Origin of the sequence: Paenibacillus sp. XY044 (assembly GCF_002257645.1) — a bacterium.
GTDB lineage: Bacteria > Bacillota > Bacilli > Paenibacillales > Paenibacillaceae > Paenibacillus_AQ.
Genome location: NZ_NQMO01000017.1, coordinates 1 through 54,739, shown reverse-complemented (window position 1 = coordinate 54,739; position 54,739 = coordinate 1). Strand labels below are relative to the sequence as shown.

Genomic DNA, 54,739 nt, shown 5'->3' with positions numbered 1-54,739 from the left:
GATTCTGTATGCCAACACCCAGCTGATTCCGGACTCGTCCATTTCTTCGATCGAAACGGGGATCCGGCACCGGACGGCCGAGCGGGTCGCCAAACAGACCGGCAAGCTGGTCGTGTCGATTTCCCAGCGCCGGAACATCATCACCCTGTACCAAGGTACGCTCCGCTATGCGCTGAAAGAAATCGGCGTCATTTTGACCAAAGCCAACCAGGCGCTTCAGACGCTGGAGAAGTACCGGGCGGTACTGAACCAGTCGCTGACGAACCTGTCGGCATCCGAATTCGAAGAGCTGGTTACCGTTCCCGAAGTGGTCAACGTCATTCAGCGTGTGGAGATGGTCCTGCGCATCAAAATGGAAATCAAGCGCTACATCAACGAGCTAGGGAACGAAGGGCGCCTGATCAGCATGCAGATGGAAGAACTCGTGAGCAACATGGAGGAAGAAGCCTGGCTCTTGTACAAAGACTATGCACGTGACGACAACGATGAGAAGATCCGCGAGATGATCGCCGGACTGAAGCGGGCGACCGACGACGAACTGCTCGATATCCACTATGTGGTCCGCCTGCTCGGGTACCCGTTGTCGGCAGCGACCTCAGAAGAATCTGTAGCGCCCCGTGGTTACCGGATCCTCAATAAAATTCCACGTCTGCCGAATGTCATTATCCACAACCTGGTGGAGCGCTTTGAACGGCTGCCGCATACCATGATGGCTACGATCGAGGAGCTGGACGAAGTGGATGGAATTGGCGAAGTCAGGGCCCGCAATATAAAAGAGGGACTGAAACGCTTGCAGGAACAAGTATTCATTGACAGACAAATTTAAATGCCATACAATCAATGGATGACATGGGGGTACTACGATATTTGAGGTGAGAAAATGTTTACGAAATCAATTCCGAACATGTGTACCTTGGGTAACTTGTTTCTCGGAATGGTAGGGATTATGCTGGCCCTCGACAACAAGCTGAGCTTGGCGGCCATCATGATTATCATTGCAATGCTTCTCGACGGATTGGACGGCCGGGTGGCCCGGGCGCTCAATGCACAGAGTGAGTTGGGCAAGGAACTGGACTCCCTCTCGGATGTAATTTCATTTGGTGTTGCACCCGCTCTTATCATGTACATTTCTTGTTTTCACGATATGCATCATGCGCTGATCTGGACGGTAACCGCCGTATTTCCCATGTGCGGGGCGCTTCGGCTTGCCCGTTTTAACGTCCAATCAGGCAGCCCGGGATACTTTATAGGTCTGCCTATACCGGCAGCGGGCGGTGTGCTCGCTACATTATCTTTATTTCGTGATGAAATTTCCGCCCCCTATATGATCATTGCCATGCTGCTGCTGTCATACCTGATGGTCAGCACGGTCCGGTACCCGAATTTTAAGAAAATCGGTTTTCCGAAGAAAGCGATGATGTACGCGCCGTTCGTCATTCTTGCCGGAGTCGCGGTCGCCGTCACGTTCCCGGATCAGCTCTCCAAGCTGATTTTCTTGCCACTGGTGCTGTATGCAGCCTACGGTTTGAAAGAGAATGTGAGAAGGTTGTCGCGAAGACGCCGCCGCCATCGCGAGCAGTCCGATAAAGTGTTCAACGACCACTCCTCATAAACGAAAGCCCCGCTCAATAGAACGGGATTCAAAAATAAAAAGCATTTATTTCCTGCCGGGGGCAGCGAGATAAATGCTTTTTCTGCTTTTTATATTCTTGGTGCTTATGACATGTTAAACAGACCAAGGGTAGAGCATTTTTGCGATTCCTTCCGGACCACTTCATCCATGTTGATATCGAGCAGATTGCACAGCGCCGACATATAGAACAGGTTCCGCCCCAGCTCGGTGCTGATCACCTCGCGGCAGTTCTCGCACAGCTCTCCGTGGACATGGGTCCGTACCGTTTCCTTGGCTTCCTCGAGGTCCAGTCCCGGAGCAAAGGTTTGTTTAGTGGCATGAAGTTCAATACAACCGCAATCGGTAATCGCCTTGGCGACAGACCGGTTAACGGAGGCACTGCTTTGTCCATTCTTCGACAATACATCCAGCAGACTGCGGTGACGGAGCAACAGTTCGGAAACCTGATCTTGAAAGTCTTGTAAACTTGGTGTGCCCATGTATCCTCTTCACCTCTAACCTCTAGTTTTTTGAATGAACTTATTATATTCCAGTCATTTGCCCATTTTCAACCAAAAACGAGACTTCTGTAGGATGGTACAAAAGAAAGGTTCAGCCGTCCAATAAAAATTGGAATATACAGGATTAGGTTGCTGCAAAATGGACCATACTGCTAATGAAATCTGCAACTGTTAAAAATAAAGATTCAAGGAGGTGAGGGAACTGATGCTGAGGAAATCGATCGCGGCATTTGCCGGATTATGTGGGGCATGGATCGGGTACACGCTGCATCATGCAGCAGGCTGGTCGTTCCCTGGAATTGGTATTGATGATTCGCTGTGGGGCAGCCTAATGTTCGCTGTGGTTGGCGCAATTTTATTTTTGTTGATTGGTTCCCTATGTGCTCAAGCTGTATCGTATCGTCTGCATTCGTTTATCGCTTCGTTCTCGAACACGCCGATGAATGAATTGGCGGCCGGAGCGTCGGGTCTGATCGGAGGACTGCTGCTGGCTCTATTAATCTACCCCAGCCTTGCCTGGATTGGACATGCCGGGGATTTGCTCGCTGTCGGTGTGACGTTTGTGTTCGGTTATATGGGGCTGCGGATCGGACTGGAAAAGAAAGAAGAGCTCGCTTCCCTGTGGACTTCCGGCAAATGGAGCCGGGGCGAGCTGCCGGAGGAACGCCGGATTGAGGAGCATAAAATTCTGGACACGAGCGTCATCATCGACGGCCGGATCGCGGACATCTGCAAAACCGGTTTTATTGAAGGAACGATCGTCATTCCCGAATTCGTTCTGGAAGAGCTTCAGCATATCGCGGATTCGTCGGACCTGCTGAAGCGCAACCGCGGCCGCAGAGGACTCGATATTTTGAACAAAATCCAGAAGGAACTTGATGTCAGGGTGATGATCTATGAAGGGGATTTCGAAGAAATTTCCGAAGTGGACAGCAAGCTGGTGAAGCTCGCCAAAGTGCTGCAGGGCAAAGTGGTGACCAACGATTTTAACCTGAACAAGGTATGTGAGCTGCAAGGCGTTTCCGTACTGAACATTAACGATTTGGCCAACGCCGTGAAGCCGGTCGTCCTGCCGGGGGAAGAAATTATGGTACAGGTAATCAAGGACGGCAAAGAGCATGGCCAGGGAGTGGCTTATCTCGACGACGGAACCATGATTGTGGTTGAAGGCGGACGCGATTATATAGGCAATATGATGGAAGTGCTCGTAACGAGCGTGCTGCAAACCTCTGCGGGGCGGATGATCTTCGCCAAACCAAAACTGTTGGAAAAAGCCCAGTAAACGCGGTATGATGGGGGTATACTCTTTTTTGGTCAGTTGTTGAGGAGGCTTTGCATCGACTTGGGCACAGAGAATCAGGTGGGCGTCATTGTGGTATCCGCGGGCCGCGGCTCCCGGATGGGGACGCAAGAAAGCAAGCAGTACCTTATGCTTGAAGACAAGCCCATCATTATTCATACGCTTGACATTTTTGAACAAATGCCGCTGGTAAAGGAAGTAGTCCTGGTCACCGGGGCGGACGATATTCCGCGCTGCGAGCAGTGGATCAAGGATTACGGTCTTGGTAAAGTAACCAAGGTCATCGCCGGCGGAAGCGAAAGACAACAATCCGTATACAACGGCTTGATGGAAATCGGCACAGAATGGGTAATGGTTCATGACGGGGTTCGCCCGTTCGTGGAACCTGCACACATTGAGGCATGCTACCGGAGGGCGCTCCAGGAAGGAGCGGCCGTGCTGGCGGTGCCGGTGAAGGATACCATCAAGCAGGTGAACGATTCGGGGACGATTCTGGCGACCCCTGATCGCCGGAGTCTGTGGGCCATTCACACCCCACAGGCTTTTCGTCTTTCCGATTTGAAGATGGCCCATGAACGCGCCGCGGCGGACGGCTTCGCCGGCACCGACGACTCCATGCTCGTGGAGCGGCTGGGCATTCCTGTCGCGGTTGTGGAAGGCAGTTATACGAATATCAAAATTACGACACCGGAAGATTTGGAGTACGCCGCATTTATGCAGAAACGCAAGGGAGAGAACAAGGAATGATACGTGTAGGACAAGGGTTTGACGTTCACCAGCTGGCGGAGGGCAGGCCGTGCATTATTGGCGGGGTGACGATTCCGTACGAAAAGGGGCTGCTGGGACATTCCGATGCGGACGTGCTGCTGCATGCCGTGGCGGATGCCATTCTGGGTGCGCTTGCGCTGGGGGACATCGGCAAGCATTTTCCCGATACGGATCCGGAATTCAAGGACGCGGACAGTCTGAAGCTGCTGCTGCATGTTTGGGGACTCGCCAAGGAGCGGGGATACCGCCTGGGCAACATCGATTCGACCATTATCGCCCAGCGTCCGAAGATGGCTCCTTATATTCCGCAGATGGTGGAGGTTATCGCCAAGGCGCTGGATGCCGACGTGAGCCAGGTCAATGTGAAGGCCACCACGACGGAGCAGCTCGGATTCACCGGACGGGGAGAAGGCATTGCAGCCCAATCGGTTGTATGCTTGATCCAAGATGTGCTATCATCTTGAAGGATTTAGGCTGGAATAGGGTAAAGTATTTCTGAACGGACTTTATTGATCAATGATATGACGGAGGGGATCAGGATGAGCAAAGTGCGCGTACGTTATGCACCGAGTCCAACCGGACATTTACATATTGGCAATGCCAGAACGGCGCTGTTTAACTATTTGTATGCCCGCAACCAGGGCGGAGAGTTTATTATCCGAATCGAAGATACGGACGTGAAGCGGAATATTGAAGGCGGCGAAGAAAGCCAGCTGAAATATTTGAAATGGCTTGGAATGGACTGGGACGAGAGCGTCGATGTGGGCGGGGCGTACGGCCCTTACCGCCAGACCGAGCGTTTGGACATTTACAAGAAATACTGGCAGGACCTGCTGGACCGCGGTTTGGCTTACCGCTGCTATTGCACTGAGGAAGAGCTCGAGAAGGAACGGGAAGAACAGATCGCCCGCGGCGAGACGCCGCGCTATTCCGGCAAGCACCGTGATTTGACGCCGGAGCAGTGCCAGGCGTTCGAAGCCGAAGGCCGGGTAGCCAGCATCCGGTTCCGGGTGCCGGATAACAAGACGTACACGTTCAACGATATGGTTAAAGGAACGATCTCTTTCAATACCCAGGACACCGGCGACTTCGTCATCTTGAAAAAGGACGGCATTCCGACGTACAACTTCGCGGTGGCGGTCGACGACCATCTGATGGAAATTTCCCACGTGCTGCGCGGGGAAGACCACATTTCCAACACGCCGCGCCAGCTGATGATTTACGAGGCGTTCGGCTGGGAGCCGCCGCAGTTCGGTCATATGACGCTGATCGTGAATGAGAACCACAAGAAGCTCAGCAAACGGGACGAGTCGATCATCCAGTTCATCGAGCAGTACGACCAGCTGGGTTACCTGCCGGAAGCGATGGTGAACTTCATCGCCCTGCTGGGCTGGTCTCCGGAAGGTGAAGAAGAGATCTACAGCAGAGAAGAGCTGATCAAGATCTTCAATCCGGACCGCCTGTCGAAGAGCCCGGCTGTGTTCGATCAGAACAAGCTGGCTCACCTGAACAATACGTACATTAAGAATGCCGATACCGACCGGATTACGGAGCTGGCGATTCCGCACCTGCAGCGGGCTAGCCGCCTGCCTGCCGAACTGGATGAGGAGCAGAATGCCTGGACGCGCAAGCTGGTCGCTCTCTATCAGGAGCAGATGACAGCCGCATCGGATATTGTCGATCTGTCGGAAGTGTTTTTCCGCTCTCATCTTGAAATCGACCAGGAAGCTCTGCCGGTGCTGGCCGAGGAGCAGGTGTCTACGGTATTGTCGGCGCTGCTGACGAAGATCGAAGCTGCGGAAGAGTATTCCGCTTCGCATATTGCCGCTCTCATCAAAGAAGTTCAGAAGGAAACCGGCGTGAAAGGCAAGCAGCTCTTTATGCCGATTCGTGTCGCACTTACCGGCCAGATGCACGGGCGCGATTTGAATGAAACGATCTTCCTGCTGGGCCGCGGGCGCGTCATCGAGCGGTTGAAATCGCAAATTAAGGGAGCGTAGTTGGATTCTTTCTTATGGTAACGGCATATTCTAACCCATAAGCTCCCCGAAACACTTCTTGTCAGTAAGACGACTTATCGGCTATAATAACAAGCAAAATCAATTCGGCCCGCTGTCACAAGGGGGCCGGATGATCCAATGTGCGATCAGCGAAGATCAGGAGAAGTACATTGATTACGCCATTGACAGAGAGGGTAACCGCGAGGAAGGCGCAAGGCTTTCCTTCAAGGCTGTAAGTTACCTATTGGCCGGCAGTGGAAATGCACCTGTGAGCTGCATGGATGAGCGGAGGAAGACCTCCCCGTTAGACTGTGCCGGACGTCCGCCGTTATGAGGACAGAAAGTGGGGCTTTGTATGCCATGCTGCGTGCCGGAATCACCGGAGGGCACTGGCGGCAAAGTCCAAGCAGAGTGGGACCGCGGGTATAACGTCTCTGCAGCATAATGCTGCAGGGGCGTTTTTTGTTGGGGGAACCTTCGCTAAAGCGTGGTTGGGCTTCGATGAACAAGCGTCGATGAACGTTTTGGTTGTCAGGACGAGAAAAGGTGTTGTGCCTCCACGAAACGATGGAGAACAGAAGAAGCAAAGAGGGGAACGGATATGTTCAAGCATATGAAATCGGATATCCAAACCGTATTCGAGAATGATCCGGCGGCCAGAAGTCTGTTCGAGGTCATTTTCACCTATTCGGGGCTGCACGCCATCTGGGCCCATCGGGTTGCGCATGCGCTGTACAAACACCGATGGTTTACGCTGGCGCGCGTGATCTCCCAAGTCAGCCGCTTCATGACAGGGATCGAGATCCATCCCGGAGCCAAGATCGGCAAGCGACTGTTCATCGACCATGGCATGGGCGTGGTGATCGGGGAGACCTGCGAGATCGGGGACGATGTCGTCATTTACCAGGGCGTTACCCTTGGGGGCACCGGGAAGGAAAAAGGCAAACGGCATCCGACCATCGGCAACAATGTCGTGATCGCGTCCGGCGCGAAAGTGCTGGGTTCGTTTACAGTCGGAGACCAGTGCAACATCGGCGCCAACTCGGTCGTTCTGAAGGAGGTCCCCTCGAACAGCACGGTGGTGGGCATTCCGGGAAGGATCGTGAAGCAGGACGGACGCCGGGTGGACCGTCTCAGCCACCAGCTGCCTGACCCGATCGTCGATTCGCTGCGCAGCATGCAGCAGGAGATCGAACAGCTTCGCGGGGAATTGGAAAGACTAAATACGGAAAACAACCGGCTTCAGCAGGAGGAAGCTTCGGCTGGAGCACGTTCGAAATAAAGCAGCAGTGAATTTCATGGATGAAAGGAAATGTGGATATGGCCCTTCAAATTTATAATACGATGATCCGGGCGAAAGAAGAGTTTGTAGCGAAGCAGCCGGGAAAGGTGAACATGTACGTGTGCGGTCCGACCGTTTACGACTACATTCATATCGGAAATGCGCGTCCGATGATCTTTTTCGACGTCGTTCGCACGTATCTGGAGCAGATCGGTAACGAAGTGAATTACGTGGTGAACTTCACGGACGTGGACGACAAGCTGATCCGCAAGGCCGAACAGATGAACAGCACCGTTCCGGTGGTGGCGGATACGTTTATCAAAGCGTACTACGAGGACCTCGACGGACTGGGTATTCATAAGGCGACGATCAACCCGCGGGTTACGGAAAACATGGACAATATCATCGCCTTTATCAAGGAGCTCGAAGACGAAGGCTTCGCTTATGAAAAAGGGGGCGACGTGTTCTACCGCACCGGCAAATTTGCGGGTTACGGCAAGCTCTCGCATCAGAAGCTGGAGGAGCTGCAGTTCGGCATCCGGATCGGGGTCGACGAACGTAAGGAAAGCCCGGAGGACTTCGTGCTCTGGAAGGCAGCCAAGCCGGGAGAGATCTTCTGGGCAAGCCCTTGGGGCGACGGCCGTCCCGGCTGGCATATCGAATGCTCGGCCATGGCGCGCCGTTACCTTGGGGACACCCTGGATATCCACGGGGGCGGACAGGACCTGCAGTTCCCGCATCACGAGTGCGAAATTGCGCAGTCGGAAGCTTTGACCGGCAAGCCGCTGGCCAACTACTGGATGCATAACGGATACATCAAGATCAATAATGAAAAAATGTCGAAGTCGCTCGGAAACGGCATTTTGGTCAAGGATCTTCGCGCACAGTATAAAAAAGCAGCCATCCGCTATTTCATGCTGTCCACGCATTACCGCAATCCGCTGAACTTCAACAGCGAGACGATGGATCAGGCGATGAAGAGCGTGGAGCGGATCGCCAATGCCGTCACGAATATGAAGCACCGTCTGGATACGGTGACTCCAGACGGAAACGGTCCGGTCCGTGAATCCGTGCAGCAGAAGCTGGATGCGATTCTGGCTGCCTACTATGAAAAAATGAACGACGATTTCAATACACCGGATGCGATTACCTCCTTGTTCGAATGGGTCAGCGAAGCCAACCTGCTGCTTCAGGAGCCTGTGGCGAACCCTGCGGAACTGCAGGCGATGCTGGCGGCTTTTGACGAATTGAACGCCGTGCTGCGGCTGTATTTCGAGGAAAAAACCGAGCTTCTGGACGAGGAAGTCGAGCAGCTGATCGCCGAGCGTGTCGAAGCCCGCAAAAACAAGAACTGGAGCCGTGCGGATGAAATCCGCGATGAGCTTGCGGACAAGGGAATTCTGCTGGAGGATACGGCGCAGGGCATGCGCTGGCGTCGCAAATGAGCGGGGCGGACGGCAACGAACTGCTGCCGGAAAGCGCGGGGAACTGGATGTTCAGTTACCCGCCTTCCAAGCCGGCCCGGCTGATTCCGCCGATCGTCCTGGCGTATATCGGCGATGCCATCTATGAGGTGGCCATTCGTCAATATTTGATCTCCAAGACGAACCTTCGGCCCAATCAGCTGCACCGTTCGGCGACCGGACTCGTGTCGGCCAAGGCTCAGAGCCGGATTATCGGCGCATTGGAGGAAATGCTGACCGACGAGGAGCGCGACGTGGTCCGCCAGGGCCGCAACGCCAAGTCGGGCACCATTCCGAAGAATGCCGACGTGCTGGAATATCGGCATGCCACTGCATTTGAGTCCTTAATCGGTTATTTGTACTACACCGGGAAGTTCGAGCGGCTGCAGGAGTTAATCGACACGGGGATCCGGTTCATAGAGCAGCAGCCTAAGAAGAAATAAGACGGCACGGCCACCACTGGCCGATTAGAATCAGGAGGAAAATCGATGGAGGAAGAAATCATTGCCGGGAAGCATTCGGTGACCGAAGCGCTTCGATCCGGGCGGACGATCAATAAAATCTGGATTGCGGAAAATGCTCAGAAGCATCTGACGCAGCCGATCATATTCGAGGCCAAAAAACTTGGCGTCGTCATCCAGCAGGTGGACAAGCGCAAGCTGGACCAGATGGCGCCGGGCATGCAGCATCAGGGCGTAGTAGCGCAGGCTGCGCCTTACGCCTATGCCGAAGTGGAGGACATCCTGCAGGCTGCAGAAACGAAAGGGGAGGCGCCGTTCATTTTGCTGCTGGACGAAATCGAAGATCCGCACAATCTCGGCTCCATTCTCCGGACTGCAGACTGCACCGGCGTGCATGGGGTGATCGTGCCGAAGCGCCGGTCAGCCCAGGTCACCGCAACGGTATCCAAGACGTCCGCCGGCGCCGCGGAATACGTTCCGGTCGCGCGCGTAACGAACCTGGGACAGACCATTGAGGAGCTGAAGGAGAGAGGGATTTGGGTCGTCGGTACCGACGTGTCCGCTTCCTCCGAGATGTACGACACGAACGTGTTTGACGGTCCCGTCGCGGTGGTCATTGGCAACGAAGGGAAAGGCATGGGCAGACTGATCCGCGAAAAATGCGATGTTTTGGTGAAACTCCCCATGAAAGGTCAAATCAACTCGCTTAACGCTTCCGTGGCCGCGGGAGTCGTGATGTACGAAGTTCTGCGCCGGCGCCGTACCCAAGGTTAGCCGGGAATGGCGGCTTTGCGCGATGTGCTTTTGGTCGATGGCTATAACATGATCGGAGGATGGCCTTCCCTTGCAGAGCTGTCACAGATCAGCATGCAGGAGGCCAGGGATGAGCTGCTGGCCAGGCTGGCCGATTATCAGGCCTTTTCCGGAAGAAGAGTGATCGCGGTATTTGACGCCTACCGGGTACCGGGGTTGGGCAAATCCTTTTCACAGAGCAAGGTCCAGGTATACTTTACGAAGGAGAAGGAGACGGCGGACGAATGCATCGAGCGTCTGGTTGGTGAGCTGAGCCGGCGAAGCAGGGAGATCTATGTAGCGACCAGCGATTTGATCGAACAGCATGTTATCTTCGCGCGGGGAGCGCTTCGCTTGTCCGCCCGGGAGCTGCTGATCGAAGTGGAGAACAGCGAGCAGATGATTCAGAAGCGGATCAAGGAAGATCAGGCCAGATCGACGCGTAATACGCTGGACAGCAAGCTCTCGCCGGACATCCGAGAAATTTTCGAACGCTGGCGGCGGGAATAGCCAACTTTTGTATGAAATGACAATTTTGCATCTCTTGACAATTTTGCTATCGCTGTTCTTTTTTGGATAATCCGTGGTTGACGGCTCGGAGAGCATCATTTATACTGTTCGTATATTTCACGAGTAACGGGTACCTTGCGTTGCAGCCGGGGGGTTTCTTGGTGAGCGTCGACCTTAAAGAGTTAATGTTATCTGATTATGATTACAAGACGGATGAGGACGTAGTCGAATATTTCCGCGAAGGTGACAGTGAAGCGCTGGAGTACTTGATCAACAAGTACCGGAATTTCGTGCGGGCCAAAGCCAGATCTTATTTTCTGATCGGCGCCGACCGCGAGGATATCATCCAGGAAGGCATGATCGGTTTATACAAATCGATCCGTGATTTCAGAGGGGACAAGCAGTCCTCGTTCAAGGCTTTTGCCGAGCTGTGCATTACGAGACAGATCATTACGGCGATCAAGACCGCGACGAGACAGAAGCATATCCCGCTGAATTCTTACGTGTCGTTGGACAAGCCTATCTATGATGAGGACTCCGACCGTACACTGCTTGACGTGATTTGCGGCTCGCAGGTATGCGATCCGGAAGAGCTGATTATTAACCAGGAAGAGTTCGTCGGACTCGAGGACAAGATGTCCGAGATTCTGAGCGACTTGGAGCGCAAAGTGCTGATGTTGTATTTGGACGGCCGCTCCTATCAGGAAATCGCGGTGGATTTGAAACGGCATGTGAAATCAATCGATAATGCTCTGCAGCGGGTCAAGCGCAAGCTGGAGAGATATTTGGAAGTTCGCGACAATTGAACAGACGCTAAGGTGAAGAAAGGCTCGTAAGGAGTCTTTTTTTATTCACACGGGAAGTGCCGAGGTTTAACCTCTGGATGAATGAATCATACTGGTAAATGAATGCAGGCGGCTTATGATGAGAAAAAAAAGGCTTGAAACGACAGGGAATCGTGGTCTTTAAACGCATATTGACAAGGCCATTCTTTCGTTGACATGGTTTGACCCTTGTGATAAAGTGTTTTAGGTAGGCCTAAATTTCGCGTGTTTTAATGAATGAGAGAGCAAAGGCTTCGGCACAAGCTTGATCGTTCATTTCGCAGGAACGGTTTTTTTTCTTTTCAGCGATGAAAAGTTTAGGCTGCTTCCTACTAGGGATCAATAATGACTCTTCTGAAATAGAAGGACGTCTTCGGGAGGTGCACAGCATGCGGGTAATTATCACTTTGGCTTGTACGAATTGCAAACAAAGAAACTATACGACTACCAAAAACAAGCGAAATCACCCCGACCGCATGGAGATGAAGAAATTTTGCAAGTTTTGTAACGAGCAAACTCCTCATCGCGAAACCAGATAGTTTTTTGGAGGTGTAGTCGGCGTGAAAGGTTTCAAGTCTCTGTTTTCCTTTTTCTCTGAAAGCTGGGCGGAACTTAAAAAAGTTCGCTGGCCTAATCGTAAAGAGTTGACGAATTACACGCTTATTGTACTTGGCACCATTGCGATCGTCACGATTTATTTTTGGGTTCTAGATATCGGCATTTCCGCTGTGATCGAAGCGATTATTTAAGAAGGGTCCCGGGTGGCTTGATATGGAAAAAAGATGGTACGTAGTTCATACCTACTCTGGGTATGAGAATAAGGTCAAAGCCAATTTGGAAAAACGCGTTGAGTCCATGGGCATGGAAGACAAGATTTTCCGCGTTCTTGTTCCGATGGAAGAAGAAGTGGTAAACAAGGACGGCAAGAAAAAGGTCGTCATGAGAAAGGTTTACCCCGGATATGTCTTGGTAGAAATGATCCAGACTGACGATTCCTGGTACGTTGTTCGCAATACGCCAGGGGTTACGGGTTTTGTCGGTTCAACGGGTTCGGGTTCCAAGCCGACGCCTTTGCTTCCAGAAGAAGTGGAACAGATTCTGAAGCATATGGGCATGGAAGAGCCGAAGCCGAAGATCGAATTCGATATTAAAGAATCCGTACGTATCAAAGTTGGTCCTTTTGCGAATTTTGTTGGCTCGGTAGAAGAAATTCTCGTCGACAAGAGCAAGCTTAAGGTACACGTCAACATGTTTGGACGGGAAACCCCGCTTGAGCTGGATTATACTCAGGTGGAGAAGATATAAAGTTCTTCAGGTTTCTTGTGGGAGGGCCCAAAGGCCCGCTAACCACTTTTGAAGGAGGTGTCTTACATGGCAAAGAAGGTAATCAAGGTTGTTAAACTGCAAATCCCAGCAGGTAAAGCGAATCCGGCACCACCAGTAGGTCCAGCTTTGGGTCAAGCAGGTGTCAACATCATGGCATTCTGTAAAGAATTCAACGCTCGTACCGCTGATCAAGCTGGTCTGATCATTCCGGTTGAAATTTCGGTATTTGAGGATCGTTCCTTTACGTTCATTACCAAAACTCCACCGGCTGCAGTTCTGCTTCGCGTAGCTGCCAAAATCGAGAAGGGTTCCGGTGAACCTAACAAGAAGAAAGTCGCTACCGTTAAACGCAGCACTGTCCGTGAAATCGCTGAGCAAAAAATGCCTGACCTTAACGCCGCTTCCGTTGAAGCAGCTATGCGTATGGTTGAAGGTACTGCACGCAGCATGGGCATCACAATCGAAGACTAATCCGGTTTTTCTTGCGACACCCGGCCTATGAGGCCGGCACATGTGGGAGGAATATCCGCTAAAACCACAAAGGAGGAACAAACATGGCTAAACATGGTAAGAAATATGCTGAAGCTGCCAAGCTGATCGACAGCGAAGCAGTATACGAGCCAGCAGAAGCTGTAGAGCTTGTGAAAAAGGCTGCGACTGCCAAGTTCGACGAAACCGTTGAAGTTGCAGTTCGTTTGGGCGTTGACCCACGTAAACAAGACCAAGCCGTTCGTGGTGTCGTTGTCCTGCCTCATGGCACGGGTAAAACACAACGCGTTTTGGTATTTGCGAAAGGTGACAAAGCGAAGGAAGCGGAAGCGGCCGGCGCGGATTTTGTTGGCGATCAGGACATGATCAACAAGATCCAACAAGGCTGGTTCGAATTCGACGTCTGCGTCGCTACACCTGATATGATGAGCGAAGTCGGTAAACTGGGTCGTCTGCTCGGTGGTAAAGGCCTCATGCCTAACCCTAAAGCAGGAACAGTTACGTTCGATGTTTCCAAGGCTGTTCAAGAAATCAAAGCCGGTAAAATCGAATACCGTCTGGACAAAGCAGGTCAAATTCACGCACCGATCGGTAAAGTATCCTTTGATGCGGACAAACTGAATGAGAACCTCAAATCTCTCATCGACGCACTCAACCGTGCTAAACCAGCTGCTGCAAAAGGTGTTTATCTGAAAGGGATCGCCGTATCCTCGACGATGGGACCAAGCGCACGCGTGAATACAGCAACATTTAAATAAGTTATCGTTGACTCGTTCTGAGTTATCTGTTACTATATAAAAGTTGTTGTTCAGGTCTTTATGACCGACCACTAAAGTTGAATATGCTTACCGTAGACAGTAGGTGCCTTAGGGCTTAATTTCCTACCGAGGTGTTGTGATAGAATATATATGATTTCCTGCATTTTGCCCGGACAATCATCATTCATCAGGCCTTCGTAAATCTACGGAGGCTTTTTACTTGCCTATGAAATCGGAGAAGTCAAGAGTACTCAGACTCGAAGCGGATTCCGACGTAGATCGAACTGGCGGCCGGCATGTCCGGCCGGACAGTCATTGAAACTTTCAGGAGGTGTAGACATTGGCAAACGCAAAAGTGATTCAAGCGAAACAAGAAGCTGTAGAAGTGGTAACTGCGAAATTGCGCGAAAGTGCAACGACAGTAGTAGCCGACTACCGTGGATTGAACGTTTCCCAAGCTACCGAACTGCGTAAGCAGCTTCGCGAAGCGGGTGTTGAATTCCAAGTGTTGAAAAACACTTTGCTGCGCCGTGCGACTGCCGCTGCTGAGCTGACTGAACTGGACGAAGTATTGACCGGTCCTACAGCTATCGCATTCAGTGCAGAAGACGCCGTAGCACCAGCTAAAATCCTTAACGATTTTGCTAAGAAGAACGAAGCTTTGAAACTGAAAGGTGCCGTGGTTGAAGGCCGTGTAGTCAGCGTTGACCAAATCAAGGCGTTGGCAGAACTGCCATCCCGCGAAGGTCTCCTTTCCATGCTCCTCAGCGTGCTTCAAGCTCCAGTTCGCAACTTCGCGCTTGCAGTTAAGGCTGTGGCTGAGAAAGAAGAACAAGGAGCGTAAGCTTCCCGTTCTGACTGCTTAAAGTAAACAAAAAATAATTTTATTATAAAATGGAGGTTCAACCATGAGTAAAGAGCAAATCTTGGAATCAATCAAAGGTATGACTGTTTTGGAACTGAACGACCTGGTTAAAGCAATCGAAGAAGAATTCGGCGTAACTGCTGCAGCTCCAGTAGCTGTAGTTGGTGGCGGCGCTGGCGCAGCTGAAGCTGCTGAGCAAACTGAATTCGACGTAATCCTGGCTAGCGCTGGCGCTTCCAAGATTAACGTTATCAAAGCCGTTCGCGAAATCACGGGTCTTGGCTTGAAAGAAGCTAAAGAACTCGTTGACAACGCTCCAAAACCACTGAAAGAAAAAGTGGCTAAAGAAGAAGCTGAATCCGTTAAAGCTAAATTGGAAGAAGCAGGCGCTACTGTAGAAGTGAAGTAATTCCTTCTCACTTGAAGCACATAGCAAACCCCTTGAATCATTCAAGGGGTTTGTTTTTGTAAAGCCGCATCCCTTGTGACTAAATGACTAGAACCAGGGGATCCTGTGTAATGAAACCAAGGATTCGGAGGGAAAGCATGTCACAGCATTACTATTCCAATCAGCCTGAAGCCGGACATGACCGGCGAAGTCTGGAAGAGCGACTGCGGGGTGCAGTCTACAAGTTCACGAGCGATGCCGGGGTGTTTTCCAAGAAGGGAATTGATTATGGCAGCAAGGTACTGATCGAAGCGATGGACATTCCGCAGGGGTCCGAGGTTTTGGATGTGGGTTGTGGATACGGTCCGATCGGTCTGGTGGCGGCAAGACTTGCCGGGGACGGTCATGTGACGATGCTGGATGTAAACAGCCGCGCTGTGGAACTCGCCAAGGAAAATGCCAGACTGAACGGGATCGCCAACGTGACGATTCTGGAGAGCGATCTGCTGCAGCAGGTCGAAGGGAAGAGTTTCGATGTTATATTGACCAATCCGCCGATTCGTGCCGGCAAGGATACGGTACATCGCATTTTCGAGCAGGCGTATGAGCATCTTCGCGAAGGAGGGTCCTTATGGATCGTTATTCAGAAGAAACAAGGGGCGCCATCGGCAAAGGCGAAGCTGGAGAGTCTGTTTGCAGAGGTAGAGGAAATCACCAAGGATAAAGGGTACCGGATTTTTAAGGCTACAAAATCTTTTCAATAATTTGCAATAGGACTATTGACTTGAAAAATCATGTGTGATATTATTATAAAATGTCAGTATTAGGATAGGCTTCTTGTCTTTAGTTGACTGAAATGTCAATAGTTTTATGCGGAGATATGCATAAAATAGGGCATGTCCACGTATAATATGTACATTTTGGGCAAATCTACTGGATATGAAGTCACTTCTATGTTTAGAAGGTAACCATGGATAAGTTGCTCTTTGTTCGAAAGCATTCGGGTAAGGGCTTTTCTTTATTTGTGGATGAATCCTCTGCATGAATCCATTATAAGGTTCCAAACAGAGGTTCGCAATCAATTTTTAAAGTGAGTAGACATGAGGGGTGAGTTAAAGTTGGCAGGACATCTTGTTCAGTATGGTCGACGCACTCGGCGAAGTTATGCACGAATTAATGAAGTACTTGAGATTCCGAACCTGATCGAAATCCAACAGAAATCATATGAATGGTTTTTGGAGGAAGGATTGCGCGAAATGTTCCAGGATATCTCGCCAATTCAGGATTTTACGGGCAATTTGGTGCTGGAGTTCATCGACTACAGCCTGGGCGAACCCAAATACACCGTCGATGACGCAAAAGAGCGTGACGTGACGTATGCGGCGCCGCTTCGGGTGAAAGTACGGCTCATCAACAAAGAAACCGGAGAAGTCAAAGAACAGGAAGTATTCATGGGAGATTTCCCTCTGATGACGGAGACCGGTACGTTTATTATCAACGGTGCAGAACGGGTCATTGTCAGCCAGTTGGTACGCTCTCCTAGCGTCTATTTCAGCACGAAAGTCGATAAAAACGGTAAGAAAACCTATACTGCAACGGTGATTCCGAACCGTGGTGCCTGGCTTGAACTGGAGACGGATGCGAAGGACATCATGTATGTCCGGATCGACCGTACCCGTAAAATCCCGGTTACCGTTTTGCTCCGGGCGCTTGGTTTTGGCAGTGACGCCGAAATTTTGGACCTGCTCGGCAACGACGAATACATCCGCAACACGCTGGACAAAGACAATACCGACTCTACGGAAAAAGCGCTCATCGAAATTTATGAACGTCTCCGTCCGGGCGAGCCGCCTACCCTCGACAATGCGAAGAGCTTGCTGGTAGCGCGCTTCTTTGATCCAAAGCGTTATGATCTGGCCAATGTCGGCCGTTATAAAATCAATAAAAAGCTGCATATCAAGAACCGTCTGTTCAACCAGCGTCTTGCTGAATCTCTGATCGACACCGACACCGGTGAGATCATTGCCGAAGCCGGACAAATGGTGGACCGCCGTCTCCTTGACGAAATCCTGCCACACCTGGAGAAGACTGTCGGACACAAGACGTATCATGTTGCCAATGGTGTGCTCGATGCCGACGACATTCCGATGCAGAGCATCGATGTGTTCTCTCCAATCGAAGACGGCAAGGTCGTCAAAGTGATCGCGAACGGTAATATCGATAAATCGGTTAAGCATATTACACCTGCTGATATTATTTCCTCGATCAGCTACTTTATTAACCTGCTTCATGGCATCGGCGACACAGACGATATCGACCACCTGGGTAACCGTCGTCTGCGTTCGGTCGGTGAACTGCTGCAGAACCAGTTCCGTATCGGTCTGTCCCGTATGGAACGCGTCGTACGCGAGAGAATGTCCATTCAGGATGCGAATGTCATCACGCCGCAGGCGCTGATCAACATCCGTCCGGTCATCGCGTCGATTAAAGAGTTCTTCGGAAGCTCCCAGCTGTCCCAGTTTATGGATCAGACGAATCCGCTTGCCGAACTGACTCATAAACGCCGTCTGTCCGCGCTCGGACCCGGCGGTTTGACGCGTGAGCGCGCGGGCTTTGAAGTTCGTGACGTCCATCACAGTCACTATGGCCGGATGTGTCCAATCGAGACGCCGGAAGGTCCGAACATCGGTTTGATCAACTCCTTGTCTACGTTCGCACGAATCAACGAATACGGCTTTATCGAAGCTCCGTACCGTTGGGTCGATCCGAAGACGGGTGTCGTTACAGACCAGATCGACTACCTAACGGCCGATGAGGAAGACAACTATGTGGTCGCACAGGCGAACGCAGTGCTGAATGAAGAAGGCAAGTTTGCGGATGAAATGGTTATCGTCCGTTACAACAAGCAGTCCGACAACATTTTGCCGATGCCGAGTGAGCGCGTGGACTACATGGACGTATCGCCGAAACAGGTCGTTTCGGTCGCTACGGCGCTGATCCCGTTCCTTGAGAATGATGACTCCAACCGCGCACTGATGGGTTCGAACATGCAGCGTCAGGCTGTGCCGCTTCTCGTGCCTAAAGCTCCGCTTGTAGGTACAGGAATGGAACACAAGTCTGCGAAGGATTCCGGGGTATGTATCGTTTCCAAATTTGACGGAGTAGTTGAACGTTCTTCCGCCAACGAGATCTGGGTGCGCCGCATCGAGACTGTGGACGGCAAAGAAGTTAAAGGCGACATCGTTAAACATAAATTACACAAATTTATGCGTTCGAACCAAGGCACATGCATCAACCAACGTCCGATCGTGAAGAGAGGCGACATCATCAAGAAGGGTGACATCCTCGCGGACGGTCCTTCGACGGAAATGGGCGAGTTGGCTCTTGGACGTAACGTCGTCGTAGCGTTTATGACCTGGGAAGGTTATAACTACGAGGATGCCATCCTCCTCAGTGAGAAGCTGGTGAAGGAAGATGTGTATACTTCGATTCATATTGAAGAATATGAATCCGAAGCCCGTGATACGAAGCTCGGACCGGAAGAAATCACTCGTGATATTCCGAACGTCGGCGAGGAAGCACTCAAGAACCTCGACGAGCGCGGCATTATCCGGATCGGTGCTGAAATCAGCGCTGGCGATATTCTCGTTGGTAAAGTTACACCAAAAGGCGTAACGGAGCTTACGGCGGAAGAGCGCCTGCTGCACGCCATCTTCGGTGAGAAGGCGCGCGAAGTGCGTGACACCTCCCTGCGCGTACCTCACGGTAGTGACGGGATTATCGTCGACGTCAAGGTGTTCACCCGTGAGAATGGCGACGAGCTGCCTCCTGGCGTGAACCAGCTGGTTCGGGTGTACATCGCTCAGAAACGTAAGATTTCTGAAGGTGACAAAATGGCCGGACGTCACGGTAACAAAGGGGTCGTGGCCCGCATCCTGCCGGAAGAAGATATGCCGTTCCTGCCGGATGGTACGCCGGTACAGGTCGTACTGAACCCGCTGGGGGTACCTTCCCGGATGAACATCGGGCAGGTTCTGGAAGTCCACCTGGGCTTTGCGGCGATGCGTCTTGGTATTCACGTGGCCACGCCGGTATTCGACGGTGCCAACGAGTATGACGTATTTGATACCATGGAAGAAGCCGGCATGCAGCGCAACGGTAAAACGCGTCTGTACGACGGCCGCACGGGCGAAATGTTCGAACGTGAAGTTACCGTCGGCGTCATGCACATGATCAAGTTGGCCCACATGGTTGACGATAAAATCCATGCCCGTTCAACTGGACCATACTCGCTCGTTACGCAGCAGCCTCTGGGTGGTAAAGCTCAGTTCGGCGGACAGCGCTTCGGTGAGATGGAAGTTTGGGCGCTGGAAGCTTACGGCGCCGCATATACACTGCAAGAGATCCTGACCGTTAAATCCGACGATGTGGTCGGCCGGGTGAAAACCTACGAGTCCATCGTTAAAGGCGAGAACGTTCCGGAACCAGGTGTTCCTGAATCGTTCAAGGTTCTGATCAAAGAGCTTCAATCCCTCGGTATGGATGTTAAGATCCTGAGCGGTGACGAGCAGGAGATCGAGATGAAAGAGCTCGATGATGAAGACGAGGCAGGCAGCGATAAGCTGAGCCTCAACCTGGAAGGCGAAGAAGTCGGAGTGGAATAAAGGCTGTGTGAAGGCGGGCGGTGATACCGTCCGTCCTCATTCACGGTTCAAATCATTAGGACTAGGTTAAGGAGGGTTGCTCCTTGTTGGACGTTAACAATTTCGAATTCATGAAAATCGGGCTTGCATCCCCGGAAAAAATTCGTTCATGGTCCCGCGGAGAAGTGAAAAAGCCGGAAACCATCAATTACCGTACGCTGAAACCGGAGAAAGAAGGCCTGTTCTGCGAGCGGATTTTTGGACCGCAAAAAGACTGGGAATGCCATTGCGGCAAATATAAGCGTGTCCGTTACAAAGGCGTAGTCTGCGATCGCTGCGGCGTGGAAGTTACCCGCGCGAAGGTGCGCCGCGAACGGATGGGTCATATTGAGCTGGCAGCTCCTGTATCCCATATCTGGTACTTTAAAGGCATTCCGAGCCGTATGGGTCTCGCTTTGGATATGTCGCCAAGATCTCTGGAAGAGATCATTTACTTTGCATCTTATGTTGTAACCGACCCTGGAGATACGCCTCTGGAGAAGAAACAGCTTCTGTCCGAAAAGGAATACCGCAGCTATCGTGAAAAATACGGCTATGGTTTCCAAGCGGGCATGGGTGCTGAAGCGATCAAGAAGCTGCTGCAGGATCTTGATGTTGAAAAAGAACTTGAATTTCTGAAGGAAGAGCTGCGTACGGCTCAAGGCCAGCGCCGCAACCGTGCGATCAAGCGTCTGGAAGTCATCGAGGCTTTCCGCAACTCCGGCAACAAGCCAGAGTGGATGATCATGGACGTACTTCCGGTTATTCCTCCGGAACTGCGCCCGATGGTACAGCTGGACGGCGGACGTTTCGCAACGTCTGACCTGAACGACCTGTACCGCCGCGTCATCAACCGGAACAACCGTTTGAAGCGTCTGCTTGATCTGGGAGCTCCGGACATCATCGTTCAGAACGAAAAACGGATGCTGCAGGAAGCGGTTGACGCCCTGATCGACAACGGCCGCCGCGGCCGTCCTGTAACAGGACCAGGCAACCGTCCATTGAAATCCCTCAGCCATATGCTGAAAGGTAAGCAAGGACGTTTCCGGCAAAACCTGCTCGGCAAACGCGTTGACTATTCCGGCCGTTCCGTTATCGTCGTCGGTCCGTATCTGAAAATGTATCAGTGCGGTCTGCCGAAGAAAATGGCTCTGGAACTGTTCAAGCCGTTTGTCATGAAAGAACTTGTAAACAAGGGCCTCGCCCATAACATTAAGAGCGCTAAACGTAAGGTTGAGCGTGTAAGTCCGGAAGTTTGGGACGTTCTCGAAGAAGTCATTAAAGAGCATCCGGTTCTGTTGAACCGTGCCCCTACGCTTCACCGTCTCGGTATCCAAGCGTTCGAACCGATCCTGGTGGAAGGTCATGCGATCCGTCTGCATCCGCTCGTATGTACGGCTTACAACGCCGACTTCGACGGCGACCAGATGGCGGTTCACGTTCCGTTGTCCGCAGAGGCACAGGCTGAAGCCCGTATCCTCATGCTGGCATCCGGCAACATTTTGAACCCTAAAGACGGTAAACCGGTCGTTACGCCTTCGCAGGATATGGTTCTCGGATCTTTCTATCTGACCATGGACAACAAGGATGAGAAAGGTTCCGGCATGATTCTGAGCTCCGTGAACGAGGCCGTATCGGCTTACCAACGCGGAACGGCAGGTCTGCATGCACGGGTAGCCATTCCGGTTAAAGCGCTCGGCAAAACGAGCTTTACCGACAAACAGCAGGATGCAATGCTCTTGACGACCGTCGGACGCATCATCTTCAACGAAATTTTCCCGAGCAGCTTCCCGTACATTAACGAAGCGACCCGTGACAATCTGTTCAACGGAACCCCGGAGAAATATTTCGTCTATGAAAAAGGCGCGGACATCCGTGAGCGCATGTACGACCTGCCTATAAGCAGCGCCGTTGGTAAAGAGTATCTGGGCCAAATCATTGCCCGTTGCTTCGAGATTTACCACACGACGGAAACGTCCGTTATTCTGGACAAAATCAAGCAGCTCGGCTTCACGTATTCGACGCGTGCCGGCGTAACCGTTGCGGTATCCGACGTTATCGTTCCGGATGAGAAGCAGGAGATCCTGAAGGAATCCGACGAGAAGGTTGCGGTCGTTACGAACCAATACCGCCGCGGCTTGATTACGAACGAAGAACGGTATGACCGCGTTATCGATATTTGGTCCAAAGCGAAGGATGACATTACGGATATCCTGATGAAATCCATGGACCGCTTTAACTCCATCATGCTCATGGTTGATTCCAAAGCACGGGGTAACAAATCGCAGATTACTCAGCTCGGCGGAATGCGGGGTCTGATGGCGAACCCATCCGGCCGGATCATCGAACTCCCGATCAAATCCAACTTCCGTGAAGGTCTGACCGTCCTCGAGTACTTCTTGTCGACGCACGGTGCCCGTAAAGGTCTGGCGGATACCGCGCTGCGTACAGCTGACTCCGGTTACCTGACACGCCGTCTGGTTGACGTTGCCCAAGACGTTATCGTCCGCGAAGAAGACTGCGGTACGGATAAAGGCTTCACCGTCAGCCGGATTCAGGATGGTAAAGAGGTTATCGAGGACCTGTATGACCGTATTGAGGGACGCTACTGCTTCGAGACCGTTCGTCATCCGGAAACCAATGAAATTCTGGTTAACCGCAACGAGCTGATCGATTCGGATAAAGCGAACCTGATCGTCAACTCCGGCGTCAAGAAACTGCAAATCCGTTCGGTACTCAGCTGCCGTGCCCGTCACGGCGTATGTAAGAAGTGCTACGGACGCAACCTGGCCACAGGCAAATTCGTGGAAATCGGGGAAGCTGTCGGCATCATCGCCGCGCAATCCATCGGTGAACCAGGAACCCAGCTTACCATGCGTACGTTCCATACCGGTGGTGTCGCAGGGGACGATATTACCCAAGGTCTTCCGCGTATTCAGGAGCTTTTCGAAGCCCGGAATCCGAAAGGTCAGGCAACCATCAGTGAAATCGACGGCGTCGTGAAGGAAATCCGCGAAGCGAAAGACCGTCGTGAAATCGAAGTCCAAGGTGAAGCGGAAACGAAAGTGTACTCCGTAACCTACGGTTCCCGTCTGCGTGTATCCGAAGGTCAGGAAATCGAAGCCGGCGACGAGCTGACGGACGGTTCCATCGACCCGAAAGAAATGCTGCGCATTAAAGGGATCCGCGGTGTGCAGAACTACATTCTGCAGGAAGTTCAGCGCGTATACCGTAACCAGGGCGTAGAAATCAACGATAAGCACGTCGAAGTTATGATCAAGCAGATGCTGCGTAAAATCCGTATCGTCGATGCGGGAGATACACCGCTTCTTCCTGGATCATTCACCGACATTCATGAATACGAAGCAGCGAACAAAGAAGCAATCCTGTCCGGAAAAGAGCCGGCGGTGGCTAAACCGGTTCTGCTCGGTATCACCAAGGCTTCCCTGGAGACCGATTCCTTCTTGTCCGCGGCATCCTTCCAGGAGACGACCCGCGTACTTACCGATGCGGCGATCAAAGGCAAGGTTGACCAGCTGCTAGGCCTGAAAGAAAATGTCATCATCGGTAAATTGATCCCTGCAGGTACCGGTATGAACCGTTACCGCAGCGTCAAATTCGATGATCCGAACGCCGAAGATCAGGACTCCAAGGAGCTTGAAACGGCAACAGTAGAGTAATAGATTGCAAATCAGGCGGTTTTGCGCGGAGGCGGCATGAAAAATAGGCTGCTTCCGCGAAAACTTTACTGAAACATTCTTGACATCGCCTAATGCAAGTGCTAATATAGCAAAGGTGCGTGAGTGGTTAAGTACCCCTGTGCTTTTGGAGGAATCGCAAGATGTCTAATGATAAAGGATTACAGGATGCTCATGTCAAGATCGGTGCCAAACAAACGATGAAACTCGTAGAATTGGGCCAAGCCGCCGAAGTGTTTGTGGCGGAAGATGCGGAACATCGGCTCGTTTCAAAGGTCGAAGCTCTTTGCAGTAAGCATGGAGTGAAGATCACCTATGTGGATACTATGCAGCATTTGGGTAAAGCATGTGGGATTGAAGTGGGCGCAGCAATGGCTGCCATCATTAAATCATAGGGTAAGGAACGTTTTTGTTGGAGAAATCAACAGAGTTCTTCCGGCAAAGACTTTTCATTTGTTCTTTTATGAACCGCCTGGGTCTGTGGACTTAAAAAGAGGTTTGTAATGAGGATAAGTAATATGGGAAGGGGGTGGCTAACATGCCAACAATTAACCAGCTAGTTCGCAAAGGACGTCAAGCTAAGATCTACAAGTCGAAGTCCCCTGCATTGCAGAAAGGATACAACGCTCTGAAGCGTGAAGAGACAGGACTTAGCGCTCCTCAAAAACGTGGTGTCTGCACCCGTGTAGGTACAATGACGCCGAAGAAACCGAACTCCGCGCTTCGTAAATATGCCCGTGTTCGCTTGACGAACCGCATCGAGGTGACTGCTTACATTCCGGGGATCGGACACAACCTGCAAGAGCACAGTGTGGTATTGGTTCGCGGTGGACGGGTAAAAGACCTTCCAGGTGTTCGTTACCATATCGTTCGCGGTGCGCTTGATACTGCAGGTGTGAACAACCGGATGCAAGCTCGTTCCAAATACGGTGCAAAACGTCCGAAAGCTAAAAAATCGTAATTGATTCTATAAGAGTCAAAGACTTAAGAAAGGGGGATATCCATGCCACGCAAAGGTCCAGTTACTAAGAGAGACGTACTGCCGGATCCGGTGTACAACAGCAAACTGGTTACACGCCTTATCAACCGCATCATGCTGGATGGTAAAAGAGGTGTTGCCCAAAGCATCCTTTACAATTCGTTCAAACTGATTCAAGAACGTACGGGTAAAGATCCTATGGAAGTGTTTGAAGCAGCTATCAAGAACATCATGCCAGTGCTGGAAGTTAAAGCTCGTCGTGTCGGCGGTGCAAACTACCAGGTGCCAATCGAAGTAAAACCTGAAAGACGTACGTCTTTGGGATTACGTTGGCTCGTGAACTACTCCCGCAACCGCGGTGAGAAGACAATGGAAGAGCGTTTGGCGGCTGAGATCATCGACGCTTCCAACAACACAGGCGCTTCCGTTAAGAAACGCGAGGACACTCACAAAATGGCTGAAGCGAACAAAGCGTTTGCGCACTACCGCTGGTAGGATTCGGCTTAATAAAATACACTTCAATTTTGAAGGGAGACTATTTTCATGGCAAGAGAGTTCTCCTTGAAAAATACACGCAACATCGGGATCATGGCGCATATTGACGCTGGTAAAACGACCACCACAGAGCGGATCTTGTTCTACACAGGCCGTACGCACAAAATCGGTGAAGTTCACGAGGGTGCGGCTACAATGGACTGGATGGAACAAGAGCAGGAGCGCGGGATCACGATTACTTCCGCTGCGACGACCGCTTCGTGGAAAGGTCACCGCGTTAATATCATTGACACCCCAGGGCACGTTGACTTCACAGTTGAAGTTGAACGTTCCCTTCGTGTATTGGATGGGGCAGTAGGTGTTTTCAGTGCGAAAGAGGGCGTTGAGCCTCAGTCTGAAACCGTATGGAGACAGGCTGACCGCTACGGCGTTCCGCGGATCGCATATGTAAACAAAATGGATATCATTGGTGCCGATTATTTGAACGTCGTTAACGACATGCGCGATCGTCTGCAAGCGAACGCAGTAGCGATTCAATTGCCGATCGGTGCAGAGAACGACTTCGTTGGCATCATCGACCTGGTAGAGCAAAGAGCTCATATGTACAAAGACGACCTGGGTCAAAACATTGAAGAGGTAGACATTCCGGCCGAGTTCAAAGACAAAGTCGAAGAACTTCGCGCTGAACTGATCGAAAAAGTCGCAGAACTCGACGAAGACCTGACAATGAAGTATCTGGAAGGTGAAGAAATCACAGTTGCAGAACTGAAGGCTGCCCTCCGTAAAGGGGTTTGCGAAGTTAAGATCTTCCCGGTTATCTGTGGTTCCTCTTACCGCAACAAAGGGGTTCAGCTGATGCTGGACGCTGTTATCGATTATCTGCCAGCTCCAGTTGACGTACCATCGATTCAAGGTCACCTTGAAGACGGTACGGAAGTTGAGCGTCATTCTTCCGATGAAGAACCGTTCGCTGCTCTGGCGTTCAAAATCATGACAGACCCTTATGTCGGTAAACTGACGTTCTTCCGCGTATACTCTGGTATTCTTCAATCCGGCTCTTACGTATTGAACGCTACCAAAGGCAAACGCGAACGTATCGGACGTATCCTTCAGATGCACGCGAACAGCCGTCAAGAGATCAGCGAAGTTTACTCCGGTGATATCGCGGCTGCGGTTGGCTTGAAAGATACAGGTACAGGCGACACGCTGTGCGACGAGAAAGCTCCGGTTATCCTGGAATCCATGAACTTCCCGGATCCGGTTATCGAAATCGCAGTTGAGCCAAAAACCAAAGCCGACCAAGACAAAATGGGCGTTGCTTTGGGCAAATTGACAGAAGAAGATCCTACGCTGCGTGCTCATACAGATGAAGAGACTGGCCAGACGATCCTGGCTGGAATGGGTGAACTTCACCTCGATATCATCATCGACCGTATGCGTCGTGAGTTCAAGGTAGAAACCAATGTGGGTAAACCACAGGTTGCTTACCGTGAAACCTTCCGTCAACCAGCTCGCGTTGAGGGTAAATTCGTACGTCAGTCCGGTGGCCGTGGTCAATACGGTCACGTATGGGTTGAATTCGAGCCTCTCGAAGCAGGTACTGGCAGCCAGTTCGACAGCAAAATCGTCGGTGGTTCGGTACCAAGAGAATACGTCCAGCCTGCACTGAATGGTATCGAGGAAGCCATGAAGAATGGTGTCCTTGCCGGCTTCCCGCTTGTAGACATCAAAGCTACAATCGTAGACGGTTCTTACCATGATGTCGACTCCAATGAGATGGCGTTTAAGATTGCCGGTTCCATGGCGCTTAAAGCAGCAAAAGACAAGTGTAAACCTGTCCTGCTCGAGCCAATCATGAAAGTCGAAGTTACGGTGCCTGAGGAATACATGGGCGACGTAATGGGCATGCTGAACTCCCGCCGCGGACGTATCGAAGGTATGGATAGCCGTTCCGGCGCTCAGATTATCCGTGCGAAAGTGCCTCTTTCCGAAATGTTCGGATACTCGACGACACTTCGTTCCGGTACCCAAGGACGCGGCGTGTTCTCCATGGAACTCTCCCACTACGAAGAAGTTCCTAAGAACATCTCTGAAGAAATTATTTCGAAGTCCAAAGGATCTGACGAATAATTTTTGCTTTTGAGTTTTAAACCCTGGCCGGTACGAATACATCCAGAACTACTTGCATAAATACCGGTCAGTTCAAACATAAAATTTATATTCAATCCATTTAAGGAGGAATTGTTCAAATGGCAAAGGCTAAGTTTGAACGTAATAAACCGCACGTTAACATCGGTACTATTGGTCACGTCGACCATGGTAAAACAACTCTGACTGCTGCTATCACAACTGTATTGTCCAAAACTTACGGCGGTGCTGCAGTAGCATTCGACCAAATCGACAAAGCTCCAGAGGAGCGCGAACGCGGTATCACCATCTCCACTGCACACGTGGAATACGAAACACCTAACCGTCACTATGCACACGTTGACTGCCCAGGTCACGCCGACTATGTTAAAAACATGATCACTGGTGCTGCTCAAATGGACGGAGCGATCTTGGTTGTATCCGCAGCTGACGGCCCAATGCCGCAAACTCGCGAACACATCCTGCTCTCCCGTCAGGTAGGCGTACCTTACATCGTCGTATTCTTGAACAAATGCGACATGGTTGAAGACGCTGAACTTCTTGAACTGGTTGAAATGGAAGTTCGTGACCTGCTGAACGAATATGAGTTCCCAGGCGACGACACTCCAATCATCCAAGGTTCTGCTCGTGAAGCTCTGCAAAACCCAGACGGCGAGTGGGCACAAAAAATCGTCGAAATGTTCAACATCATCGATGAGTACATTCCTCTTCCAGAGCGCGACACTGACAAACCATTCCTTATGCCAGTCGAGGACGTGTTCTCCATCACTGGACGCGGTACTGTTGCTACAGGCCGTGTAGAACGCGGAACGGTTAAAGTGGGCGACGAGGTTGAAATCGTTGGTATCGCTGAAGAAACTAAGAAATCCGTCGTTACGGGCGTTGAAATGTTCCGTAAATTGCTGGATTCCGCTCAAGCTGGTGACAACATCGGTGCCCTGCTTCGCGGTGTAGACCGTAACCAAATCGAGCGCGGTCAAGTACTTTGCAAACCGGCTTCCGTTAAACCGCATACTGAGTTCGCTGCTCAAGTATACGTTTTGACTAAAGAAGAAGGTGGCCGTCATAAGCCTTTCTTCACTGGATACCGTCCTCAGTTCTACTTCCGTACAACGGACGTAACTGGTGTGGTTAACCTTCCAGAAGGAACTGAAATGGTTATGCCTGGCGACAACATCACTGTAACCGTTCAACTGATCGCTCCAATCGCGATTGAAGAAGGAACGAAGTTCACGATCCGTGAAGGTGGACGTACAGTAGCTGCTGGTGCCATCGCAACTATCAGCAAATAATTAAAAGGCGAACTGCCTTCCATATAGCAACGATGTGCTGGAACGAGTAACGCTGTGTTGTAAACGAAAGAGATGCAGAGGAATCCTCTCCTGGCGGGAGGATTCCTTTCTTTATATATAGGAAGAAAAGAACAACGACGCTTTTCAATAAAAGCTTGCATTATGCCCATTCTTTATATATAATAGTGAATGTTGTTCTGAGACGTTGCGATGATGTGAGAGGTTACTGACACACCCGGCCCCTTTGCCATGGAGCGGTGTGTTTAGAAAATTTTCACGGAGTATGTCCGATACCAAATTGGGCGATAGAAGGAGGGACTAAAATGGCAAAGCAAAAAATTCGTATTCGTTTGAAAGCTTACGATCACAGAATTCTTGATCAATCCGCTGAGAAAATCGTTGAAACTGCAAAACGTTCGGGTGCTGGTGTATCTGGACCGATTCCACTTCCAACTGAGAAACAAATCATTACTATTCTCCGTGCGGTACACAAGTATAAGGATTCTCGGGAGCAATTCGAAATGCGCACACACAAGCGTCTGATCGATATTGTAAACCCAACTCCACAAACTGTGGATGCTCTTATGCGCTTGGACCTGCCGTCCGGTGTAGATATCGAAATCAAATTGTAATCCGAAATGGAATTAAGACGGGAAAAGAGGTGTCAACATGAAAGGTATCTTAGGAAAAAAACTCGGAATGACTCAAGTATTTACTCCAGAAGGTAATGTAATTCCTGTGACGGTTATCGAAGCAGGTCCTTGTGTTGTTCTGCAAAAGAAAGATCTTGAGAACGATGGCTACGAAGCTATTCAAATCGGTTTCGCCGATAAGAAGGAGAAGCGTGCAAACAAGCCAGAAGCAGGTCATGCTAAAAAAGCTAACACTGCACCTAAGCGCTACGTTCGCGAAATTCGCGGTGTTGACCTCGGATCATTCGAGGTTGGCCAAGAACTGAAGGCGGATGTCTTCGCAGAAGGCGAATTTGTTGACGTAACCGGTACTTCCAAAGGTAAAGGCTTCCAAGGCGTTATCAAACGTTGGGGACAAAGCCGCGGACCAATGGCTCACGGCTCGCGCTACCATCGCAGACCGGGTTCCATGGGCTCCATCCAGGCTAACCGCGTTCCTAAAGGAAAGCGTCTGCCAGGACACATGGGTAATGCTACGGTAACGGTACAAAAACTTGAAGTTGTTAGAGTCGACGTAGAACGTAACGTTCTGCTCGTTAAAGGTGCTATTCCTGGACCTAAAAACAGCTTCGTTAAAATTAACGAAACGGTGAAGAAGTAATCACCTAAGGAAAGGAGGAACACATAATGCCAAAAGTAACCCTGTTTAATGTCAGCGGTAGCGAAGTAGGAGAATTGGAACTGAACGATGCGGTATTTGGTGTAGAACCAAACGTACACGTGATGAACCAAGCTGTATTGCTGCAAAGAGCATCTTTGCGTCGTGGTACACATAAAGTGAAGGGCCGTTCTGAAGTACGTGGCGGCGGACGTAAGCCTTGGAAACAAAAAGGAACCGGCCGTGCTCGTCAAGGTTCGATCCGTTCACCACAATGGAAGGGCGGCGGTACTGTATTTGGTCCAACACCACGCAGCTACTCGTTCAAGCTTCCTAAGAAAGTTCGTCGTCTGGCTATTAAATCTGCATTGTCTTCCAAAGTGATCGCTAACAATCTGATCGTTCTGGACCAACTCGCTCTGAATACGCCTAAAACGAAGGAATTCGCAGCGATCCTGAACAATCTGAAAATAGAACGTAAGGCCTTGATCGTGGCCCCTGGCTATGATGATAATGTGGCTCTTTCCGCACGGAATATTCCTGGCGTGAAATTTGTTGCAGCAGACGGCATTAATGTTCTTGACGTACTTCTGTACGACAAACTGATCATTACGAAAGAAGCAGTTCAGAAGGTAGAGGAGGTGCTCGCGTAATGAAAGATCCTCGTGATATTATCAAACGTCCGGTGATCACTGAACGTACGGCTGAATACATGGGCGATTTGAAGTATGCCTTTGAAGTGGATATCCGTGCGAACAAGACCGAGATCAAACAAGCTGTTGAATCGATCTTTAAAGTGAAAGTATCGAATGTAAATACAATGCGCGTTCCTGCTAAGCCGAAACGTTATGGCCGCTACAACGGTTATACAACCGAGTGGAAAAAAGCCATCGTAACGCTGAGCAAAGACAGCAAAGCGCTCGAGTTTTTTGAATCTGTAGAGTAAGGAGGAAATCACGTGCCTATTAAAAAGTATAAACCGACTTCCCCGGCTAGACGTAACATGTCCGTGTCTACTTTTGAAGAGATCACGACAAATCAGCCGGAGAAATCGTTGCTTGCACCGCTCAGCAAAACAGCTGGCCGCAACAACCAAGGTAAAATTACGGTTCGTCACCACGGCGGCGGACACAAGCGTAAATACCGTATCATCGACTTCAAACGTACGAAAGACGGCATACCAGGTACCGTTGCTACGATCGAGTATGACCCGAACCGTACTTCCAATATTGCTCTGATCCACTATGCAGACGGAGAGAAGCGTTATATCATCGCTCCTAAAGGTCTGAAAGTGGGAGACAAAATTGAATCCGGTCCTAACGCCGACATCAAAATCGGTAACGCACTTCCAATGGAGAACATTCCGGTAGGTACTGTTATCCACAACATCGAACTGCAGCCTGGCAAAGGCGGACAATTGGTTCGCGCAGCCGGCACCGAAGCACAGCTTCTTGGTAAAGAAGAAAAATACGTATCCGTACGTTTGTCTTCGGGCGAAGTTCGCAGACTGCTTAAAGTTTGCCGTGCTACAATCGGTTCCGTTGGTAACGAAGACCACGAGCTGATTAAAATCGGTAAAGCAGGCCGCAGCCGCTGGCTCGGACAACGACCTGAAGTTCGCGGGGTAGTTATGAACCCTAACGATCACCCTCACGGTGGTGGTGAAGGCCGCGCTCCAATCGGACGTAAATCGCCTATGTCTCCATGGGGCAAACCAACCCTGGGTTACAAAACGCGTAAAAAAGGCAAAGCTTCTGACAAATATATCGTTCGCCGCCGCACAAAATAATGCACGCTGTGCATAACTTTGTGAAGTGCCGAAAGTAACGAGAAGATTGGATGAAGGGAGGATTTTATAGATGAGTCGCAGTTTGAAAAAAGGACCTTTCATTGACGGGTACCTGCTGAAAAAAGTAGAAGTGATGAACGAATCGAGCAAGAAGGCTGTTATCAAAACTTGGTCCCGCCGCTCTACGATTTTCCCGCAGTTTATCGGTCACACGTTCGGTGTATACGACGGACGCAAGCACGTTCCGGTATACGTAACGGAAGACATGGTAGGACACAAATTGGGTGAATTCGCTCCAACGCGTACCTACAAAGGTCATACGGACGATGACAAGAAAACAAGAAGATAATTTCTAAGCTCTTTGTTTGAGAGGAGGTAAAACAAATGGAAGCAAAAGCACATGCCAGATCTATTCGGATTGCTCCTCGTAAAGTCAAGCTCGTTGTTGACTTGATCCGCGGTAAGCAAGTTGGTGAGGCAATCGCCATTCTCCGCCACACTCCGAAATCGGCTTCCCTGGTTGTGGAGAAGCTGCTGAACTCAGCGATCGCCAATGCTGAGCATAACTATTCGATGGATATTAACAGTTTGGTTGTGAGCCAGGTTTTCGTTAACCAAGGCCCAACAATGAAGAGATTCCGTCCACGCGCCATGGGTCGTGCGAGCCGGATCAATAAACGCACCAGCCACATTACTTTGGTGGTATCTGAAAAATAAGGAGGGATAACGTGTGGGCCAAAAGGTAAATCCAGTCGGACTCCGTATCGGGATTATCCGTGATTGGGAATCGAAATGGTATGCTGGCAAAGATTTCGGTAATCTTTTGCTGGAAGATGTCAAAATCCGTGAATACCTGAAAAATAAATTGAAGGATTCTGCTGTTTCTCGCATCGAGATCGAGAGAGCGGCAAATCGTGTGAACGTCACTATCCACACTGCGAAACCAGGCATGGTTATCGGTAAAGGTGGTTCTGAAGTCGAAGTACTTCGCAGCCAAGTTACTAAAATTGCAGGCGGTAAAAAAGTTCATATCAACATCTCTGAAATTAAACATGCTGACCTGGACGCAGTCCTGGTTGCAGAAAGCATTGCTCAGCAATTGGAACGCCGCGTTTCTTTCCGTCGTGCACTGAAACAAGCGATCCAAAGAACGATGCGTTCTGGCGCTAAAGGAATCAAAACTCAAGTGGGCGGACGTCTTGGCGGCGCCGAGATCGCTCGTTCGGAAGGCTACAGTGAAGGAACTGTTCCACTTCATACGCTTCGTGCTGACATCGACTACGGTACAGCTGAGGCACATACAACTTATGGCCGTATCGGCGTAAAAGTATGGATCTATCGTGGAGAGGTTCTTCCTACGGCTAAGAAACAAGCTGCTCAGGAAGGAGGCAACTAATCATGTTGGTACCAAAACGTGTAAAACACCGCAAGCAACAACGCGGTCACATGAAGGGTATGGCAAAAGGCGGAACGGAACTGAACTTCGGTGAATTCGGTTTGCAAGCTCTGGAGCCAACTTGGATCACGAACCGTCAGATTGAAGCAGCGCGTATTGCGATGACGCGTTACATCAAGCGTGGCGGTAAAGTGTGGATTAAGATTTTCCCAGACAAGCCGATCACTCAAAAACCTCTTGAGGTTCGTATGGGTAGCGGTAAAGGTAACGTTGAGAAATGGGTCGCAGTTGTCAAACCAGGCAAGATTATGTTTGAACTTGGAGGCGTGCCTGAGGAAATCGCTCGCGAAGCGATGCGTCTCGCCGCTCACAAGCTGCCGATCAAAACGAAGTTTGTGAAACGTGAAGAATTGGGTGGTGAAGCAAATGAAAGCTAATGATCTGCGTAACTTGACCACTGCAGAAATCGAGCAAAAGATTGCGGGCTTTAAAGAAGAACTCTTTAACCTCCGTTTTCAATTGGCTACCGGACAGCTTGATAACCCAACTCGGATCCGTGATGTGCGCAAGGAAATAGCTCGTGCTAAAACCGTCATCCGTGAAAGAGAACTTGGGATTAGTTAATAGATACAGTCGTGCTCGTCTGAATCAGGAAGGAGGCTAACTATGAGCGAAGAACGCAATGCTCGTAAAGTGCAAATCGGTAAGGTTGTCAGTGACAAAATGGATAAAACCATTGTTGTAGCCGTTGAAACTTACAAAAAGCATGATCTCTACCACAAGCGCATTAAATACACGAAGAAATTTAAAGCGCATGATGAGAGCAACACAGCACAAATCGGAGATACCGTTAAAATCATGGAAACTCGTCCACTCTCTAAAGACAAACGTTGGAGACTGGTAGAAGTCGTTGAAAAAGCGGTTATCATCTAAAGATAGAGTTAGTTTTTCCGAAAGGAGGAAATTTCAATGATTCAACCATTTACACGTCTTCAAGTAGCTGACAACTCTGGTGCGAAGGAACTGATGTGTATCCGCGTGCTGGGTGGTACGGGACGTCGTACAGCAGCCATCGGTGATTTGATCGTTTGCTCCGTCAAACAAGCAACACCAGGCGGCGTTGTCAAAAAAGGCGATGTTGTTAAAGCTGTTGTGGTTCGTACGAAGCGTTCTGTACGCCGCAAAGACGGATCTTACATCTCTTTTGACGAAAACGCAGCGGTTGTTGTAAAAGAAGACAAAAGCCCGCGCGGAACGCGTATTTTCGGACCAGTGGCTCGCGAACTTCGCGACAAAGATTTCATGAAAATCGTTTCCTTGGCACCGGAAGTAATCTAAAGCTGATTCCCGGACAGCGAGCTGTTACGGGATCCCGATAAATCGTTAACATGCAGTCATAGGAGGTGTAACAAAATGCCGAAAGTGAAGAAGGTTCTGGAATCGCACAGCAACAAACTGCACGTGAAAAAAGAAGATACTGTTATGGTTATCGGCGGTAAAGACAAAGGCAAAAAAGGCCGTGTCATCGCAGCGTATCCTCGTGAAAACCGTGTGCTTGTCGAAGGCGTGAACATGGTGAAGAAACACCAAAAACCGAACCAATCCAACCCTCAAGGCGGAATCATCGAGCAGGAAGCACCGATCCATGTATCCAATGTGATGCATATCGATCCGAAGAGCGGAAAAGTAACCCGTATCGGTTACAAAACGCTGGATAACGGTAAAAAGGTCCGTGTTGCGAAGAGATCCGGAGAGGTTATCGACTAATCGAATCGTTAAGAAAGGAGGTTCATAATTCATGGCAGCAAGATTGAAAGAACGTTTTTTGAATGAAGTTACTCCTGCTTTGATGCAGAAGTTCAGTTATTCTACGGTAATGCAGGTACCTAAAATCGAGAAGGTTGTCATCAACATGGGTGTGGGTGATGCCGTATCGAACTCGAAAGTACTGGATGCCGCAGTCAATGATATGCAGCTGATTGCTGGTCAAAAGCCGGTAATTACTCGTGCTAAGAAATCCATCGCCGGATTCAAACTGCGTGAGAATATGCCGATCGGTGTGAAGGTAACACTGCGCGGAGAGCGTATGTACTACTTCCTGGACAAATTGTTCAACGTTACCCTTCCACGTGTCCGTGACTTCCATGGCGTGTCTACAAAAGCATTTGATGGACGCGGCAACTACACGCTTGGCCTCAAGGAGCAACTGATTTTCCCTGAGATCGAGTATGATAAAGTTGATAAAGTCCGTGGTATGGATATCGTTGTCGTAACGACGGCTAAAACTGACGAAGAGTCCCGCGAGCTGCTCGCTCAATTGGGAATGCCTTTTGCGAAGTAATTCGCAAATCCATTTCTCCGAAAATTTTTAGGAGGTGTCAGGCTAAGTGGCAAAAACTTCGATGAAGGTAAAACAACAACGTACGCCTAAGTATAAAGTGCGTGCTTACACACGCTGCGAACGTTGCGGTCGTCCACATTCGGTACTGCAAAAGTTCAAAATTTGCAGAATTTGTTTCCGTGAATTAGCTTATAAAGGCCAGATTCCTGGCGTGAAAAAAGCAAGCTGGTAAGAAGTTTACAATCGGGAAGGAGGTTCACACGAAATGACTATGTCTGATCCAATTGCAGATATGCTGACTCGTATTCGTAACGCCAACACTGTGCGTCACGAGACGGTTGAAATGCCTGCGTCGACGTTGAAAAAACAAATCGCTGACATTTTGAAGCGTGAAGGTTTCATCCGTGATGCAGAATATATCGATGACAACAAACAAGGGATTATCCGTGTTTTCCTGAAATACGGTGCCAACAATGAACGCGTCATCTCCGGTTTGAAGAGAATCAGTAAACCAGGTCTGCGCGTGTACACGAAGAGCAACGAAATTCCTCGTGTCCTCGGCGGTTTGGGTATTGCGATTATCTCCACATCCAAGGGAGTTATGACCGACAAAGAAGCTCGTCAATCCAAAGCTGGCGGAGAAGTTGTCTGCTACGTTTGGTAATACACGTCACAGAACAAGGAGGTGCAACACATGTCTCGTATTGGTCGCAAACCAATCGCAGTACCAAGCGGTGTGGACATCACACTGAACAATTCCGTTATTACGGTTAAAGGACCTAAAGGATCTTTGACTCGTGAACTTCATAAAGACATGAAGGTAACGGTGGAAAACAACGAAATCGTCGTTGAACGCCCATCCGACAACAAAGCGCATCGTTCGCTTCACGGCACGACCCGCAGCGTTGTCAACAATATGGTGAGCGGAGTAACAGAAGGCTTTTCGAAATCTCTGGAATTGGTTGGGGTCGGATATCGTGCAAGCAAGTCCGGAGATAAGATCGTCCTGAACGTTGGTTACTCTCATCCGGTTGAAATCACTCCAGAAGCAGGTATCGAGTTTGAAGTGCCTGCAAATACGAAAATCATCGTTCGCGGGATCGATAAAGAGCGCGTAGGTGCATACGCTGCTAAAATCCGTTCCGTTCGCGAGCCTGAGCCTTACAAAGGTAAAGGGATTAAGTACGAAGGTGAGCGCATTATCCGTAAGGAAGGTAAAGCAGGTAAGAAGAAATAAGCAATTATTTCTTAAGCCTTCTTTACCCCGTGCGTCTTAAAGTGAAGCTCTAATGGCAAACTGAAAGGAGTGAAAGGGAAGTCATGATTACAAAAGAGGATAAGAACAAAGCTCGTCTCAAACGTCATCTGCGTGTTCGCAAGAAGATCGAAGGCACTGCTGAACGCCCACGTTTGAACGTATTCCGTTCTGCTAAACATATCTACGCTCAACTGATCGACGACGTAGCTGGCGTAACCATCGTTTCTGCATCTACAGTCGATAAAGAGATTAGTGGTTCCGTGAAAAACGGCGGCAGCGTTGAGGCTGCTCGTCAAGTCGGCGAACTCGTTGCTAAGCGTGCAAAAGAAAAAGGTCATACTTCGATCGTATTCGATCGCGGAGGATACCTGTACCATGGACGGATTCAAGCTCTGGCTGACGCGGCTCGCGAAACAGGCTTGCAATTCTAAGAATTTCTAAAAAGGAGGTAAACGACTTGCGTGTAGATCCTAACACTTTGGAACTGACTGAAAGAGTGGTTAATATTAACCGCGTTGCTAAAGTAGTAAAAGGCGGACGCCGTTTCAGCTTCAGCGCTTTGGTAGTTGTCGGCGACGGCAAAGGCTGGGTTGGTGCTGGTATCGGTAAAGCAGGCGAAGTTCCTGACGCCATCCGCAAAGGCATCGAAGATGCTAAGAAAAATCTGATTCACGTTCCTCTCGTTGGAACAACAATTCCTCACCTGGTCACTGGCCACTTTGGTGCTGGACGCGTTCTTTTGAAACCAGCGTCTGAAGGTACTGGGGTTATCGCCGGCGGTCCTGTACGTGCCGTACTGGAGCTGGCAGGTGTAGGTGACATCTTGACAAAATCTTTGGGTTCTTCGAACTCCATGAACATGGTCAACGCGACTTTAGAAGGTTTGTCCCGTCTGAAGCGTGCTGAAGATGTAGCCAAATTGCGTGGCAAATCTGTCGAAGAGCTGCTCGGTTAAGGAGGGAATGTCATGGCTAAACTTCAAATTACCCTCGTCCGCAGTTTGATCGGCCGTCCTGAAACTCAGCGTACGACTGTAAAAACTCTCGGCTTGCGTAAATTAAATTCGACGGTGGTTCATAACGACAATCCTGCAATTCGCGGAATGATCAACAAAGTGAGCCACTTGGTATCTGTTACTGAAATTGAAGGTTAATCTTGATTCTAGATTAACCTAGAAATATTAAGGAGGTGCAACGAACGATGAAGTTACACGAACTTTCCTCAGCTGCTGGATCCCGCAAAGAACGCAAACGTGTTGGCCGTGGAACAAGTAGCGGTACTGGTAAAACTTCCGGCCGTGGTCACAAAGGTCAAAACGCTCGTTCCGGCGGCGGTGTACGTCCTGGCTTCGAAGGTGGGCAAAACCCATTGTATCGTCGTCTGCCAAAACGTGGATTTGTAAATCCTACGCGGAAAGAGTATGCGATCGTGAACATCGAGGAACTGAACAGCTTTGCAGAGGGTACTGAAGTAACTCCTGAGTTTTTGGTGGAAAGCGGCGTCGTGAAAAACACGAAGAGCGGCATCAAAATTCTTGGTAATGGCGAAGTAACCGTAAAATTGACTGTAAAAGCAAACAAGTTCTCTCAATCTGCGGTAGAGAAAATCGAGGCTGCCGGCGGTAAAACCGAGGTGATCTAATGTTTAAGACCCTTAAGAATATATGGCGGGTTGAGGACCTACGCAAGAGAATCTTGTTCACCTTGTTTGTACTGATCATTTACCGTATCGGTTCATTCGTACCTGTTCCAGGCGTTGATAAAACGGTCTTGGAGCAAACGAATCAGCAGGGTAGCGAGTTGTTTGGTCTCTTAAACACGTTCTCGGGAGGAGCGCTGCATCAGTTCTCCATCTTTGCCCTCGGGATCGTGCCGTATATTACCTCGTCCATCATTGTGCAGTTGTTGTCGATGGATGTCGTCCCGAAACTTGCCGAATGGGCTAAACAAGGCGAGCACGGGAAGAAGAAGTCGGCGCAATTGACACGCTATGGTACGATAGTATTGGGCCTGATTCAGTCATTTGCGATGGCTATCGGTTTTAACCGGTTGTACGGAACGCAAATGATTCCCAATGCCACTTTCGTGGATTATATGATCGTTGCGATCGTTTTGACCGCAGGTACAGCATTCCTGATGTGGCTTGGTGAACAAATTACTGAAAAAGGAATCGGTAATGGTATTTCCATTCTGATTTTTGCAGGGATTATCGCTAACATACCGATGTATATCCGTACGACAGCGAGTTCCAACTTTATTCAAGATGGTCAGGTATTTATGAATACACTCAAGACGATCATCATACTTATTGTGATCGTGGCGATTATTGCGGGTGTCATTTACATCCAGCAGGCGATTCGTAAAATTCCTGTGCAGTACGCAAAACGTGTGGTAGGCAACAAAATGTACGGTGGACAGAATACGCATATTCCGCTTAAGATCAATGCTGCGGGCGTTATTCCGGTCATCTTCGCCGTCTCCTTGCTGCAGTTCCCGACGATTATTGCGAGCTTCTGGTCAACTCACGAATGGGCGAAGTGGATTCAAACAAACTTGAGATATGACTACCCTCTTGGTATGGTACTGTATGTTCTGATGATCATTGGTTTCACTTTCTTCTACACGTTCGTGCAGATGAATCCAAACCAAATGGCTGATAACATGAAGAAAAACGGTGGCTACATTCCTGGCATTCGTCCTGGTAAAGCGACTGAGAAATACTTGACCCGAGTTATGTCCCGGTTAACAATGACCGGCGCCATCTTCCTGGCCCTTATTTCTCTGCTTCCGATTGGTTTCGGTACGCTTGCCGGTCTGCCCAGCTCGGTGAAAATCGGGGGGACTTCACTGCTCATCGTCATCGGTGTGGCATTGGATACAATGAAGACCATCGAAAGTCAATTGATTAAACGCCATTACAAAGGCTTTATCAATAAATAGTAATAGGTCCCGGTGAAGTTAACTGAACTTCCCGGTGCTTATTGCGTTGTTTCTTGTAACGGTAGTGTTTGGAGGGAGAGAGATACGTGAACATACTATTCATGGGCCCTCCTGGGGCAGGTAAGGGAACACAGGCGGAAGTCATTGTCAATGAATTCGGCATTCCCCATATTTCGACAGGCGATGCATTTCGTTTGGCGATTAAGCAAGGAACTCCCATCGGGAAGAAAGCCAAAGAATACATGGATCAAGGACTCCTGGTACCGGATGATGTAACGATCGGCATTGTTGAAGAACGTCTGCAGCAGTCCGATTGCGAAAAAGGTTTTTTATTGGACGGCTTTCCAAGAACCCTTTCGCAAGCGGAAGCGCTGGATGAAATTCTTAGCAGACTGAACACAAAGCTGGATCATGTCATCAACCTGAAAGTAGACCGCGACAAGCTGATGGCACGCCTTACGGGACGCCGCATCTGCAAGAACTGCGGTGCAACTTATCATGTGATTTTCAACCCGCCAAAACAGGAAGGTGTATGTGATAAATGCGGAGGCGAACTGTATCAACGCTCTGATGATAATGAAGAAAGCGTAGGTACCCGCCTGGACGAATATATCAACAAAACAGCACCGCTCCTTACGTTTTATGAGAACAAAGGTCTTTTGCGTCAGATCGATGGTGATCAGGAAATCGGTACGGTATCCGATGAAATCGTATCGGTACTGCGAGGTTAATTGGAATGATCATTTGTAAGTCCGAAACGGAACTTGGCTTTATGAGAGAGGCCGGACGGATCGTTGCGGAAACGCACCGCCTTATGGCCAAACACATTGAGCCGGGGATTACTACCGGAGAACTTGATCGGATTGCAGACCACTACATTCGCAGTCAACATGCGCTGCCGTCTTTTAAAGGCTACAATGGTTTTCCTGCCAGCATTTGCGCTTCAGTCAATGATCAATTGGTGCACGGATTTCCCGGCAAACGCAAATTAAACGAAGGCGACATTATTACGCTAGACATCGGTGCGCAGTACCGTGGTTACCATGGAGACTCCGCTTGGACCTATCCTGTAGGCAGCATTTCGGAGGAAGCCCAGCGTTTGCTGGATGTCACCGAAAGGTCTTTGTATGCAGGCTTAGAGCTTGTCAAACCTGATGTGCGCCTGTTTACGATCTCGCATGCCATTCAACGCGTGATTGAAGATGCCGGCTTCTCGGTCGTCCGGGAGTATGTCGGGCATGGTGTTGGGGCAGAACTGCATGAAGAACCACAAATTCCGAACTTTGGCACGCCGGACCGAGGGCCTCGGCTTAAACCCGGCATGGTGTTGGCAATCGAACCGATGGTCAATGCCGGATCAAGGTATGTTAAGACGCTGGAAGACAATTGGACGGTCGTTACGGTTGACGGTTCCCTGTGTGCCCATTTCGAGCATACGGTGGCTGTGACACCGGACGGCATGGAGATTTTCACAAAACTGGATGTGTAGGTGATCGTTCTTGAGCAATCAAAGCAGCCCGCAAATCGGTCAAATTGTGAAGATCCTGAAAGGCAAGGATGCCGGACAGCTCGCCGTGGTCGTATCCATAGCTGACAGCAGATTTGTGTATATAGCTGACGGGGACAAACGAAAGTTTGACCAGTGCAAGAAGAAGAACTTATTGCATCTGGAACCCCAAAAGTTTATCAGCAGTGAGGTTGTTGACAGTTTAAAAGAAAGCGGTCGGGTCACGAACGGAAAGCTGCGTTACGCAGTGATGAAGTTTATGAAGTCCACCGAATCCCAAGCTGAAGAGAAAGGAGACTGACTGTGGCCAAAGAAGATGTTATTGAAGTGGAAGGCACGGTTCTTGAACCATTGCCGAATGCGACGTTCAAGGTCGAACTGGAGAACGGTCATCAGATTCTTGCCCATGTTTCCGGTAAGCTGCGGATGCACTTTATCCGTATTCTGACAGGCGACAAAGTGGTCGTGCAGTTATCGCCTTATGATCTAACCAAAGGTCGTATAACTTACCGTAAATAGCAATTCCGTTTCCTTTAGGGGAAACGTTCAGGATGTTAAACATCCCATTTGTTGCAGTTAACGCAGTGAACATTTTATCCGGATCTGATCCGGTTGACTCCGAGTCATCCTACGAAGAGAGTTTTGCTTAGCAAAACTTTAGGGAGGTAATGAACATGAAGGTAAGACCTTCTGTAAAGCCTATGTGCGAAAAATGCAAAGTCATTCGTCGTAAAGGCACTGTAATGGTTATCTGTGAAAATCCGAAGCACAAACAAAAACAAGGTTAAGAGAAGGGGGTGTAGCGTAAAATGGCTCGTATAGCTGGTGTGGATTTGCCACGTGACAAACGCGTTGAGATCGCCTTGACTTATATTTTCGGAATCGGTAAAACGACTTCCCAGAAAATTCTGAGCGAAACAGGCATCAATTCGGACACTCGTGTCCGTGATTTGACGGAAGATGAAGTCAGCAAATTGCGTGAAACGATCGACAAAACGGTTAAGGTTGAGGGTGACCTGCGTCGTGAAATTTCCTTAAATATTAAGCGTCTCGTTGAAATCGGATGCTATCGTGGTGTGCGTCATCGCCGCGGTCTGCCGGTTCGTGGACAACGTACTAAAACTAATGCTCGTACACGGAAAGGCCCTCGTCGTACTGTAGCGAACAAGAAGAAATAATAAGGGGGGATAAAAGACAATGGCTAAACCGAAAAAAGTCGTACGTACTAAACGTCGTGACCGTAAAAATATTGAATCTGGCGTGGCTCATATCCGTTCCACGTTCAACAATACGATCGTAACGATCACGGATCCTCACGGAAACGCAATTTCTTGGGCAAGCTCCGGCGGCCTCGGATTCAAAGGTTCCCGTAAATCTACTCCGTTTGCTGCACAGATGGCTGCTGAAACAGCTGCCAAAGCTGCAATGGAACATGGTATGAAGGCAGTTGAGGTTATGGTTAAAGGTCCAGGTGCAGGCCGTGAAGCAGCGATCCGTTCTTTGCAAGCTGCTGGTCTGGAAGTCAACCTGATCAAAGACGTAACTCCAATTCCTCACAACGGTTGCCGCCCGCCAAAACGTCGTCGTGTCTAATTGATAGTCAACCTGGGAATGTGGTATAAAACCGGCACAATCTGCTAATAATGGTTGTTTAGGCATACTACATGGATACACTTGAACAAGGTGACAGTTTCATATAGGAGCGACGTTTGAAGGAGGGGTACTTGCGTGATTGAAATCGAAAAGCCGAAAATTGAGACCGTAGACGTCAGTGAAGACGGAGCCTATGGAAAATTCGTGGTAGAACCGCTGGAACGAGGATATGGAACGACTCTGGGGAATTCACTTCGCCGGATTCTGCTCTCCTCGTTGCCTGGCGCGGCCGTTACATCTGTTCAGATTGACGGCGTGCTTCACGAATTCTCAACGGTTCCGGGCGTCATGGAAGACGTAACGGAAATTATTCTGAACCTGAAGGCTCTTTCCCTGAAAATTCATTCGGACGAAGAGAAAGTGTTCGAAATTGATGCTGAAGGTGAAGGTGTCGTGACGGCAGGAGACATCCGGGCGGACAGCGATGTGGAAATTCTTAATCCGGACCTGCATATTGCTACACTAGGTCCTGGATCGAGACTCCATATGCGTATTTTTGCTAACCGCGGTCGTGGCTATGTCCAAGCAGATAAGAATAAACGTGATGATCAACCTATTGGCGTCATCCCGGTCGATTCTATCTATACCCCGATTAGCCGCGTGAATTACGGCGTGGAGAATACGCGGGTTGGTCAAGTGACCAACTACGACAAATTGACGCTTGAAGTGTGGACTGATGGCAGCATCAGACCAGAAGAGGCTGTTAGCCTCGGCGCCAAAATTTTGACCGAGCATTTGATGCTGTTCGTGGGACTCACGGACGAAGCGAAAGATGCGGAGATTATGGTCGAAAAAGAAGAGGACAAAAAAGAAAAAGTGCTTGAGATGACAATCGAAGAGCTGGATCTCTCCGTACGTTCTTACAACTGCCTCAAACGTGCCGGTATCAATACGGTGCAAGAGCTGACCACGAAGACCGAAGAAGATATGATGAAAGTCCGCAACCTGGGCCGCAAATCTTTGGAGGAAGTTCAAGAGAAGCTCGAAGAGCTCGGTTTGGGACTCCGTACAGAAGAATAGCATCTTAGGATTGTTAGCGAAGGAGGGGAAAACATGGCATACCAAAAGTTGGGCCGCGATTCCAGTGCACGTAAAGCTTTGTTCCGTGACCTGGTAACCGACCTGTTCTTATATGAGCGTATCCAAACGACAGAAGCGAAAGCGAAAGAAGTTCGCACGATCGCTGAAAAGCTGATCACGAAAGCAAAGAAGGGTGATCTTCATGCCCGTCGCCAAGTGGCAGCATTCGTTCGTCGTGAAACGGTAGATGGGGAGCAAGACGCAATCCAAAAACTGTTCAGCGAGCTGGCTACACGTTACGCTGAGCGTCCAGGCGGATACACTCGTATCCTGAAGCTCGGACCTCGTCGCGGTGATTCCGCGCCTATGGTTTATTTGGAACTGGTTGACCGCGCGTAATACTGATGAGGATGAGGAAAGGGTGGAAGGAATCCATGATTCTGATCAAACCCTTTTTTTCACTTCAAAGGACGTGTAAAAGGAGCTCCTGAGGGGGCTTCTTTTTCTGAGAAGAAAGAACCGGTTCATCCGAGCCAGTATACAGAAACGGCTTCGCCGTATATCGCGGTGGGGCCGTTTTTGTGTAAAAACGTTCGAGTGGATAGGGTTCCCTGTTCATCGGGAAACCATGCGGTATCGGATTCAGGAGGTTTAAGAAATGCGCAACCTATGCATGAAGGTCAGTTATGACGGTACAGATTACTGCGGGTTTCAGACCCAGCCAGACGGTAGTACGGTCCAGGATGCCCTGGAGAAGGCGATTAAGCTGCTGACAGGGGAAGAGGTCAAGATTCACGCTTCCGGGCGTACAGATGCCGGTGTGCATGCTCGCGGCCAAGTGTTTAACTTCATGACCTCTTCCGAGATTCCAGTCGAGCGTTGGTGCATCGCCCTCAACTCGAGGCTGCCCCAAGACATTATCGTCTGGGAGGCGGCGGAAGTTCCGCTGGAGTTCCACTCCAGAAGGTCGGCCAAACGCAAAACGTACCGGTATACCATCAATGCCAATCAGTTCCCGGATCTGTTCCAGAGACGGACCCAATTCCATCATCCCGTTAAGCTGGATATTGCGGCGATGGCAGAGGGGCTGAAGAATTTGATCGGAACTCATGACTTTACTTCCTTTGCTTCGCGCCATTCTACGAAGCCTTCCCATATCCGGACACTGTATGAGGCCGAGCTCGTGGTAGATGATTCCATGTGCCGTCCAGGGACGCGGGATCAAGGGCTGATTCATATCTTCGTAACAGGGAGCGGCTTTCTCCAGCATATGGTCCGCATTATCGTGGGGACGCTGCTGGAGATCGGGAAAGGCCGCAAGAAGCCTGAGGATATGCCGGCAATCCTCGAAGCCAAGGACCGGTCCAAAGCAGGGCCTACAGCCGTCGCCAAGGGACTTATTTTATGGAACGTCGAGTATGAAACGACGGACGAAAATAATTTAAAATCAGCTTGCGATTTGCCTGGGTTTACTGTAGAATAAAAGTTGTGTTTTCTTAATGGCTTTCCCACAGCCCCAGTTAAGAGATTCACATTTCTAACATGAAAATGACTTTTTTAACATTGACAATAGAACGAAGATAAATGATTTTCGGACGAAACCAAGGAGGAACTATTCATGCGTACGACCTATATGGCCAAGCCAAATGAAGTAGAGCGCAAATGGCACATCATTGATGCCGAAGGCAAAACGCTCGGACGTCTGGCAAGCGAAACTGCGGCCCTGATCCGCGGTAAACATAAGCCTCAATTCACCACTCATGTTGACACAGGTGACTTCGTTGTCATCATCAACGCTGAGAAGGTTCATCTGACAGGCAAGAAGCTTCAGAACAAGAAATACTACCGTCACTCCCTGCATCCAGGTGGTTTGAAAGTGACGAACGCTCAGGATCTGCTGAACAGCAAGCCAGAACGTGTATTGGAATCCGCTGTTCACGGTATGCTTCCTAAAACCCGTATGGGCGAGAAAATGAAGCTGAGACTGAAAGTATACGCAGGTACTGAACATCCGCATGCAGCACAAAACCCAGAAGTTTACGAACTTCGCGGCTAATTAAAAGGAGGACAGTTTCATGGCACAAGTACAATACTATGGGACAGGTCGTCGTAAACATTCGGTAGCTCGTGTTCGCCTTGTACCGGGTGAAGGACGCATTGTCATTAATAAACGTGATATCAACGAATACTTCGGTTTGGAAACTCTCAAACTGATCGTAAAACAACCACTGACTTTGACTGAAACGCTGGGACAATACGACGTGCTCGTTATTGCCAACGGCGGCGGCATCTCCGGTCAAGCCGGAGCCATTCGCCACGGGATCTCCCGTGCACTGCTGAAAGCAGATCCGGAATACCGTCCGGCTCTGAAAAAAGCAGGCTTCCTGACTCGTGACCCACGGATGAAAGAACGTAAAAAATACGGTCTCAAAGCCGCTCGTCGCGCGCCACAATTCTCGAAACGTTAATATTTACGTTTATGTACAAATCGCCCTGGCCATTACTGGCCTAGGGCGATTTTTTGTTATGAGGCTGGCGGAACCCGCTCAGCTTTAAATTGCCCCCACCCATTTTATTGGCTCAGTACGTTCAGTGCATCGTCCAGGTTATGAATGTCCCCTACGGACGATTTCTGAAATACCTCGTTGTGGCAGGTGGCGCATTCCACATGAATGTTGCAGTAATCCAGGCCATCATCATTTTTACCGTCCGTCCACCATACATTGAACTGATCCGACAGCCGGCTGCAGGTTTCGCAGTACAACGGCCCGCTCGCATTTTTCAGTTGATGCGAAGACACGATCACCAAGATCACTCCTTCCCAATAGTCTAGGTACATAACCCATAACCCGTTGCTCGCACTTTTCCCGATGCATTCTGTTGCCCATTTTACGGAGCAGCTTATGCAACTTGTCAGCCCGAATTCGTTTACCGGATTAGTATGTCTTCCCCAAAAGTACGTTTATGCATGGGGCTATTGCGTCAATAAAAAATCTTTATTCCAAAATGGTAAAAATTACGACGAAAAGGAATTGACAACCACTGGTTTTACTTTATACTTGTGATTAATCATATTATTTCAGTAGGGATTATGGTGGATTATTAAACATACTTTTATTCAGAATGGAGGCATCATGTATGAATTTGCTTGAAAAAGAACAGTGGATCCAGAAACAAGCAGAAGAAATGGAACACGCTACGGCTGAAGAATTGATTCGCCTTGCGGTGGAGACGTTTCCGAACATTACGTTTGCCTGCAGCTTTGGCGCAGAAGACGTGGTGCTCGTTGATATTTTGCAGAAGGTAAGTCCTTCGACCGACATTTTTTACCTCGACACCGATTTTCACTTTAAAGAAACGTACGAAACCCGTGACCGCCTGGAAGCCAGATATGGTATCGAATTCGTGAGAGTATCGCCGAAGCTGACCCCTGAAGAACAGGCGGCCGCCCATGGAGAAGAGCTGTGGAAATCCGAACCGAACGCATGCTGCAATATCCGTAAAGTAGAGCCTTTGACCCGGATCCTGTCCCAGTACGACGCATGGATTACCGGAATTCGCCGGGATCAAGCGCCGACTCGGGCTAACGCCAAGAAGGTGGAATACGACAACAAGTTCGGACTGGTGAAATTCAATCCTTTGGCGGACTGGACTACAGACGACGTATGGAATTACATTCGTGAAAACCAGGTTCTGTACAACCCGCTTCACGATATGAACTTCCCGAGTATTGGATGCGAGTATTGCACACGTGCGGTTGCTCCGGGAGAAGACCCTCGTGCAGGGCGCTGGGCGAACAGTGACAAGATTGAATGCGGACTTCATAAGTAATAATTAACGGACCAGAAGAAGGGGAGCGAGAAGATGACAGCTATTCAGCCTCACGGGGGTACCTTGATTAATCGCATTGCCGAAGGCCAGGCAAGAGAAGAGCTGCTTCAGGCAGCATCCGGTTTTAAACAAATTCCTGTAAGTACTTGGACGATCTCGGATATCGATTTGATTGGCGTAGGCGCTTTTTCCCCGTTGACGGGCTTTATGAACCAGCAGGATTACCAGTCGGTCGTCGACCGTATGAGACTGGCGGACGGCACGGTATGGAGCATTCCGATTACGCTGGCTGTAGATGATGATAAGGCCTCGGAACTCGCTGTTGGCGACAAGGCAGCTCTCGTTGGGGCAGAAGACGGGGTAGTGTATGCCGTTCTCGATATCGAGAGTATTTACAGCGTCGATCAGACCGCAGAGGCGACCAAAGTATTTAAAGCAAGCGATTCCGAGCATCCTGGTGTCAAGAAGCTGTTTGAGCGCCCATCGAACTATGTGGGTGGAAGCATTCAGGTGCTGAATCGTCCGAAACCGGCCAAGTTCGCCGAGTTTTATTTTGACCCGGCGGAGACGCGCCGCATTTTTGCGGAGAAGGGATGGAAGAAGGTTGTCGGCTTCCAAACCCGCAACCCGGTTCACCGGGCTCATGAGTACATCCAAAAGAGCGCGCTCGAAATCGTCGATGCGCTGTTCCTGAACCCGCTCGTTGGCGAAACGAAGTCGGATGACGTTCCGGCCAACGTCCGGATGAAGAGTTATCTGGTCCTGCTCGAAAACTACTATCCGGCTGATCGTACGTTCCTTGGCGTGTTCCCGGCGGCTATGCGTTATGCCGGCCCGAGAGAAGCCATTTTCCATGCGATGGTCCGCAAAAATTACGGCTGCACCCATTTTATCGTCGGGCGTGACCATGCCGGCGTAGGCGACTACTACGGCACTTATGAAGCCCAGGAAATTTTCTCGAATTTCACGGAGGAAGAACTCGGCATTACCCCGCTGTTTTTCGAACACAGCTTCTTCTGCAAAAAATGCGGCAATATGGCATCCAGCAAAACCTGCCCGCATCCGAAGGAAGATCATCTGACCCTGTCGGGCACAAAGGTGCGCGGTCTTCTGCGGGACGGCATTTGCCCGCCTCCGGAATTTACCCGTCCTGAGGTTGCACAGATTTTGATCGAAGGGATGTCTGCGCAAGTATCTTCATAAAGTACTATTTGTCCACCTCGCCCCATATAGATGTGTAGAGTCGATATGGGGAACGGAGGTGGATTTTTTATGTCCAAGCAGGGACGAAAGAAACAGGTGCTGTGGATCCGGGTAAGCACGATCAAAAAAGCGCTGATCGGCCTCTGCCTGCTCATTGTTTTTATTGCGGTGGCGACATACCAAATTCCTGCCGCGAAGACGACGGGGTCCTTGGCTCTGCCGCTGTCGGGGAAAGTGATCGCACTGGATGCCGGTCATGGCGGGCCGGACGGGGGAGCCGTCAGCAAGCAGGGCGTGATCGAGAAGGATATTAACCTGGCGATCGCCCTATATCTGCGGGATTATTTGCAGCAGGCAGGCGCAATTGTGGTGATGACGCGCGAGGGCGACTACGACTTGGCGGGCGATTCGAAGGGGTATTCCAAACGTAAGACAGAGGATTTGAAGCAGCGGGCCAAGCTCATTGAGGACAAGCATGCGGATCTGTTTCTGAGCATTCACATGAACAGCTTTCCGTCGAACCGATACCGGGGCGCGCAGACGTTTTATTATCCGAATCATCCCGACAACGCGGGGCTGGCTGCATTAATTCAGGATGAGATTAAGCGCAACCTCGAAAACACGGACAGAGTGGCCAAAACGGTGAATACGGTATATTTGCTCCAAGCGCTTAAAATGCCCTCGGCTCTGGTGGAGGTCGGATTTCTGTCCCATCCGCAGGAATCGGAGCTGCTCAGGGATGAGAGCTACCAGCGTAAGGTCGCCGCATCGGTTTACAAAGGAGTTCTCCGCTATTTGTCCGGCGAAAAGGCGAAAGTGTCGTCAGAAAATCCGTGAGAATGGTATAATAGCACCTGAGGCTTTAGATGGAACTTAGATGAAAATTATAAAGCAGAGGTGCTGCCAGCATGTTATCACGTGAGCAAGTGCAACAGCTATTACAGCCAATCGTCGAGCCTGTCACAGGGAAGAGCCTGATTGAGCTGCAAATGATAAGAGATATCGTTGTTAAGGAAAGCCGCATATCACTGTCGGTCATCACATTAGACAAGCGTGAAGATTACGCCCAGGCGCTTGAGAAGGACATCCGGGAACGGCTTCGGGACGCGGAGGGTGCGGATATTCACATTCGGATGCGGGAGGCCAACGAGCTGGAACGCGAGAAAATATTGGGCGAGTCAGCGCGCATGCGCCAGGAGGACGAGGATAAGCTCGTAAAAGGACATGCCGCCGGACTGGAGCACAACCAGCTGCTGCAGGATCCGAATGTCCATTTTATCGCGGTCGCAAGCGGCAAGGGCGGCGTCGGCAAGTCGACGGTGACGGTCAACCTGGCTGCAGCCTTGGCCCGTATGGGCAAGCGCGTAGGACTCATTGACGCCGACATTTACGGCTTCAGCGTGCCGGATATGATGGGGATCGAGGAAGGTCCGGTGGTAGAGGATAACATCATCATCCCTGTAGAGCGCTTTGGCGTGAAGGTGATGTCGATGGGCTTTTTTATCCGAGAAAATAACCCGGTCATTTGGCGCGGACCGATGCTCGGCAAAATGCTGCATCAGTTTTTCGGCGATGTCGGCTGGGGACAGCTCGATTATATGCTGCTTGACTTGCCGCCGGGAACGGGCGATGTGGCCCTTGACGTTCATCAGATGCTTCCGCAGAGCAAGGAGATCATCGTGACGACCCCGCATGCCACGGCTGCTTTCGTAGCCGCCCGGGCTGGAGCGATGGCGCTTCAGACCAATCATGACATTTTAGGCGTCGTCGAAAATATGGCTTACTACGAGTGCGCAGGCTGCGGCAAGCGTGATTACGTATTCGGACGGGGCGGAGGCGGACAATTGGCGGAAACGCTTCATACGGAGCTTCTGGCGCAGCTGCCGCTTGGGGCGCCGGATAACCATGTCTCCGAACCTGACTTCTCGCCGTCCGTATACAAGGCGGACACGCCGTCGGGTCAGATCTACGGCCAATTGGCCGCTTCGGTTGTTGCAAAGTGCGAGCAATAAAGTAATCGTTTGTTTCACCACATTAAAAAAAGCCCCATTTGGGGCTTTTTTTAATGTTTTTAACTTCCTCCACCGCCGCCATCGCCATTTTCCTTGTCTCCGCCTTCGCCGCTGCCTTGATCTCCGCCTTCTTGACCTTTGTTACCGCCCTTCTTTGGCGATTTCTCGGTTTTAGGCTGGAGCTCCTGGGTGACGACATCCTTCAGCATGTTCATAACTTCTATTTTGAACAATGGGTTCTGCATGGCTTCCTGCATGACGGTCATCGACTGCTTGCGGTATTCAGGGGTTTTGGTAATATCCAGAAACATTTTCATGACTTCGGGTGATTTCATAATATCGGCGACCGATTGCTGATAAGTAGGATCTTTGATCAACTGCATATGGAGCTGCTTGTTCTGCGAACTGATCACCTTGGCGAAATCTCCGGCAAACTGGGGATCCGTCATAATTTTTTCAAACTCTTTTTTATACTCTGGAGCGGTAATGGTGTCTTTGACCGCCGTCCGGATTTGATCTCCGGCTTGAAGGGACATCATCTGCATACCGATCCCCGTGCCAGACCCGGAGCCGCTGCTGCCCGATCCGCCGCCGCCCTTCAGGGCATCCTCGACCGCTTTCTTGCCTTCATCGCTCTTCAGGATATCGACAACCATCGTTTTCATCTCTTTATAATCGCTCTGGGGCGGGGCATAGCTCTGTTCCGATCCACAGCCCGTCAGTGCCGCGGAAATACCGAGAAAAAGCGTACATAAACCGATAACCGGCCACTTCATGAGTGTTGTCCTCCTTTGCTTCAGATCCTGTTTGTAGTATGGCATCCGAAAATTCGAAATATGTCGAGCCATGGATGGTTTTTTATTGTGAACGTTGGTAAAATAAAGTCTTGGGGGTGCAGAATATTTGAACTTAAAAAGATGGATGACATTATTTTGGAAAACACTGCTTGCCGGCTCCATTGCGGCGATCGTAGCCGGGGTGCTGCTGCAGTTTGGAAGCGGTATAATTAAATTCAAGGGGCCTTCCGATTATTTGTTTTATTTGGTCATCTTATTCGGATACGGACTGATGGTCAGCGTCTATTCCCAGCTTGGCTTTTTCGCTTATATGATTTTGAATTATACGGCCATCGGGGTATTCCCCAGAAAAGTGTGGCAGTACATACAGCTTGTCCTCGCCATTTTGGCACTGCTTGAAGTGATGTTTTTCCGCTCCTTCGTCGGGAAGGAGAACAGCCAGACTTCTGACTTGGTCGTTGGTATATCGATACTGGTCGTAGCCGTCGTCGTGGCTTATTTTAAGGTCAGAGCGACCAACCCGACAGCTTGGATTCCGACGATCTTCTTCATGACGGCGATTACCATCGTGGAACTGGTGGGAGGGCTCAAGATCGGGGTCAACAACGCCACCGTCTTTATTTTGGTTCCGCTGGTGGTCTGCAATGCTTACCAAATTTTAATTCTTCATAAAGTGTTGAACGCAAAAAAGAGCTAAGATCCTTAGCTCTTTTTTCTATGCTTACCATTTACATGCCGGCTGCGTCATCGATGGCTTGCTGCATCGCCGCTTGGTCATGAATTTCTTTCCCTTTGGTATCCGCTTGGCTGAGCAGATCGGACACGGTCACGAACTCGTACCCCTGCTTGCGGAGCTCATCAATGATGACCGGAAGCGCTTCGTGGGTCTGTTTGACCGAGTCGCTGGCATGGAGGAGCACGATATCCCCGGGATGCGCTTTGGACACTACTCGGTTAACGATATTCTGTGCACCGATGTTTTTCCAATCTTGGGAGTCGGTATCCCACTGAATAACCTTATAGTTAAGGCTGTCGGCGATTTTCAGCACCCGCTTGTCAAAATCCCCATTAGGCAGGCGGAGGAGATTGGGTTCCTTGCCGGTCAAATCGGTTAATATAGAATTGGCGGTGATCAGCTGCTTGCGGATCTCTTCGTCACTCAGCGTGCTGTAATTCACGTGTTTGTGGCCGTGGCTTCCAATCTCAAACCCGCTGTTTTTGATGTCGTTGACGATATCCGGGTGGCTTTTTCCCCAAGGAGAGGATAAAAAGAAAGTGGCCTTTTGCACGTTCTTGTCCTTCAGGACCTTCAGAATGGGCTCTGCCCGCTTTTCACCCCAACTGATATCAAAGGTCAGGGCGATCACTTTTTTCTCTGTAGGGACGCTGTAAATGGCTGCTGGAGCCCCTTCAGAGAATACCGTGATGTTGTCGCTCTCGACATAGATGATACCGATGGCAAATACCGCTGCGGCCAGCACAAGAAACGTGCGTTTTATTTTCCTGCCATTCAGCACATAGAAAAATGAATTCATATGCTCGTAAGCTCCCCTTTCCATACATCAGCATTTCGCGCCGTCGTCCGTTATAACTAAGGGCTTTGATAAATATGCTGTAACGGCCCCCTTCAACGAAATTCAGGAAAAATGCTCATGTAAAGCTTGTTTACTTCAATGTATGCTCGTACTTGGGACTTATTACTATGAGGAGGTAATCGATTGCTTCGTTTAAGTACATTTATGAGAGACTTAGTGTCGATCAAAAAAACATTGGTGTTTGCGATATTTCTTTTTGCTGCCGGGGTGGCAGCCGGGTGGATCAGTACCGGGGCTTTGGCCGAGCTGGTGAACCAACAGCTAAGCGGGTTGAGGGAGGTCAGCGGTAATCTGCAGAACTCGGAGCATCCGCAGTGGAGCTTCTTCGGGTTCATTTTTCTCAATAACAGCATTAAAGGCGTGCTGATCATTTATCTGGGTCTTCTGGCAGGAATACTGCCCGTGGTGTTTCTGTTGATCAATGGGATGGTTATAGGTTATTTGGTACATAGCTTAAGCGCCCAGGGAGAGAATCTGGTCGATTTGGTAGTTAGGGGGCTGCTTCCGCACGGCATTATTGAAATACCGGCTATCATCATCGCGTGCGCCTACGGAATCAGAATGGGGAGCTGGATCATCAGCGGAATCAATCCCAAAAGGAGGGCATGGGGCAGAGAAGGCGAGGGAGTGCTGCGGAAATCGGTTACAGCAGCCTTTTGGGTCGTCATTATGCTGCTTGTGGCCGCAATTATTGAAAGCACCGTTACCTATGGTTTGATGAAGAATTAGTATTTTGCAATTTGCGATTCATAAATTTCCCAAAAGTTGAGCATAACAGTAAGACGATAAAACCATAAACCGTTCCATTCATGGACGTTCAGGGATAAATCTACAGGGAGGCCGGTTCTAACATGTTGGGTATGCTGTTTAACGATAAGGAATGCAAGGAATTAGATTATGTGCTGCGCAAGGAGCTGGATGAGATGCTGTTTGATTTAAGCGATCAGCGTTTGGACCAGGATATCCGCAATGCTATTGCGAACCGCTACAAGACGGTCTTTCGCATGTACGCCCGATTTGCCCCGCAAAAGGAACTTTCAAAGTATGCACGTAACAGCAAGCTCTCACAATTTAAACAATAGTGCTTGACGGCACAGTCTAAATTATGATAAATTAACTTTCGCTTCAGTTTTAAGTTTTGAACTGAGCACAGAAGTTTTGAGAGGCTGATATAAAGGTTGGTAAAAAACTTTTTAAAAATAACTCTTGCAAAACATCTGGTAAGTATGATATATTATAAAAGTCGCTGCTGAGATGTGGTGATGACGAAAGAAAGAGTTTTTGATCTTTGAAAACTGAACAACGAGTGAGTATAAACGCGATGGTCTTCGGACCAGAGCAACTTGAGATTAAATCAATCTCGTCAGATTCAAAATGAGCTACAAACTTTCGTTGGAAAGCTACTCCCTTCGGGTGAGCAGATTCTTCCAACTTTATTGGAGAGTTTGATCCTGG

The 54,739-nt window shown here is 49.9% G+C and carries 73 protein-coding genes and 1 other annotated feature (1 of these 74 cut by a window edge); of the genes, 68 read left to right on the top strand and 5 right to left on the bottom strand.

The window, feature by feature from the left end; translation table 11 throughout:
• On the top strand, nucleotides 1–826 hold the 3' portion of the coding sequence (gene disA / locus CJP46_RS34915; protein ID WP_094600200.1) for a DNA integrity scanning diadenylate cyclase DisA. The gene continues 251 nt to the left of window position 1, outside the view; only the last 826 of its 1,077 coding nucleotides appear in the window; its start codon lies off the left edge, out of view; its stop codon occupies nucleotides 824–826.
• 54 nt (nucleotides 827–880) lie between these two features.
• Nucleotides 881–1,612, top strand: a complete 732-nt coding sequence (gene pssA / locus CJP46_RS34910) for a CDP-diacylglycerol--serine O-phosphatidyltransferase (protein WP_094600199.1) — start codon at nucleotides 881–883, stop codon at nucleotides 1,610–1,612.
• A gap of 104 nt (nucleotides 1,613–1,716) precedes the next feature.
• Here the strand turns inward: pssA and CJP46_RS34905 are convergent, their stop codons facing one another.
• Entirely contained in the window at nucleotides 1,717–2,112 is a 396-nt protein-coding gene (locus CJP46_RS34905; protein ID WP_094600198.1) for a nucleoside triphosphate pyrophosphohydrolase family protein, read from the bottom strand.
• Nucleotides 2,113–2,338: 226 nt separating this feature from the next.
• Between CJP46_RS34905 and CJP46_RS34900 the strand changes: the two genes are divergently transcribed.
• The 59 genes from CJP46_RS34900 (at nucleotide 2,339) to rpsI (ending at nucleotide 46,314) form a co-directional block, all read left to right on the top strand.
• Nucleotides 2,339–3,415: a PIN/TRAM domain-containing protein gene (locus CJP46_RS34900; RefSeq protein WP_094600197.1), complete on the top strand. Its 1,077-nt coding sequence runs from the start codon at nucleotides 2,339–2,341 to the stop codon at nucleotides 3,413–3,415.
• Between the two features lie 54 nt (nucleotides 3,416–3,469).
• The gene (gene ispD, locus CJP46_RS34895; protein ID WP_373558074.1) at nucleotides 3,470–4,180 is read left to right on the top strand and encodes a 2-C-methyl-D-erythritol 4-phosphate cytidylyltransferase; all 711 of its coding nucleotides are present in this window, start codon (nucleotides 3,470–3,472) and stop codon (nucleotides 4,178–4,180) included.
• Nucleotides 4,177–4,665, top strand: coding sequence for a 2-C-methyl-D-erythritol 2,4-cyclodiphosphate synthase (gene ispF / locus CJP46_RS34890; protein WP_094600196.1), 489 nt, complete (start codon nucleotides 4,177–4,179; stop codon nucleotides 4,663–4,665). Before ispD ends, ispF begins: the two co-directional genes overlap by 4 nt.
• A 75-nt stretch (nucleotides 4,666–4,740) precedes the next feature.
• The gene (gene gltX / locus CJP46_RS34885) at nucleotides 4,741–6,201 is read left to right on the top strand and encodes a glutamate--tRNA ligase (RefSeq protein WP_094600195.1); all 1,461 of its coding nucleotides are present in this window, start codon (nucleotides 4,741–4,743) and stop codon (nucleotides 6,199–6,201) included.
• Nucleotides 6,202–6,802: 601 nt separating this feature from the next.
• Nucleotides 6,803–7,483 carry a serine O-acetyltransferase gene (gene cysE, locus CJP46_RS34875; RefSeq protein ID WP_094600193.1) on the top strand — a complete coding sequence of 227 codons (681 nt, stop codon included), beginning with the start codon at nucleotides 6,803–6,805 and terminating at the stop codon, nucleotides 7,481–7,483.
• A gap of 38 nt (nucleotides 7,484–7,521) precedes the next feature.
• A complete protein-coding gene (cysS, locus tag CJP46_RS34870; protein WP_094600192.1) occupies nucleotides 7,522–8,928 on the top strand; it encodes a cysteine--tRNA ligase in 1,407 nt (468 codons plus the stop codon).
• Entirely contained in the window at nucleotides 8,925–9,389 is a 465-nt protein-coding gene (locus tag CJP46_RS34865; protein WP_094600191.1) for a Mini-ribonuclease 3, read from the top strand. Before cysS ends, CJP46_RS34865 begins: the two co-directional genes overlap by 4 nt.
• Before the next feature lie 45 nt (nucleotides 9,390–9,434).
• Nucleotides 9,435–10,181, top strand: coding sequence for a 23S rRNA (guanosine(2251)-2'-O)-methyltransferase RlmB (gene rlmB, locus CJP46_RS34860; protein WP_076176717.1), 747 nt, complete (start codon nucleotides 9,435–9,437; stop codon nucleotides 10,179–10,181).
• A gap of 6 nt (nucleotides 10,182–10,187) precedes the next feature.
• Entirely contained in the window at nucleotides 10,188–10,709 is a 522-nt protein-coding gene (locus CJP46_RS34855; protein ID WP_094600190.1) for an NYN domain-containing protein, read from the top strand.
• A gap of 161 nt (nucleotides 10,710–10,870) precedes the next feature.
• Nucleotides 10,871–11,515: an RNA polymerase sporulation sigma factor SigH gene (gene sigH, locus CJP46_RS34850; RefSeq protein ID WP_076176719.1), complete on the top strand. Its 645-nt coding sequence runs from the start codon at nucleotides 10,871–10,873 to the stop codon at nucleotides 11,513–11,515.
• Nucleotides 11,516–11,922: 407 nt separating this feature from the next.
• A complete protein-coding gene (gene rpmG, locus CJP46_RS34845; RefSeq protein WP_076176720.1) occupies nucleotides 11,923–12,072 on the top strand; it encodes a 50S ribosomal protein L33 in 150 nt (49 codons plus the stop codon).
• 21 nt (nucleotides 12,073–12,093) lie between these two features.
• Complete coding sequence (gene secE / locus CJP46_RS34840) at nucleotides 12,094–12,282, top strand: preprotein translocase subunit SecE (protein WP_076176721.1); 189 nt, start codon at nucleotides 12,094–12,096, stop codon at nucleotides 12,280–12,282.
• 22 nt (nucleotides 12,283–12,304) lie between these two features.
• The gene (gene nusG, locus CJP46_RS34835) at nucleotides 12,305–12,838 is read left to right on the top strand and encodes a transcription termination/antitermination protein NusG (protein WP_076176722.1); all 534 of its coding nucleotides are present in this window, start codon (nucleotides 12,305–12,307) and stop codon (nucleotides 12,836–12,838) included.
• Nucleotides 12,839–12,904: 66 nt separating this feature from the next.
• Nucleotides 12,905–13,330, top strand: a complete 426-nt coding sequence (gene rplK, locus CJP46_RS34830) for a 50S ribosomal protein L11 (RefSeq protein ID WP_076176723.1) — start codon at nucleotides 12,905–12,907, stop codon at nucleotides 13,328–13,330.
• 83 nt (nucleotides 13,331–13,413) lie between these two features.
• Entirely contained in the window at nucleotides 13,414–14,106 is a 693-nt protein-coding gene (rplA, locus tag CJP46_RS34825; protein ID WP_094600189.1) for a 50S ribosomal protein L1, read from the top strand.
• Between the two features lie 72 nt (nucleotides 14,107–14,178).
• Nucleotides 14,179–14,334 (top strand) — a sequence feature (ribosomal protein L10 leader region).
• A 112-nt stretch (nucleotides 14,335–14,446) separates the two neighbouring features.
• The gene (gene rplJ / locus CJP46_RS34820; RefSeq protein WP_094600188.1) at nucleotides 14,447–14,950 is read left to right on the top strand and encodes a 50S ribosomal protein L10; all 504 of its coding nucleotides are present in this window, start codon (nucleotides 14,447–14,449) and stop codon (nucleotides 14,948–14,950) included.
• 64 nt (nucleotides 14,951–15,014) lie between these two features.
• Nucleotides 15,015–15,380, top strand: a complete 366-nt coding sequence (rplL, locus tag CJP46_RS34815) for a 50S ribosomal protein L7/L12 (protein WP_094600187.1) — start codon at nucleotides 15,015–15,017, stop codon at nucleotides 15,378–15,380.
• A 137-nt stretch (nucleotides 15,381–15,517) separates the two neighbouring features.
• Nucleotides 15,518–16,123, top strand: a complete 606-nt coding sequence (locus CJP46_RS34810) for a class I SAM-dependent methyltransferase (protein WP_094600186.1) — start codon at nucleotides 15,518–15,520, stop codon at nucleotides 16,121–16,123.
• 354 nt (nucleotides 16,124–16,477) lie between these two features.
• The gene (rpoB, locus tag CJP46_RS34805) at nucleotides 16,478–20,023 is read left to right on the top strand and encodes a DNA-directed RNA polymerase subunit beta (protein ID WP_094600185.1); all 3,546 of its coding nucleotides are present in this window, start codon (nucleotides 16,478–16,480) and stop codon (nucleotides 20,021–20,023) included.
• A gap of 83 nt (nucleotides 20,024–20,106) precedes the next feature.
• Complete coding sequence (gene rpoC / locus CJP46_RS34800; RefSeq protein ID WP_094600184.1) at nucleotides 20,107–23,721, top strand: DNA-directed RNA polymerase subunit beta'; 3,615 nt, start codon at nucleotides 20,107–20,109, stop codon at nucleotides 23,719–23,721.
• A gap of 161 nt (nucleotides 23,722–23,882) precedes the next feature.
• Entirely contained in the window at nucleotides 23,883–24,134 is a 252-nt protein-coding gene (locus CJP46_RS34795; RefSeq protein ID WP_094600183.1) for a ribosomal L7Ae/L30e/S12e/Gadd45 family protein, read from the top strand.
• Between the two features lie 143 nt (nucleotides 24,135–24,277).
• Nucleotides 24,278–24,700 (top strand): 30S ribosomal protein S12, encoded by a 423-nt coding sequence (gene rpsL / locus CJP46_RS34790; protein WP_076176731.1) that lies wholly within the window; start codon nucleotides 24,278–24,280, stop codon nucleotides 24,698–24,700.
• 42 nt (nucleotides 24,701–24,742) lie between these two features.
• Complete coding sequence (gene rpsG, locus CJP46_RS34785; RefSeq protein ID WP_094600182.1) at nucleotides 24,743–25,213, top strand: 30S ribosomal protein S7; 471 nt, start codon at nucleotides 24,743–24,745, stop codon at nucleotides 25,211–25,213.
• A 48-nt stretch (nucleotides 25,214–25,261) separates the two neighbouring features.
• Nucleotides 25,262–27,343 carry an elongation factor G gene (fusA, locus tag CJP46_RS34780; RefSeq protein WP_094600181.1) on the top strand — a complete coding sequence of 694 codons (2,082 nt, stop codon included), beginning with the start codon at nucleotides 25,262–25,264 and terminating at the stop codon, nucleotides 27,341–27,343.
• Nucleotides 27,344–27,462: 119 nt separating this feature from the next.
• Complete coding sequence (gene tuf / locus CJP46_RS34775) at nucleotides 27,463–28,653, top strand: elongation factor Tu (protein ID WP_094600180.1); 1,191 nt, start codon at nucleotides 27,463–27,465, stop codon at nucleotides 28,651–28,653.
• A 323-nt stretch (nucleotides 28,654–28,976) separates the two neighbouring features.
• Nucleotides 28,977–29,285, top strand: a complete 309-nt coding sequence (rpsJ, locus tag CJP46_RS34770; protein ID WP_005544556.1) for a 30S ribosomal protein S10 — start codon at nucleotides 28,977–28,979, stop codon at nucleotides 29,283–29,285.
• Between the two features lie 37 nt (nucleotides 29,286–29,322).
• The gene (gene rplC / locus CJP46_RS34765; protein WP_094600179.1) at nucleotides 29,323–29,946 is read left to right on the top strand and encodes a 50S ribosomal protein L3; all 624 of its coding nucleotides are present in this window, start codon (nucleotides 29,323–29,325) and stop codon (nucleotides 29,944–29,946) included.
• Between the two features lie 26 nt (nucleotides 29,947–29,972).
• Complete coding sequence (rplD, locus tag CJP46_RS34760; RefSeq protein ID WP_094600178.1) at nucleotides 29,973–30,596, top strand: 50S ribosomal protein L4; 624 nt, start codon at nucleotides 29,973–29,975, stop codon at nucleotides 30,594–30,596.
• A complete protein-coding gene (rplW, locus tag CJP46_RS34755) occupies nucleotides 30,596–30,889 on the top strand; it encodes a 50S ribosomal protein L23 (RefSeq protein WP_094600177.1) in 294 nt (97 codons plus the stop codon). The genes rplD and rplW overlap by 1 nt, the downstream gene beginning before the upstream one ends.
• Before the next feature lie 12 nt (nucleotides 30,890–30,901).
• The gene (gene rplB, locus CJP46_RS34750; RefSeq protein ID WP_094600176.1) at nucleotides 30,902–31,732 is read left to right on the top strand and encodes a 50S ribosomal protein L2; all 831 of its coding nucleotides are present in this window, start codon (nucleotides 30,902–30,904) and stop codon (nucleotides 31,730–31,732) included.
• A 70-nt stretch (nucleotides 31,733–31,802) separates the two neighbouring features.
• Nucleotides 31,803–32,081, top strand: coding sequence for a 30S ribosomal protein S19 (rpsS, locus tag CJP46_RS34745; RefSeq protein WP_094600175.1), 279 nt, complete (start codon nucleotides 31,803–31,805; stop codon nucleotides 32,079–32,081).
• Nucleotides 32,082–32,116: 35 nt separating this feature from the next.
• Nucleotides 32,117–32,449 (top strand): 50S ribosomal protein L22, encoded by a 333-nt coding sequence (gene rplV / locus CJP46_RS34740; protein ID WP_094600174.1) that lies wholly within the window; start codon nucleotides 32,117–32,119, stop codon nucleotides 32,447–32,449.
• Between the two features lie 13 nt (nucleotides 32,450–32,462).
• Complete coding sequence (gene rpsC / locus CJP46_RS34735) at nucleotides 32,463–33,128, top strand: 30S ribosomal protein S3 (RefSeq protein ID WP_094600173.1); 666 nt, start codon at nucleotides 32,463–32,465, stop codon at nucleotides 33,126–33,128.
• Between the two features lie 2 nt (nucleotides 33,129–33,130).
• Nucleotides 33,131–33,565, top strand: a complete 435-nt coding sequence (rplP, locus tag CJP46_RS34730) for a 50S ribosomal protein L16 (protein WP_094600172.1) — start codon at nucleotides 33,131–33,133, stop codon at nucleotides 33,563–33,565.
• Nucleotides 33,555–33,752 (top strand): 50S ribosomal protein L29, encoded by a 198-nt coding sequence (rpmC, locus tag CJP46_RS34725; protein ID WP_076176743.1) that lies wholly within the window; start codon nucleotides 33,555–33,557, stop codon nucleotides 33,750–33,752. Before rplP ends, rpmC begins: the two co-directional genes overlap by 11 nt.
• Nucleotides 33,753–33,794: 42 nt before the next feature.
• On the top strand, nucleotides 33,795–34,061 hold the full coding sequence (rpsQ, locus tag CJP46_RS34720; protein ID WP_094600171.1) for a 30S ribosomal protein S17: 267 nt from the start codon (nucleotides 33,795–33,797) through the stop codon (nucleotides 34,059–34,061).
• A gap of 36 nt (nucleotides 34,062–34,097) precedes the next feature.
• On the top strand, nucleotides 34,098–34,466 hold the full coding sequence (gene rplN, locus CJP46_RS34715) for a 50S ribosomal protein L14 (RefSeq protein ID WP_076176744.1): 369 nt from the start codon (nucleotides 34,098–34,100) through the stop codon (nucleotides 34,464–34,466).
• 75 nt (nucleotides 34,467–34,541) lie between these two features.
• On the top strand, nucleotides 34,542–34,895 hold the full coding sequence (gene rplX, locus CJP46_RS34710; RefSeq protein ID WP_094600170.1) for a 50S ribosomal protein L24: 354 nt from the start codon (nucleotides 34,542–34,544) through the stop codon (nucleotides 34,893–34,895).
• Between the two features lie 31 nt (nucleotides 34,896–34,926).
• On the top strand, nucleotides 34,927–35,469 hold the full coding sequence (gene rplE, locus CJP46_RS34705) for a 50S ribosomal protein L5 (protein WP_094600169.1): 543 nt from the start codon (nucleotides 34,927–34,929) through the stop codon (nucleotides 35,467–35,469).
• Nucleotides 35,470–35,515: 46 nt separating this feature from the next.
• Nucleotides 35,516–35,701 carry a type Z 30S ribosomal protein S14 gene (locus CJP46_RS34700; protein WP_074961883.1) on the top strand — a complete coding sequence of 62 codons (186 nt, stop codon included), beginning with the start codon at nucleotides 35,516–35,518 and terminating at the stop codon, nucleotides 35,699–35,701.
• Nucleotides 35,702–35,734: 33 nt separating this feature from the next.
• Entirely contained in the window at nucleotides 35,735–36,133 is a 399-nt protein-coding gene (gene rpsH / locus CJP46_RS34695; protein WP_094600168.1) for a 30S ribosomal protein S8, read from the top strand.
• A 30-nt stretch (nucleotides 36,134–36,163) separates the two neighbouring features.
• Nucleotides 36,164–36,706, top strand: a complete 543-nt coding sequence (gene rplF, locus CJP46_RS34690; RefSeq protein ID WP_094600167.1) for a 50S ribosomal protein L6 — start codon at nucleotides 36,164–36,166, stop codon at nucleotides 36,704–36,706.
• Nucleotides 36,707–36,789: 83 nt separating this feature from the next.
• Nucleotides 36,790–37,158 (top strand): 50S ribosomal protein L18, encoded by a 369-nt coding sequence (gene rplR, locus CJP46_RS34685; RefSeq protein WP_094600166.1) that lies wholly within the window; start codon nucleotides 36,790–36,792, stop codon nucleotides 37,156–37,158.
• Nucleotides 37,159–37,184: 26 nt separating this feature from the next.
• A complete protein-coding gene (gene rpsE, locus CJP46_RS34680) occupies nucleotides 37,185–37,682 on the top strand; it encodes a 30S ribosomal protein S5 (protein WP_094600165.1) in 498 nt (165 codons plus the stop codon).
• 12 nt (nucleotides 37,683–37,694) lie between these two features.
• Nucleotides 37,695–37,880, top strand: a complete 186-nt coding sequence (gene rpmD, locus CJP46_RS34675) for a 50S ribosomal protein L30 (RefSeq protein ID WP_076176751.1) — start codon at nucleotides 37,695–37,697, stop codon at nucleotides 37,878–37,880.
• 47 nt (nucleotides 37,881–37,927) lie between these two features.
• Nucleotides 37,928–38,368 carry a 50S ribosomal protein L15 gene (gene rplO, locus CJP46_RS34670; protein WP_076176752.1) on the top strand — a complete coding sequence of 147 codons (441 nt, stop codon included), beginning with the start codon at nucleotides 37,928–37,930 and terminating at the stop codon, nucleotides 38,366–38,368.
• Complete coding sequence (secY, locus tag CJP46_RS34665; RefSeq protein ID WP_094600164.1) at nucleotides 38,368–39,666, top strand: preprotein translocase subunit SecY; 1,299 nt, start codon at nucleotides 38,368–38,370, stop codon at nucleotides 39,664–39,666. The genes rplO and secY overlap by 1 nt, the downstream gene beginning before the upstream one ends.
• An 86-nt stretch (nucleotides 39,667–39,752) precedes the next feature.
• Nucleotides 39,753–40,397: an adenylate kinase gene (locus tag CJP46_RS34660; protein WP_076176754.1), complete on the top strand. Its 645-nt coding sequence runs from the start codon at nucleotides 39,753–39,755 to the stop codon at nucleotides 40,395–40,397.
• 5 nt (nucleotides 40,398–40,402) lie between these two features.
• Entirely contained in the window at nucleotides 40,403–41,155 is a 753-nt protein-coding gene (gene map, locus CJP46_RS34655; RefSeq protein WP_094600163.1) for a type I methionyl aminopeptidase, read from the top strand.
• A gap of 10 nt (nucleotides 41,156–41,165) precedes the next feature.
• Nucleotides 41,166–41,474: a KOW domain-containing RNA-binding protein gene (locus CJP46_RS34650; RefSeq protein WP_076176756.1), complete on the top strand. Its 309-nt coding sequence runs from the start codon at nucleotides 41,166–41,168 to the stop codon at nucleotides 41,472–41,474.
• 2 nt (nucleotides 41,475–41,476) lie between these two features.
• Nucleotides 41,477–41,692 carry a translation initiation factor IF-1 gene (gene infA, locus CJP46_RS34645; protein WP_017692098.1) on the top strand — a complete coding sequence of 72 codons (216 nt, stop codon included), beginning with the start codon at nucleotides 41,477–41,479 and terminating at the stop codon, nucleotides 41,690–41,692.
• 155 nt (nucleotides 41,693–41,847) lie between these two features.
• Nucleotides 41,848–41,961: a 50S ribosomal protein L36 gene (gene rpmJ, locus CJP46_RS34640; RefSeq protein WP_026688601.1), complete on the top strand. Its 114-nt coding sequence runs from the start codon at nucleotides 41,848–41,850 to the stop codon at nucleotides 41,959–41,961.
• Nucleotides 41,962–41,982: 21 nt separating this feature from the next.
• Nucleotides 41,983–42,351, top strand: coding sequence for a 30S ribosomal protein S13 (gene rpsM / locus CJP46_RS34635; protein WP_094600162.1), 369 nt, complete (start codon nucleotides 41,983–41,985; stop codon nucleotides 42,349–42,351).
• Nucleotides 42,352–42,370: 19 nt separating this feature from the next.
• Nucleotides 42,371–42,766, top strand: coding sequence for a 30S ribosomal protein S11 (rpsK, locus tag CJP46_RS34630; RefSeq protein ID WP_009589209.1), 396 nt, complete (start codon nucleotides 42,371–42,373; stop codon nucleotides 42,764–42,766).
• Nucleotides 42,767–42,901: 135 nt separating this feature from the next.
• Complete coding sequence (locus CJP46_RS34625) at nucleotides 42,902–43,846, top strand: DNA-directed RNA polymerase subunit alpha (protein WP_076176758.1); 945 nt, start codon at nucleotides 42,902–42,904, stop codon at nucleotides 43,844–43,846.
• 33 nt (nucleotides 43,847–43,879) lie between these two features.
• Nucleotides 43,880–44,245, top strand: a complete 366-nt coding sequence (rplQ, locus tag CJP46_RS34620) for a 50S ribosomal protein L17 (RefSeq protein WP_076176759.1) — start codon at nucleotides 43,880–43,882, stop codon at nucleotides 44,243–44,245.
• Between the two features lie 259 nt (nucleotides 44,246–44,504).
• The gene (gene truA / locus CJP46_RS34615) at nucleotides 44,505–45,329 is read left to right on the top strand and encodes a tRNA pseudouridine(38-40) synthase TruA (RefSeq protein ID WP_094600161.1); all 825 of its coding nucleotides are present in this window, start codon (nucleotides 44,505–44,507) and stop codon (nucleotides 45,327–45,329) included.
• 135 nt (nucleotides 45,330–45,464) lie between these two features.
• On the top strand, nucleotides 45,465–45,902 hold the full coding sequence (gene rplM / locus CJP46_RS34610) for a 50S ribosomal protein L13 (protein ID WP_094600160.1): 438 nt from the start codon (nucleotides 45,465–45,467) through the stop codon (nucleotides 45,900–45,902).
• Between the two features lie 19 nt (nucleotides 45,903–45,921).
• Nucleotides 45,922–46,314, top strand: a complete 393-nt coding sequence (gene rpsI / locus CJP46_RS34605) for a 30S ribosomal protein S9 (protein ID WP_076176762.1) — start codon at nucleotides 45,922–45,924, stop codon at nucleotides 46,312–46,314.
• Between the two features lie 104 nt (nucleotides 46,315–46,418).
• Here the strand turns inward: rpsI and CJP46_RS34600 are convergent, their stop codons facing one another.
• Nucleotides 46,419–46,652: a hypothetical protein gene (locus CJP46_RS34600; RefSeq protein ID WP_094600159.1), complete on the bottom strand. Its 234-nt coding sequence runs from the start codon at nucleotides 46,650–46,652 to the stop codon at nucleotides 46,419–46,421.
• A gap of 332 nt (nucleotides 46,653–46,984) precedes the next feature.
• On the opposite strand from CJP46_RS34600, the gene CJP46_RS34595 reads away from it, so the two are divergent.
• From CJP46_RS34595 to CJP46_RS34580, 4 genes are all read left to right on the top strand, one after another.
• A complete protein-coding gene (locus tag CJP46_RS34595) occupies nucleotides 46,985–47,677 on the top strand; it encodes a phosphoadenylyl-sulfate reductase (protein ID WP_094600158.1) in 693 nt (230 codons plus the stop codon).
• A gap of 33 nt (nucleotides 47,678–47,710) precedes the next feature.
• A complete protein-coding gene (gene sat / locus CJP46_RS34590) occupies nucleotides 47,711–48,880 on the top strand; it encodes a sulfate adenylyltransferase (RefSeq protein ID WP_094600157.1) in 1,170 nt (389 codons plus the stop codon).
• A gap of 69 nt (nucleotides 48,881–48,949) precedes the next feature.
• Nucleotides 48,950–49,717 carry an N-acetylmuramoyl-L-alanine amidase CwlD gene (gene cwlD / locus CJP46_RS34585; RefSeq protein ID WP_094600156.1) on the top strand — a complete coding sequence of 256 codons (768 nt, stop codon included), beginning with the start codon at nucleotides 48,950–48,952 and terminating at the stop codon, nucleotides 49,715–49,717.
• A 71-nt stretch (nucleotides 49,718–49,788) separates the two neighbouring features.
• On the top strand, nucleotides 49,789–50,892 hold the full coding sequence (locus CJP46_RS34580) for an Mrp/NBP35 family ATP-binding protein (protein ID WP_094600155.1): 1,104 nt from the start codon (nucleotides 49,789–49,791) through the stop codon (nucleotides 50,890–50,892).
• A 59-nt stretch (nucleotides 50,893–50,951) separates the two neighbouring features.
• Here the strand turns inward: CJP46_RS34580 and gerD are convergent, their stop codons facing one another.
• Entirely contained in the window at nucleotides 50,952–51,668 is a 717-nt protein-coding gene (gene gerD, locus CJP46_RS34575; protein ID WP_094600154.1) for a spore germination lipoprotein GerD, read from the bottom strand.
• Between the two features lie 127 nt (nucleotides 51,669–51,795).
• On the opposite strand from gerD, the gene CJP46_RS34570 reads away from it, so the two are divergent.
• The gene (locus CJP46_RS34570; protein ID WP_094600153.1) at nucleotides 51,796–52,386 is read left to right on the top strand and encodes a KinB-signaling pathway activation protein; all 591 of its coding nucleotides are present in this window, start codon (nucleotides 51,796–51,798) and stop codon (nucleotides 52,384–52,386) included.
• A gap of 31 nt (nucleotides 52,387–52,417) precedes the next feature.
• Here the strand turns inward: CJP46_RS34570 and pdaB are convergent, their stop codons facing one another.
• Nucleotides 52,418–53,224: a polysaccharide deacetylase family sporulation protein PdaB gene (gene pdaB, locus CJP46_RS34565; protein ID WP_076176770.1), complete on the bottom strand. Its 807-nt coding sequence runs from the start codon at nucleotides 53,222–53,224 to the stop codon at nucleotides 52,418–52,420.
• 183 nt (nucleotides 53,225–53,407) lie between these two features.
• On the opposite strand from pdaB, the gene CJP46_RS34560 reads away from it, so the two are divergent.
• Both CJP46_RS34560 and CJP46_RS34555 read left to right on the top strand, forming a co-directional pair.
• Complete coding sequence (locus CJP46_RS34560) at nucleotides 53,408–54,013, top strand: stage II sporulation protein M (RefSeq protein ID WP_094600152.1); 606 nt, start codon at nucleotides 53,408–53,410, stop codon at nucleotides 54,011–54,013.
• Between the two features lie 122 nt (nucleotides 54,014–54,135).
• Nucleotides 54,136–54,366, top strand: coding sequence for a hypothetical protein (locus tag CJP46_RS34555; protein WP_094600151.1), 231 nt, complete (start codon nucleotides 54,136–54,138; stop codon nucleotides 54,364–54,366).
• A gap of 49 nt (nucleotides 54,367–54,415) precedes the next feature.
• Here the strand turns inward: CJP46_RS34555 and CJP46_RS36915 are convergent.
• Nucleotides 54,416–54,739 (bottom strand): hypothetical protein (locus CJP46_RS36915; RefSeq protein WP_218831076.1); only part of this gene is annotated, 324 nt, incomplete at its 5' end.

Bases quoted from the DNA above. Each gene is read 5' to 3' on its own strand.
- rlmB (WP_076176717.1), top strand. From the start codon at position 9,435: ATGGAGGAAGAAATCATTGCCGGGAAGCATTCGGTGACCGAAGCGCTT.
- rpsQ (WP_094600171.1), top strand. From the start codon at position 33,795: ATGAGCGAAGAACGCAATGCTCGTAAAGTGCAAATCGGTAAGGTTGTC.
- map (WP_094600163.1), top strand. From the start codon at position 40,403: ATGATCATTTGTAAGTCCGAAACGGAACTTGGCTTTATGAGAGAGGCC.
- pssA (WP_094600199.1), top strand. From the start codon at position 881: ATGTTTACGAAATCAATTCCGAACATGTGTACCTTGGGTAACTTGTTT.
- rpmD (WP_076176751.1), top strand. From the start codon at position 37,695: ATGGCTAAACTTCAAATTACCCTCGTCCGCAGTTTGATCGGCCGTCCT.
- rpsS (WP_094600175.1), top strand. From the start codon at position 31,803: ATGAGTCGCAGTTTGAAAAAAGGACCTTTCATTGACGGGTACCTGCTG.
- rpsG (WP_094600182.1), top strand. From the start codon at position 24,743: ATGCCACGCAAAGGTCCAGTTACTAAGAGAGACGTACTGCCGGATCCG.
- cwlD (WP_094600156.1), top strand. From the start codon at position 48,950: ATGTCCAAGCAGGGACGAAAGAAACAGGTGCTGTGGATCCGGGTAAGC.
- ispF (WP_094600196.1), top strand. From the start codon at position 4,177: ATGATACGTGTAGGACAAGGGTTTGACGTTCACCAGCTGGCGGAGGGC.
- CJP46_RS34905 (WP_094600198.1), bottom strand. From the start codon at position 2,112: ATGGGCACACCAAGTTTACAAGACTTTCAAGATCAGGTTTCCGAACTG.
- gltX (WP_094600195.1), top strand. From the start codon at position 4,741: ATGAGCAAAGTGCGCGTACGTTATGCACCGAGTCCAACCGGACATTTA.
- rplF (WP_094600167.1), top strand. From the start codon at position 36,164: ATGTCTCGTATTGGTCGCAAACCAATCGCAGTACCAAGCGGTGTGGAC.
- nusG (WP_076176722.1), top strand. From the start codon at position 12,305: ATGGAAAAAAGATGGTACGTAGTTCATACCTACTCTGGGTATGAGAAT.
- CJP46_RS34795 (WP_094600183.1), top strand. From the start codon at position 23,883: ATGTCTAATGATAAAGGATTACAGGATGCTCATGTCAAGATCGGTGCC.
- rpsJ (WP_005544556.1), top strand. From the start codon at position 28,977: ATGGCAAAGCAAAAAATTCGTATTCGTTTGAAAGCTTACGATCACAGA.
- truA (WP_094600161.1), top strand. From the start codon at position 44,505: ATGCGCAACCTATGCATGAAGGTCAGTTATGACGGTACAGATTACTGC.
- rplQ (WP_076176759.1), top strand. From the start codon at position 43,880: ATGGCATACCAAAAGTTGGGCCGCGATTCCAGTGCACGTAAAGCTTTG.
- rpmG (WP_076176720.1), top strand. From the start codon at position 11,923: ATGCGGGTAATTATCACTTTGGCTTGTACGAATTGCAAACAAAGAAAC.
- rpsL (WP_076176731.1), top strand. From the start codon at position 24,278: ATGCCAACAATTAACCAGCTAGTTCGCAAAGGACGTCAAGCTAAGATC.
- rplN (WP_076176744.1), top strand. From the start codon at position 34,098: ATGATTCAACCATTTACACGTCTTCAAGTAGCTGACAACTCTGGTGCG.
- rplE (WP_094600169.1), top strand. From the start codon at position 34,927: ATGGCAGCAAGATTGAAAGAACGTTTTTTGAATGAAGTTACTCCTGCT.
- rplC (WP_094600179.1), top strand. From the start codon at position 29,323: ATGAAAGGTATCTTAGGAAAAAAACTCGGAATGACTCAAGTATTTACT.
- secY (WP_094600164.1), top strand. From the start codon at position 38,368: ATGTTTAAGACCCTTAAGAATATATGGCGGGTTGAGGACCTACGCAAG.
- rplL (WP_094600187.1), top strand. From the start codon at position 15,015: ATGAGTAAAGAGCAAATCTTGGAATCAATCAAAGGTATGACTGTTTTG.
- CJP46_RS34555 (WP_094600151.1), top strand. From the start codon at position 54,136: ATGTTGGGTATGCTGTTTAACGATAAGGAATGCAAGGAATTAGATTAT.
- rplP (WP_094600172.1), top strand. From the start codon at position 33,131: ATGTTGGTACCAAAACGTGTAAAACACCGCAAGCAACAACGCGGTCAC.
- CJP46_RS34865 (WP_094600191.1), top strand. From the start codon at position 8,925: ATGAGCGGGGCGGACGGCAACGAACTGCTGCCGGAAAGCGCGGGGAAC.
- CJP46_RS34580 (WP_094600155.1), top strand. From the start codon at position 49,789: ATGTTATCACGTGAGCAAGTGCAACAGCTATTACAGCCAATCGTCGAG.
- rpsH (WP_094600168.1), top strand. From the start codon at position 35,735: ATGACTATGTCTGATCCAATTGCAGATATGCTGACTCGTATTCGTAAC.
- rpsI (WP_076176762.1), top strand. From the start codon at position 45,922: ATGGCACAAGTACAATACTATGGGACAGGTCGTCGTAAACATTCGGTA.
- CJP46_RS34595 (WP_094600158.1), top strand. From the start codon at position 46,985: ATGAATTTGCTTGAAAAAGAACAGTGGATCCAGAAACAAGCAGAAGAA.
- sat (WP_094600157.1), top strand. From the start codon at position 47,711: ATGACAGCTATTCAGCCTCACGGGGGTACCTTGATTAATCGCATTGCC.
- CJP46_RS34810 (WP_094600186.1), top strand. From the start codon at position 15,518: ATGTCACAGCATTACTATTCCAATCAGCCTGAAGCCGGACATGACCGG.
- rplX (WP_094600170.1), top strand. From the start codon at position 34,542: ATGCCGAAAGTGAAGAAGGTTCTGGAATCGCACAGCAACAAACTGCAC.
- rplO (WP_076176752.1), top strand. From the start codon at position 37,928: ATGAAGTTACACGAACTTTCCTCAGCTGCTGGATCCCGCAAAGAACGC.
- rplW (WP_094600177.1), top strand. From the start codon at position 30,596: ATGAAAGATCCTCGTGATATTATCAAACGTCCGGTGATCACTGAACGT.
- rpsM (WP_094600162.1), top strand. From the start codon at position 41,983: ATGGCTCGTATAGCTGGTGTGGATTTGCCACGTGACAAACGCGTTGAG.
- rpmC (WP_076176743.1), top strand. From the start codon at position 33,555: ATGAAAGCTAATGATCTGCGTAACTTGACCACTGCAGAAATCGAGCAA.
- rplR (WP_094600166.1), top strand. From the start codon at position 36,790: ATGATTACAAAAGAGGATAAGAACAAAGCTCGTCTCAAACGTCATCTG.
- gerD (WP_094600154.1), bottom strand. From the start codon at position 51,668: ATGAAGTGGCCGGTTATCGGTTTATGTACGCTTTTTCTCGGTATTTCC.
- rpsK (WP_009589209.1), top strand. From the start codon at position 42,371: ATGGCTAAACCGAAAAAAGTCGTACGTACTAAACGTCGTGACCGTAAA.
- cysE (WP_094600193.1), top strand. From the start codon at position 6,803: ATGTTCAAGCATATGAAATCGGATATCCAAACCGTATTCGAGAATGAT.
- CJP46_RS34855 (WP_094600190.1), top strand. From the start codon at position 10,188: ATGGCGGCTTTGCGCGATGTGCTTTTGGTCGATGGCTATAACATGATC.
- fusA (WP_094600181.1), top strand. From the start codon at position 25,262: ATGGCAAGAGAGTTCTCCTTGAAAAATACACGCAACATCGGGATCATG.
- rplA (WP_094600189.1), top strand. From the start codon at position 13,414: ATGGCTAAACATGGTAAGAAATATGCTGAAGCTGCCAAGCTGATCGAC.
- rplK (WP_076176723.1), top strand. From the start codon at position 12,905: ATGGCAAAGAAGGTAATCAAGGTTGTTAAACTGCAAATCCCAGCAGGT.
- CJP46_RS34900 (WP_094600197.1), top strand. From the start codon at position 2,339: ATGCTGAGGAAATCGATCGCGGCATTTGCCGGATTATGTGGGGCATGG.
- rplD (WP_094600178.1), top strand. From the start codon at position 29,973: ATGCCAAAAGTAACCCTGTTTAATGTCAGCGGTAGCGAAGTAGGAGAA.
- cysS (WP_094600192.1), top strand. From the start codon at position 7,522: ATGGCCCTTCAAATTTATAATACGATGATCCGGGCGAAAGAAGAGTTT.
- rplV (WP_094600174.1), top strand. From the start codon at position 32,117: ATGGAAGCAAAAGCACATGCCAGATCTATTCGGATTGCTCCTCGTAAA.
- pdaB (WP_076176770.1), bottom strand. From the start codon at position 53,224: ATGAATTCATTTTTCTATGTGCTGAATGGCAGGAAAATAAAACGCACG.
- rpmJ (WP_026688601.1), top strand. From the start codon at position 41,848: ATGAAGGTAAGACCTTCTGTAAAGCCTATGTGCGAAAAATGCAAAGTC.
- tuf (WP_094600180.1), top strand. From the start codon at position 27,463: ATGGCAAAGGCTAAGTTTGAACGTAATAAACCGCACGTTAACATCGGT.
- rplM (WP_094600160.1), top strand. From the start codon at position 45,465: ATGCGTACGACCTATATGGCCAAGCCAAATGAAGTAGAGCGCAAATGG.